Annotated in this window: 55 protein-coding genes (2 of these 55 cut by a window edge); 33 read left to right on the top strand and 22 right to left on the bottom strand. The window is 41.2% G+C overall.

Annotated elements, in window-relative coordinates; translation table 11 throughout:
• From GQR89_RS15640 to GQR89_RS15625, 4 genes are all read left to right on the top strand, one after another.
• Positions 1-1,738, top strand: partial view of a glycosyltransferase gene (locus GQR89_RS15640; protein WP_158770899.1) — the 3' portion only. The gene continues 761 nt to the left of window position 1, outside the view; 1,738 of the gene's 2,499 nt are visible here — the last part of the coding sequence; its start codon lies beyond the left edge, outside the window; the stop codon is at positions 1,736-1,738.
• Positions 1,739-1,782: 44 nt separating this feature from the next.
• Positions 1,783-2,694, top strand: coding sequence for a sulfotransferase family 2 domain-containing protein (locus tag GQR89_RS15635; RefSeq protein WP_158770898.1), 912 nt, complete (start codon positions 1,783-1,785; stop codon positions 2,692-2,694).
• A gap of 153 nt (positions 2,695-2,847) precedes the next feature.
• The gene (locus GQR89_RS15630) at positions 2,848-3,897 is read left to right on the top strand and encodes an HAD family hydrolase (protein ID WP_158770897.1); all 1,050 of its coding nucleotides are present in this window, start codon (positions 2,848-2,850) and stop codon (positions 3,895-3,897) included.
• Positions 3,898-3,933: 36 nt separating this feature from the next.
• Positions 3,934-5,826: a rhamnan synthesis F family protein gene (locus tag GQR89_RS15625; RefSeq protein WP_233268988.1), complete on the top strand. Its 1,893-nt coding sequence runs from the start codon at positions 3,934-3,936 to the stop codon at positions 5,824-5,826.
• A gap of 152 nt (positions 5,827-5,978) precedes the next feature.
• Here the strand turns inward: GQR89_RS15625 and GQR89_RS15620 are convergent, their stop codons facing one another.
• Genes GQR89_RS15620 through GQR89_RS15610 form a run of 3 tightly spaced genes read right to left on the bottom strand, consistent with a single transcriptional unit; the run spans position 5,979 to position 9,297 of the window.
• A complete protein-coding gene (locus tag GQR89_RS15620) occupies positions 5,979-6,905 on the bottom strand; it encodes a DapH/DapD/GlmU-related protein (RefSeq protein WP_158770895.1) in 927 nt (308 codons plus the stop codon).
• Positions 6,906-6,957: 52 nt separating this feature from the next.
• Positions 6,958-8,046: a hypothetical protein gene (locus tag GQR89_RS15615; protein ID WP_158770894.1), complete on the bottom strand. Its 1,089-nt coding sequence runs from the start codon at positions 8,044-8,046 to the stop codon at positions 6,958-6,960.
• Positions 8,047-8,055: 9 nt separating this feature from the next.
• On the bottom strand, positions 8,056-9,297 hold the full coding sequence (locus GQR89_RS15610) for a glycosyltransferase family 2 protein (protein ID WP_158770893.1): 1,242 nt from the start codon (positions 9,295-9,297) through the stop codon (positions 8,056-8,058).
• 859 nt (positions 9,298-10,156) lie between these two features.
• Here GQR89_RS15610 and GQR89_RS15605 point away from each other — a divergent pair.
• From GQR89_RS15605 to GQR89_RS15590, 4 genes are all read left to right on the top strand, one after another.
• Positions 10,157-11,890 (top strand): glycosyltransferase, encoded by a 1,734-nt coding sequence (locus tag GQR89_RS15605; protein WP_233268987.1) that lies wholly within the window; start codon positions 10,157-10,159, stop codon positions 11,888-11,890.
• A gap of 12 nt (positions 11,891-11,902) precedes the next feature.
• Positions 11,903-13,171 (top strand): glycosyltransferase 61 family protein, encoded by a 1,269-nt coding sequence (locus GQR89_RS15600; RefSeq protein ID WP_158770892.1) that lies wholly within the window; start codon positions 11,903-11,905, stop codon positions 13,169-13,171.
• A 173-nt stretch (positions 13,172-13,344) separates the two neighbouring features.
• Complete coding sequence (locus GQR89_RS15595; protein WP_370460952.1) at positions 13,345-14,241, top strand: glycosyltransferase; 897 nt, start codon at positions 13,345-13,347, stop codon at positions 14,239-14,241.
• The gene (locus GQR89_RS15590) at positions 14,238-15,104 is read left to right on the top strand and encodes a glycosyltransferase family 2 protein (RefSeq protein ID WP_158770891.1); all 867 of its coding nucleotides are present in this window, start codon (positions 14,238-14,240) and stop codon (positions 15,102-15,104) included. The genes GQR89_RS15595 and GQR89_RS15590 overlap by 4 nt, the downstream gene beginning before the upstream one ends.
• A gap of 161 nt (positions 15,105-15,265) precedes the next feature.
• Here the strand turns inward: GQR89_RS15590 and GQR89_RS15585 are convergent, their stop codons facing one another.
• The 4 genes from GQR89_RS15585 to GQR89_RS15570 all read right to left on the bottom strand — a co-directional run bounded on the left by GQR89_RS15585 (position 15,266) and on the right by GQR89_RS15570 (position 19,268).
• The gene (locus tag GQR89_RS15585) at positions 15,266-17,371 is read right to left on the bottom strand and encodes a YjbH domain-containing protein (protein WP_233268986.1); all 2,106 of its coding nucleotides are present in this window, start codon (positions 17,369-17,371) and stop codon (positions 15,266-15,268) included.
• Between the two features lie 20 nt (positions 17,372-17,391).
• Complete coding sequence (locus GQR89_RS15580; protein ID WP_158770889.1) at positions 17,392-18,135, bottom strand: capsule biosynthesis GfcC family protein; 744 nt, start codon at positions 18,133-18,135, stop codon at positions 17,392-17,394.
• Positions 18,136-18,150: 15 nt separating this feature from the next.
• Positions 18,151-18,828, bottom strand: a complete 678-nt coding sequence (locus GQR89_RS15575; RefSeq protein WP_158770888.1) for a YjbF family lipoprotein — start codon at positions 18,826-18,828, stop codon at positions 18,151-18,153.
• An 86-nt stretch (positions 18,829-18,914) separates the two neighbouring features.
• Entirely contained in the window at positions 18,915-19,268 is a 354-nt protein-coding gene (locus tag GQR89_RS15570; RefSeq protein WP_158770887.1) for a hypothetical protein, read from the bottom strand.
• 429 nt (positions 19,269-19,697) lie between these two features.
• On the opposite strand from GQR89_RS15570, the gene GQR89_RS15565 reads away from it, so the two are divergent.
• Together GQR89_RS15565 and galU are read left to right on the top strand one after the other, a co-directional pair.
• Positions 19,698-21,038, top strand: coding sequence for a UDP-glucose/GDP-mannose dehydrogenase family protein (locus GQR89_RS15565; protein WP_158770886.1), 1,341 nt, complete (start codon positions 19,698-19,700; stop codon positions 21,036-21,038).
• A 1-nt stretch (position 21,039) separates the two neighbouring features.
• Positions 21,040-21,933: a UTP--glucose-1-phosphate uridylyltransferase GalU gene (galU, locus tag GQR89_RS15560; RefSeq protein ID WP_158770885.1), complete on the top strand. Its 894-nt coding sequence runs from the start codon at positions 21,040-21,042 to the stop codon at positions 21,931-21,933.
• 76 nt (positions 21,934-22,009) lie between these two features.
• Here galU and GQR89_RS15555 read toward each other — a convergent pair whose 3' ends face one another.
• From GQR89_RS15555 to queF, 6 genes are all read right to left on the bottom strand, one after another.
• Positions 22,010-22,318, bottom strand: a complete 309-nt coding sequence (locus GQR89_RS15555) for a helix-hairpin-helix domain-containing protein (RefSeq protein ID WP_158770884.1) — start codon at positions 22,316-22,318, stop codon at positions 22,010-22,012.
• 173 nt (positions 22,319-22,491) lie between these two features.
• The gene (locus tag GQR89_RS15550; RefSeq protein WP_158770883.1) at positions 22,492-23,499 is read right to left on the bottom strand and encodes an isocitrate dehydrogenase; all 1,008 of its coding nucleotides are present in this window, start codon (positions 23,497-23,499) and stop codon (positions 22,492-22,494) included.
• Between the two features lie 148 nt (positions 23,500-23,647).
• Positions 23,648-25,390 (bottom strand): histidine kinase, encoded by a 1,743-nt coding sequence (locus GQR89_RS15545; RefSeq protein ID WP_158770882.1) that lies wholly within the window; start codon positions 25,388-25,390, stop codon positions 23,648-23,650.
• Positions 25,391-25,404: 14 nt separating this feature from the next.
• Entirely contained in the window at positions 25,405-25,779 is a 375-nt protein-coding gene (locus GQR89_RS15540; RefSeq protein WP_158770881.1) for a DUF3192 domain-containing protein, read from the bottom strand.
• Between the two features lie 90 nt (positions 25,780-25,869).
• The gene (ppnN, locus tag GQR89_RS15535) at positions 25,870-27,225 is read right to left on the bottom strand and encodes a nucleotide 5'-monophosphate nucleosidase PpnN (RefSeq protein WP_158770880.1); all 1,356 of its coding nucleotides are present in this window, start codon (positions 27,223-27,225) and stop codon (positions 25,870-25,872) included.
• Positions 27,226-27,289: 64 nt separating this feature from the next.
• Complete coding sequence (gene queF, locus GQR89_RS15530) at positions 27,290-28,129, bottom strand: NADPH-dependent 7-cyano-7-deazaguanine reductase QueF (protein WP_158770879.1); 840 nt, start codon at positions 28,127-28,129, stop codon at positions 27,290-27,292.
• A gap of 126 nt (positions 28,130-28,255) precedes the next feature.
• Here queF and syd point away from each other — a divergent pair, with 126 nt between their 5' ends.
• Complete coding sequence (gene syd, locus GQR89_RS15525; protein ID WP_158770878.1) at positions 28,256-28,819, top strand: SecY-interacting protein; 564 nt, start codon at positions 28,256-28,258, stop codon at positions 28,817-28,819.
• 3 nt (positions 28,820-28,822) lie between these two features.
• On the opposite strand, the gene GQR89_RS15520 is transcribed toward syd, so the two are convergent.
• Positions 28,823-29,119 (bottom strand): hypothetical protein, encoded by a 297-nt coding sequence (locus GQR89_RS15520; RefSeq protein WP_158770877.1) that lies wholly within the window; start codon positions 29,117-29,119, stop codon positions 28,823-28,825.
• 192 nt (positions 29,120-29,311) lie between these two features.
• Here GQR89_RS15520 and GQR89_RS15515 point away from each other — a divergent pair, with 192 nt between their 5' ends.
• Positions 29,312-29,680, top strand: a complete 369-nt coding sequence (locus GQR89_RS15515) for a DUF3192 domain-containing protein (protein ID WP_158770876.1) — start codon at positions 29,312-29,314, stop codon at positions 29,678-29,680.
• Between the two features lie 58 nt (positions 29,681-29,738).
• Here the strand turns inward: GQR89_RS15515 and GQR89_RS15510 are convergent, their stop codons facing one another.
• Positions 29,739-29,969, bottom strand: coding sequence for a DUF2789 family protein (locus GQR89_RS15510; protein ID WP_158770875.1), 231 nt, complete (start codon positions 29,967-29,969; stop codon positions 29,739-29,741).
• 113 nt (positions 29,970-30,082) lie between these two features.
• Between GQR89_RS15510 and GQR89_RS15505 the strand changes: the two genes are divergently transcribed.
• Entirely contained in the window at positions 30,083-30,727 is a 645-nt protein-coding gene (locus GQR89_RS15505; RefSeq protein ID WP_158770874.1) for a GNAT family N-acetyltransferase, read from the top strand.
• 1,080 nt (positions 30,728-31,807) lie between these two features.
• On the opposite strand, the gene GQR89_RS15500 is transcribed toward GQR89_RS15505, so the two are convergent.
• Positions 31,808-32,113 (bottom strand): DUF3301 domain-containing protein, encoded by a 306-nt coding sequence (locus tag GQR89_RS15500; protein ID WP_158770873.1) that lies wholly within the window; start codon positions 32,111-32,113, stop codon positions 31,808-31,810.
• Positions 32,110-33,135 (bottom strand): DUF3549 family protein, encoded by a 1,026-nt coding sequence (locus GQR89_RS15495; RefSeq protein ID WP_158770872.1) that lies wholly within the window; start codon positions 33,133-33,135, stop codon positions 32,110-32,112. Before GQR89_RS15495 ends, GQR89_RS15500 begins: the two co-directional genes overlap by 4 nt.
• A 79-nt stretch (positions 33,136-33,214) precedes the next feature.
• Between GQR89_RS15495 and GQR89_RS15490 the strand changes: the two genes are divergently transcribed.
• From GQR89_RS15490 to GQR89_RS15480, 3 genes are read left to right on the top strand one after another with little or no spacing between them, the layout of a single operon-like run.
• On the top strand, positions 33,215-33,574 hold the full coding sequence (locus tag GQR89_RS15490; protein ID WP_158770871.1) for a YqcC family protein: 360 nt from the start codon (positions 33,215-33,217) through the stop codon (positions 33,572-33,574).
• Complete coding sequence (gene truC / locus GQR89_RS15485) at positions 33,571-34,329, top strand: tRNA pseudouridine(65) synthase TruC (protein WP_158770870.1); 759 nt, start codon at positions 33,571-33,573, stop codon at positions 34,327-34,329. Before GQR89_RS15490 ends, truC begins: the two co-directional genes overlap by 4 nt.
• A 33-nt stretch (positions 34,330-34,362) precedes the next feature.
• Entirely contained in the window at positions 34,363-34,809 is a 447-nt protein-coding gene (locus GQR89_RS15480) for a flavodoxin domain-containing protein (RefSeq protein ID WP_158770869.1), read from the top strand.
• 149 nt (positions 34,810-34,958) lie between these two features.
• Here the strand turns inward: GQR89_RS15480 and rpsT are convergent, their stop codons facing one another.
• A complete protein-coding gene (gene rpsT, locus GQR89_RS15475; protein WP_040514677.1) occupies positions 34,959-35,222 on the bottom strand; it encodes a 30S ribosomal protein S20 in 264 nt (87 codons plus the stop codon).
• Positions 35,223-35,622: 400 nt separating this feature from the next.
• Between rpsT and murJ the strand changes: the two genes are divergently transcribed.
• The 11 genes from murJ (at position 35,623) to GQR89_RS15420 (ending at position 49,932) form a co-directional block, all read left to right on the top strand.
• Complete coding sequence (gene murJ / locus GQR89_RS15470; protein WP_158770868.1) at positions 35,623-37,185, top strand: murein biosynthesis integral membrane protein MurJ; 1,563 nt, start codon at positions 35,623-35,625, stop codon at positions 37,183-37,185.
• A gap of 135 nt (positions 37,186-37,320) precedes the next feature.
• Positions 37,321-38,247, top strand: a complete 927-nt coding sequence (gene ribF, locus GQR89_RS15465) for a bifunctional riboflavin kinase/FAD synthetase (RefSeq protein ID WP_158770867.1) — start codon at positions 37,321-37,323, stop codon at positions 38,245-38,247.
• A gap of 41 nt (positions 38,248-38,288) precedes the next feature.
• Positions 38,289-41,117, top strand: coding sequence for an isoleucine--tRNA ligase (ileS, locus tag GQR89_RS15460; protein WP_158770866.1), 2,829 nt, complete (start codon positions 38,289-38,291; stop codon positions 41,115-41,117).
• A complete protein-coding gene (gene lspA, locus GQR89_RS15455; protein ID WP_158770865.1) occupies positions 41,110-41,604 on the top strand; it encodes a signal peptidase II in 495 nt (164 codons plus the stop codon). Before ileS ends, lspA begins: the two co-directional genes overlap by 8 nt.
• On the top strand, positions 41,597-42,040 hold the full coding sequence (fkpB, locus tag GQR89_RS15450; RefSeq protein ID WP_158770864.1) for an FKBP-type peptidyl-prolyl cis-trans isomerase: 444 nt from the start codon (positions 41,597-41,599) through the stop codon (positions 42,038-42,040). Before lspA ends, fkpB begins: the two co-directional genes overlap by 8 nt.
• 47 nt (positions 42,041-42,087) lie before the next feature.
• Entirely contained in the window at positions 42,088-43,032 is a 945-nt protein-coding gene (gene ispH / locus GQR89_RS15445) for a 4-hydroxy-3-methylbut-2-enyl diphosphate reductase (RefSeq protein WP_158770863.1), read from the top strand.
• A gap of 267 nt (positions 43,033-43,299) precedes the next feature.
• Complete coding sequence (locus GQR89_RS15440) at positions 43,300-43,881, top strand: pilus assembly protein PilV (RefSeq protein WP_158770862.1); 582 nt, start codon at positions 43,300-43,302, stop codon at positions 43,879-43,881.
• Positions 43,881-44,768 (top strand): PilW family protein, encoded by an 888-nt coding sequence (locus GQR89_RS15435; RefSeq protein WP_255455715.1) that lies wholly within the window; start codon positions 43,881-43,883, stop codon positions 44,766-44,768. The genes GQR89_RS15440 and GQR89_RS15435 overlap by 1 nt, the downstream gene beginning before the upstream one ends.
• Before the next feature lie 56 nt (positions 44,769-44,824).
• The gene (locus GQR89_RS15430; protein ID WP_158770861.1) at positions 44,825-45,367 is read left to right on the top strand and encodes a PilX N-terminal domain-containing pilus assembly protein; all 543 of its coding nucleotides are present in this window, start codon (positions 44,825-44,827) and stop codon (positions 45,365-45,367) included.
• Between the two features lie 13 nt (positions 45,368-45,380).
• The gene (locus tag GQR89_RS15425; protein WP_158770860.1) at positions 45,381-49,457 is read left to right on the top strand and encodes a PilC/PilY family type IV pilus protein; all 4,077 of its coding nucleotides are present in this window, start codon (positions 45,381-45,383) and stop codon (positions 49,455-49,457) included.
• Positions 49,450-49,932 carry a type IV pilin protein gene (locus GQR89_RS15420; RefSeq protein WP_158770859.1) on the top strand — a complete coding sequence of 161 codons (483 nt, stop codon included), beginning with the start codon at positions 49,450-49,452 and terminating at the stop codon, positions 49,930-49,932. Before GQR89_RS15425 ends, GQR89_RS15420 begins: the two co-directional genes overlap by 8 nt.
• A gap of 37 nt (positions 49,933-49,969) precedes the next feature.
• Here GQR89_RS15420 and GQR89_RS15415 read toward each other — a convergent pair whose 3' ends face one another.
• Together GQR89_RS15415 and GQR89_RS15410 are read right to left on the bottom strand one after the other, a co-directional pair.
• Positions 49,970-50,518, bottom strand: a complete 549-nt coding sequence (locus GQR89_RS15415; RefSeq protein ID WP_233268985.1) for a GspH/FimT family pseudopilin — start codon at positions 50,516-50,518, stop codon at positions 49,970-49,972.
• Positions 50,519-50,675: 157 nt separating this feature from the next.
• On the bottom strand, positions 50,676-51,068 hold the full coding sequence (locus GQR89_RS15410; protein ID WP_158770857.1) for a type IV pilin protein: 393 nt from the start codon (positions 51,066-51,068) through the stop codon (positions 50,676-50,678).
• A 227-nt stretch (positions 51,069-51,295) separates the two neighbouring features.
• Here GQR89_RS15410 and GQR89_RS15405 point away from each other — a divergent pair, with 227 nt between their 5' ends.
• From GQR89_RS15405 to glnB, 6 genes are all read left to right on the top strand, one after another.
• Positions 51,296-51,814 carry a GspH/FimT family pseudopilin gene (locus GQR89_RS15405; protein ID WP_158770856.1) on the top strand — a complete coding sequence of 173 codons (519 nt, stop codon included), beginning with the start codon at positions 51,296-51,298 and terminating at the stop codon, positions 51,812-51,814.
• Entirely contained in the window at positions 51,808-52,440 is a 633-nt protein-coding gene (locus GQR89_RS15400) for a prepilin cleavage protein (protein ID WP_158770855.1), read from the top strand. The genes GQR89_RS15405 and GQR89_RS15400 overlap by 7 nt, the downstream gene beginning before the upstream one ends.
• Positions 52,430-53,554: a hypothetical protein gene (locus GQR89_RS15395; protein ID WP_233268984.1), complete on the top strand. Its 1,125-nt coding sequence runs from the start codon at positions 52,430-52,432 to the stop codon at positions 53,552-53,554. Before GQR89_RS15400 ends, GQR89_RS15395 begins: the two co-directional genes overlap by 11 nt.
• Positions 53,555-55,219, top strand: a complete 1,665-nt coding sequence (locus tag GQR89_RS15390) for a prepilin-type N-terminal cleavage/methylation domain-containing protein (RefSeq protein ID WP_158770854.1) — start codon at positions 53,555-53,557, stop codon at positions 55,217-55,219. It begins immediately after the preceding gene.
• Between the two features lie 76 nt (positions 55,220-55,295).
• On the top strand, positions 55,296-56,126 hold the full coding sequence (gene nadE / locus GQR89_RS15385; RefSeq protein ID WP_158770853.1) for an ammonia-dependent NAD(+) synthetase: 831 nt from the start codon (positions 55,296-55,298) through the stop codon (positions 56,124-56,126).
• Between the two features lie 24 nt (positions 56,127-56,150).
• Positions 56,151-56,489 carry a nitrogen regulatory protein P-II gene (glnB, locus tag GQR89_RS15380; protein ID WP_158770852.1) on the top strand — a complete coding sequence of 113 codons (339 nt, stop codon included), beginning with the start codon at positions 56,151-56,153 and terminating at the stop codon, positions 56,487-56,489.
• A gap of 110 nt (positions 56,490-56,599) precedes the next feature.
• Here the strand turns inward: glnB and GQR89_RS15375 are convergent, their stop codons facing one another.
• Both GQR89_RS15375 and ygfZ read right to left on the bottom strand, forming a co-directional pair.
• Entirely contained in the window at positions 56,600-57,085 is a 486-nt protein-coding gene (locus tag GQR89_RS15375) for a peptidylprolyl isomerase (protein WP_158770851.1), read from the bottom strand.
• A 68-nt stretch (positions 57,086-57,153) separates the two neighbouring features.
• Positions 57,154-57,671, bottom strand: the 3' portion of a protein-coding gene (ygfZ, locus tag GQR89_RS15370; protein WP_158770850.1) for a tRNA-modifying protein YgfZ. The gene runs 442 nt beyond the window's last position; the window shows 518 of its 960 coding nt (coding positions 443-960); its start codon lies beyond the right edge, outside the window; the stop codon is at positions 57,154-57,156.

Below are 57,671 nucleotides of genomic sequence, written 5' to 3'. Positions count from 1 at the left end.
TAGAGTTCATTTTTACTATATTTTAAAGCACAATCCAAATATTAATTTTAGTTCCGTTTTAAATGATGTTGCGCAGTATACTGCTCAGGTTTTTGATTGGACCTGCAAAGTATCGGTTCAGCTAAATGTAGACGATTGCCTTATACCGAAAAGCTATAAAGCTTTAATGTCTTCTATGAATACAGAATGGATGACGAAGCCTACACCGTTGACATTGATGTCTGAGCATTACTTTAATAGAGATGTTTCGCTCCATTTTCTACACTTAGATAATGAATTCGATCGGAAAGTATATTATGGCGTGTTGCTAATGAAGGCGATTGAGGAACCTATTTTACTTTGTGCTGTACCACAAAAAATAATAATTAGTTATTTTAGTAGCGTAGACGGTGAACTCAATCTACTTCAAAAGCTAATATTAGAAAACTGCGGGGGACTCAATAAGATTGATTCATTGCCGCTAGATAATTTTTCTAAAGCAAATTATTCTAAAATCCTTTTGTCAAAAGGATTTAATTTAGATAATTCCTCCTATTCGTCGATAGACTCTGTTGGGAACCGAATAGAATCAAACAAATATATTGTGGATTCATCAGAGCAGAGTGAGTTGTTTGATGTGCAGCTTATTGGACCTATCAATAAAGCGTCTGGACTAGGTCAGGCCACTAGGCTCAGCGCCGATATTCTTGCAAAAACCAATTTAAAAGTGAATTTAGTTGATTTTGGATTAGATAATCCCGCAAAAGAGGGGTTTAATTCAACTAGGTTGCTAGGTACTTTAGCTAAATCAAAGGTGAATTTAATCCATTTGAATGCAGAGTCACTACCTACTTTATTAGCATTTTATCCCGATGTATTCTCTGATAGTTATAACATTGGATACTTTTATTGGGAGCTAGATTCACCAGCTGCCTGCCATCGCTTAGCGATGCAGTTAGTAGATGAAATATGGGTTTCTACTGACTACGGCGTCAAGCAATACCAACCATTTTCTGATAAGCCAGTTACCAACGTTGGAATGGCTTATGAACCAAGTGAGCCGATTAATAAGCAGAGTGCTAAGAGTTTCCTGTCTGAAAGATATTCAATTGAATCAAGTAGCACCGTTTTCTTAGTCACCTTCGATTCGTTTTCATTTCCCGAACGTAAAAATCCTATTGCCACTATAAAGGCATTTCAGCGAGCATTTCAATCGAACGAGAATGTTAGAATGATTTTAAAAACGCAGAATCGTGATTTTATTGTGGATAAAAAGCAGATCGGTATATGGGATCAAATTAACCACTTAACGTCAATCGATTCAAGAATCATCATTATTAATGAAACACTTAGTTATCCAGAGCTACTCAAGCTTAAAGCTGGTTGTGATTGTTATGTATCACTCCATCGTTCTGAGGGGTGGGGTTTTGGTATGATTGAAGCAATGGGATTAGGTGTCGCAGTTATCGCCACTAACTATTCCGGAAATTTAGAATTTTGTAATCAAGAAAATTCATGGTTGATCGATTATGAACTTAAATTTGCTGACACCGATGATTATGTATATGTAAAAGCTGGACAACGGTGGGCCGAACCATCTATTGAAAGTGCTTCTAAGGCAATTCGAGAGGCTTATGAAAATCCTAAACTTCGGGCAAAGAAAGCTGATGCTGGTAAAAAAACTGCGACTAGTGATTTTAGCCTTACAACGATTTCAAAAAGATATTCTAAAAGATTGAGTTCAATTTTAAACAAATAGTTTTAATTACTAGGTATTAATTCTAAAAAAGTAGGTAAAATTATATGATCTCAGAAAATGAAGTTATACAGGTTTATAAAGGGCTGCTTAATAGGCAGCCCGAAAATCATAGGATCATTAAACAGTATGTAGATAGTTGCAATGATTTGTCTGAACTGTTAATAAAAATTTCTAATTCTTTAGAGTTTAAGAATAAATTTTACAATAGTTTAATTCCATCTAAGGTTCTTGTTTTTGTCCATATTCCAAAAACGGCAGGTACATTTTTAAGAACGGGTTGGTTGTTTAATAACATACGTACATACTTTTGGTCTGACGAGATGCGAGCATTTCCCACGATCTCTAATTTTGTAACTTCTAGTTTTGTGTCTTCTAGTTATGAAATGCTAGGAGGCCATTTACACCTTAGTCAATTCTTGAAATTTCCTACTAATCAACCAAGAGTTTTTGTTAGTGTAATTAGGCGACCTATTGACAGAGTGATTTCATTTTATAATCACGTGAAATATAGAGATCAAAAACATCCGATGAATGAGTTCCTTCAGAATAAAACACTATATGACGTGTTGAAGTATGAAAATTTGTTTTCGAAATCTATAAAGAATGAACAGTTAGCATATTTATTTAAATGCGATGACATTGACTTAGACCGTTTAACTAATAGAGATTCTATTATTATCGGTAAGCAAGAAAGTATTGACGATTTTATCAGAAAAGTTGATGACGTATTTGGATTCACAAATAAAGCTATTTTAGGCGGCGATCGAAACGCAGCTGAAAGTGACTATAAGACTCTTTTAATGGAAGAGGCTAACGCAGATTATGCAATAGAAATGTTGGGTAATATGTTAAAGCATGAACAAGAATTTTTTGATAGCTTTGATAGTTTAAAAGTTATGAACTTAAATGAGTATACAGAGGTTCGCAACAATTATAAATTTCTATGGTCACACTAAATGTTGACTTTCTTTAAATTTACTTGCTAGGCGTGATTCAGCTCGAACTAAGATTGAGTTTATACTGCCGCCTATTATGTCTAATTATCACGGTTCTAAATAAAATCAGTGTAATGCTGTTATCTTACTCAGTGAAAGGAAATTATTCATCAAATGAACAAACAAAATTCTTTTTACGAATTTGGACAAAATTTTCTTGGTCCAATTTGCAGTGAATATTTTTTCAACATTCGTACTTATTGTTCACAGAACAACATAGATTATTTAGGCTTTTTGGCCCGTGAAGGATACTTATTTCAGCGTATCTACAAGAGACTTGTTGCTAAGTCTTTGATGGAAAGATTAGATTCAAATTATATCTATGCGTCTCGCTCTTTTTTGTTTCGTTTAGGGATGGCTAATGATTTTTCATTAGAGTATTCGTTGTCTCATAGTTTTTCTGGTTCGCTTAAAAGTTTATTAATAAGGCGTTTCGGATTAACCGAAAGAGAAGTTGAAGGGCTTTTCAATGATGAAGCGTTAAAGCGCGAATGGGAGTTACCTGACCAGAAGGAAAGGGTAAAATCTTTTTTACTTGATGCATCTGACGCATTGACTAAAAAGACGCACGAGCCTCTTCAGCTTTACAAAGAGTACTTGCAGAGCACTGGTCTAACTGATGCTAAAAAGCCGCTTCTTTTGGATGTGGGGTATTCCGGAACGATTCAAAAATTACTGACTAGCATGATGGAGATTGATACGCACGGAATGTATTTCATCGCGACCAAATCCGGCGAGCAAATAATACAAAGCAATACGGTGACTATGAATGGGGTGTTCAAATCTGGGGTGAAAATGGGTGAGGGTTATCTTATGTTGGACAGATCTTTATTTCTCGAAGGATTATTGACTGCTCCCCAGGGCCAGTTTATCGATATACACAAAAGCAAGACGGATGGCTCGTTCAAGTTTACCTTCGCGAGAAAAGCTTATGCCCAAAATAACTTTCAAGATCTGAATGCTATCTTTGATGGCGCAATAGATTTTGTTGAGTTTGCTTTTAAAAATAATATCCGGTATTCGACTAGCGAAACAGAAATGCTATTTGCGCAATACGCGACTAAACGTAATATGTTGCCCAGTGCGACTTGGGCGATGTTTGATGTTGATGATGCTATTTCAGGTAATCCTAACGTTAATCCAGTAACTTTTTTCGGACTGTAGTTAATAATGCTAAACAAGATAAAACATAAAATAAGAATGGCACAATACAGATTCGAACTCCAAACGAAACGCCGCACGAGTAAAGCGTTTAAACAGGCGACCCGAGAAGGTCTATTTAATCTTGAATGGTATGAGGCGCATTATGGTAATTTCTCTCACCCTTTAAGGGCTTTTGAAGATTATCTGCACAAGTCTAAATTTGCTAATGTGAATCCTTCGGCTTTATTTGATACTGAAACTTATCTCAGAGCTAATACCGATATATATCATGCCGGAATAAGTCCTTTGATTCATTTTATGAATCACGGTCGCTATGAAGGGCGAATGTCGTCTGCAGCGGTATCACGTTGGAACCCAGTCGATGAGCTAGTACCAGAAGAATCGTTGAGTTGGCGCCAGCAAAAAGTGGCGATATGCCTACATATATTCTACTCAGACTTTGTTGATAAATTCGCTGAATGTTTAAAAAAATTCCCAATCAACATTGATGTTTTTGTAGCCGTATCAACAGCCGAGATTGCTGATAAGGCGAATAGACAATTTTCTCAATTGGGTACAGTGAATAAATTGAAAGTTGTCGTAACCCCAAATAGAGGCAGAAATTTTGGGCCTATGCTTGTGGAGTTTGGCAAAGAGTTACTTGAGTATGATTTGATGTGTCATTTGCATTCTAAAAAGTCGCTTTACTCTGGTAGAGAGCAGACACAATGGTTTGATTATTTAAATCAATATCTACTAAAAGACAAGCACACAGTTAAGTCGATATTACGATTATTTGCTAAAAATCCAGATTTCGGTATGTATTACCCTACTTCGTTTTGGATGATGCCATCCTGGGTAAATCACTGGACATGTAACAAAGCTTTTGCGAATGATTTTGTAGAAGGTTGGGGTATCGATATCTCACAAGACTTTGTTAATTATCCTGTAGGTGGAATGTTTTGGGCTCGACCAGATGCACTATTGCCTCTTTTATCTCAATCGTTCACATATGAAGATTTCCCTGAAGAACCATTGCCTAACGATGGTTCTTGGTTACATGCTTTAGAACGTTCGGTTGGTCTGTTAAGTGAAAAGCAGGGCTACAAGCAGTTTTTTTATTATCCTCCGGCAGGGCGTTTTACGTCAGATAAATCTCAAATATTTGCACAATACCACAAGCATCCAGAAGCGCTTTTTAATGAGTTAAATACTGTGGAAATTGTATCATTTGATATTTTCGACACAGTGCTACGGAGGGCTTTTACTGAACCTGATTATGCCAAATTAAAGTTAGGGAAGTTGTTGACTGAAAAAGGTGTTTTTGAAAGCCCTGAAACATTTTTAGCGGCTCGCAATGACGCAGAACTATCGTTAAGAAAGTTAAAGTCTTTTAAAGGCGATGTCAGTATTACCGAAGTCTATGACGCGTTAGCAAACGAGTTAAATTGGACTGCAACTGACAAATGCATGTATCTAGAGCTAGAATTTGAGTTAGATTTAGAGATGATCAAGCCTAAAGATGAGATGGTTAATATTGTGAATCGTTTGAGTGACGCTGGACGTGATGTATGGTTTATAACTGATATATATTATACGCATGAGCAGGTAGAGCGTATGCTGCGAAAAATAGGTATTAACATCCCCTTTAAGCTATTAGTTTCGAGTGATCTGGGAATGCGCAAAGACGCCGGTACAATGTGGCGATATGTTAAAGATGCTATCGATGTGTTGGGGAAATCACATATACATGTTGGTGATAGCGTACGCTCCGATGCGCAAATATGCGGAGATTTTGGTTTATCTAATATGCATATTCTTCATCCAAAAGATAAGTGGCAAGCGGCGGGTTACCCTGTTGTATTGACTAACCCGTTAGATGAAAGCCAGATTTTGAAATGGGGATCATTGATATCGAACTGTGGTCGCTACCCGTTCTTTGGTGAGTGATTTTTACCGAAATGTGGTTAGTATTTCGATAGTTAAGCAACTATATATTTGAATAATTATACGAATTGTATTGCTATTATCACGTCAGTTCAAAATAGCGTTCGGTATTTACGTTAACGCAATATTAGGTGAAAGCACTTTCGCTCTATTAGCTACAGCAAGTTAATAGAGCATATTTCAACAAGCTTCCGTCCGCTCTGTAACGCTATTTTATGACTCCTAGTCAGTTTGGGTGTTGAGAAGCCACAAATATTCCCATTTACCGAAAGCGAAGGTCTGAATTTCTCTAGATGTAGCCTAACGTCTTCGCGCTTCTGATTTAATTCAATAGGTTCTCTATTGCCTTCGGTAATAAGGAATAAACCTTCAAACGAATTAGATGTTGCAAACCATCCATTGAGAGATGCTTGAGAGTCATCTAAGTACCCTGTGATAGGTAGGTCAACACAGAAATCTAGCTTCTCATTCGGGGTAACTGAATAGGTCAACGACACTTTTTTTGCACTAGAGGTTAGACGTGTTTTTAATAGCCTAGCCGGATTACCACCGATTATACTGAAATCGTCAAAAGATTTCGTTACTACAGCCCCGGCCGCCACGATGCAATTTGTACCGATACTTACACCATCTAATATCGTAGCGCCGGCACCTATCCATGTTCCATTGCCAATATTGATACCCTCTGAGGTTATTGGCTGGTCTTTAATGTATTTATCAATTCTTGAAAAACCATGATTGAAACCGAATATCTGTACTGAACTTGCTATACGAACAGCATTACCGATAGTGACTGTTCCAATTATATTTGTTAGTGGGTTTACTGATACGTCGTTTCCTAAGGTAATATTTCCCCTGAGAGTAGCTAGAGATGCGATTTTAACTGAGTTACCTAATAACGCTTTGTCTGTAAAAAAATTGCAATCAGGTGCTATGTAGCAGTTCTTGCCTATTTTTGCATTTGCCATTTTTGCTATAACACGCTGAACTTTTGTCTGTTCGGAATTTTCAAATGTGTTGGCTGACCATGGTTCTATATGGTCTTTGCGTGATAACCATTCTTCTTCACTCAAGTTGTGCATTTTTACATCTCTAGTTAATTGAATAAAAATATCTTTTATTGCAAAGTCGGTTTTATCTCAATAATTTACTCAGAAAACTTCTAAATGGATTTCTATTCTGTGCGTGACTCAATTCTTTTTTAAATATGGATAATTTATGCTTATCTTGTTCTGTTAAACTATCTTGAGAGCTTATTAATAAAAAAAGTTTCTTTGTGAATTTAAAGTCTTCTTCAGTAAGAAAGTTAACCACCTTAATTAGGTGTTCATCGTATAGTTCTTGGTGCATATAAACTGATCTTTTTGTTTTATCTATATATGCAATCAAACTGTTGTAATTAATGATTGGGCACATGTCATTAATCGCTGTTATTTTCCTCTTGCTACCAGCTTTATAATCAATGTATGTCTGGTGAGGGATTAATGTGTAGTTTTCATTGCCTTTTGTATAAGCTTGCAGTTTTTTATCTAGAATGTTGTCTAAGCCATCTAGTAAGAAATTATTTGTCCAGCGCTTAAACTCTAAACAGTCAAAACTATAAGATGAATTTATAATAGGGATTATGTCATTTTCTATGACTAAATAGTCTAGCTTGAATATGGATAAAAAATCAGAAATTATATTTTTTTCAAAGAAATTTTTAACACCATAGGCTCTTAATAAAAAATATTGATTCCCATAGGTTGTAATGTATTCAATTAAACTATCTAAATACGTATATCTAATTTCTTTTCTCATCGCCATCGGCATATTTTGTCGATTTCTTTTAACTGACTGATTATATATTGATTCGATAAACTCATACTCGGGTCGCACGTAAGCAATAAATTTTATCTCATATTTTTCCGAATATTTCATAAATTCAGGTATTTGGTAGAAGAAGTACTCTGAGCTGAGTAGGAGAGTATCAAAACTAGCTACGTCAAATTTATCTAATAATTTTTGGAAATTTGAATGAGAAAAAGTTGATTTTTTCCCTTTTTCTTTATCTAAAAATAGCTGGTTATGCCCAGAGCTTACCTGATTTTCATCAACTCCGTGGGCAGGATACAGAACATTAGATGACTCATTTAATTCGTCAATGTGACGGCTTAGCCAACTTTGTAAAATAGATGTACCAGTTTTTGGTGGCCCAACATGAACATAAATACTTTTCTTCATGACTTAGTGCTAGCCTGCTAAATTGTTTGGCGAAAAATAATTAAATTCTTTATGCTTTTTTTGCATATCAAATTTAAAATAGGCGCATTCAGAGTTTAGGAATGTCACTATTGCTGTACTAGCCGTGACATCCGTTAAGTCTTCTAAATCAGAGCGCTTCAACCTGGCAGAAAAACCTAATGCCCCTCCTCTTACATTTAACATCTCGTTTACGTCCTCACGGATTACTCGTTCGATTATTTCAAATCTGAATCGACTTCGGTTTGTTAACTGAAGGAATATGTATCTTATCGGACGACTGTAGTTTACAAGGCCCCAACCTCTAATTTTGAGGTATTCACCTTCGAAAGCAATATAGTCAATTGACCCTCTAAATTTAGGGAGGACTTTTTCGAAACTATCGTCATCATCAGTCAGGCCTAACTTTTCTCTAGTTTCATTAATAGTACTAGAGAAAGGCCAATCTAAATTAAGCTGTTTTAATTTATGATATAGCGACATAGATTTTATATGGTTTAACGTAACTTGATTCTGTATATACTCTTCTTCTGTTTGTAAGAAAAATCTTACAAGGTGGAAACCTTTACCATTGTAATTTTTTAGATAGTCTAAGTTGAAATTTGATACCCGTCCGGTAAGCTTTTCTTTGGCATGTGTTTTAGCTATTTCATATGGCTTGTTGTGGAAATGTATATGGACTAAGTTAGTTCTAATTTCTTTGTCTGATGTCGTTACTTGGCCATGATGGAAACCTTGGTCTAGTTTAGCGATTGTATTTTTTTTAAAGAAACATTTGCGGTAAGGCTGTTTGTTAAACCAGAATGGACTGATACTAGAATTATAATATTGGCTATCAATCATCAATAACTCATTATTACTTTGGTAATTTAAAAGACTATACTCAAGAGACAATGGGTCAAAGCAAATATTACCTTCTTCGTCTACTGTTCCTAAGAACTCATCGCAGTCTATTACCATGTAAAAATCATAAAAATCTTCTTTATCTAAACTTTTTATTTTGTCACAGAATATAGAGCCTCTTTGCTCATAATCTGACTTCTTATTAAAGTCCCAGAGTACATTGACTTCCTTATTCTCAAAATTTGTTAATTGTTCAATAACTTGGTTATTTGTACTGCCATTGTCAAAGATAAATAAATTTGAACTCCCTACTAAATATGAATGATAAGTTATCCATTTTTTAAGTAACTCATTTTCATTTTTCTGCATCATCAAAATAGCTATATTCATTGTTTAATTACCAAAAACTGTAGATTTTTCCGCAAAGAGACTATTAGTTTTACCAATATATATTGCCTCTTTATTGAATTTTTAAGCCGGCTTAAATTTTTAAGCTTTCAAAGCGTTTTTAATTCGCTGGAGTTAAGGTTTCTAGAATACTCATGCTTTGTTATCTAGGCTACCGTTCTCATTGCAAATCTGGATATATCGCTCGATTGTTCTGCATTTAACACATGTTAATTCTTTAAATTTTGTCTTTATTAATGCTAACCCTATGTCCAAATTTATGTGCAATCTACTCGAAAAAAGAGGTGCAGAACCATATAGAGTATTTTATCCATTCGCAAGAGTATTGATCATATCCTCAGGTACAGTGGTGTAGTGATTGTTAGCCGATGTCATACCTAATCATTATACCTAACTATCGGTAAATGCTAAGTAGTTCATACTGCAAATTATATGCATTTCGTTTAAACTTGTTTTTGGCTCGTGTGAGCTACCATTGCGAATTGAAGACGTTATTGCTTACTGCGTATGTACGTGGGATTGTCCCTAAATTTCTGTGTATGAATTACATACAATTCATATGTTTTTTAGCGTTTACCTATACGTTCTGTATTTTCAATCTTGGTCACTAAAGTGTTCTATACCTGGCTTTCGCTTTAAATAGTTATATGGTCCTGTATCATTTGATTGGGATTTAGCATAAAAAATAATCCCTTAACCAAGAGTTAGACGTGCGCTGTTGGCTTGATGATTCCTTACTAAGGTGGGTTTCTAAGCAAATCGGGTAGTATGATCCGAGGCATTGGCTAGTCGATAATTTAAAAAGAAAAGACTTTTGAATAAAAAAATAATGAAACAAGTTATGTCGACAATTAAATTTTTTGTTGGCGTTTTTCCAGCAGAAACCAGAAAAAAAATGCGCCAAAATCTCTGGCTGTTTAATTTATATAGTCGTAGTTTACAGAAATCTGGGTTGTTCTACGGTTTTCCCACTCCGCAGAAATTACAAAAACTGTATATTAAAACGATCGTTAGGCAATCTATAGAAATTGAAAAGATATCCGCTGCTAGGATTTCTTATGTCAAAGCTAACTGTTGTATTGCTTTGAGTGGTCAGTCTGTTGATGACCTTCGCTCCATAAAAATGACACTGGCAAATACCGGTATACGAGCAATTTATTTGACTGGTGAAAAGTCTTTGGTTGAGCATTACTTGGCTCAGTTTGCGGGTGCGTCAGATAAATTTGTTGGCAAAATCGAACATTTGTTAGATGAGTTAGATTCGTCACCCTTGCTGGTATTAAGAGGGGGGGACATTCTTCATTCATCTGCGGTTAGTGTTTTCGCTCATTATTTGCAAGTTGAAAATAAGATCGCCAAGATACTTTATTGCGATATCGATAGTTATGATAGCTCAGGAAAACGACATATAGCCGAGTTTTTCCCCGCTTGGAACCCTGACCTTCAGCTAACGACTGGTTATGTAAGGACTGGTGTCTTTTTGCAAGGGGCTGACATTATTAATCAGTTTGTGCATTTTGTTATTATCAATCAAGGATTAAGCTCGATTGCGCTTTGGATGTCTTATAGTTACCTTCAAGACAGAAAAGTATCGGTTAATCACATACCTCTATGTTTACTTCATCAAACTTCTAATAAGCCAATGCAATGGCATAAGGAGTTAGCAAAGCTTAATCGAACGGAATTTGTGGTTGCCAAAGGCGAAGCGAGTTCTGTGGCAAAACTCGAATGGCATAAAGAGTCTCATCCTCTGGTTACTTTGGTGATCCCTACTAAAAATGCCAAGGATTTAGTGCAAACCTGTATTACTTCTATTTTAGCAAAAACCAGTTATCAAAATTTTGAAATTCTTTTAATCGATAATAATTCAGATGATCAAGATGCCTTAGCGTACTTTGAAACACTACAACGTTCCGAGCCTAAAGTTAGCGTATTATCTTATCCTTACGAATTTAATTATTCGGCTATCAATAATTTTGCCGTACGTCATGCAAAGGGCGAGATAGTAGGGCTTATTAACAATGATATTGAGGTCATTAGTGCTAATTGGTTAGCTGACATGGTTGGGCAGGCTATTCGTTCTGATATTGGTTGTGTAGGTGCTAAATTATTATACCCTGACACTCGCATACAACATGCTGGTGTAGTAATGGGCTATGGTGGTGGGGCTGGTCACGCCCATAAATATTTTCCTCGATATCACCCTGGTTACCTTAATCGTCTAGCGGCAACACATAATTACAGCGCTGTGACAGCGGCCTGTTTGCTCATAAAAAAAGTAGACTTTGACGCCGTAGGCGGACTGAACGAGAAAGATCTGACGGTGGCATTTAATGATGTTGATTTCTGTCTTCGGATCCTGGCGTTAGGTCGGCGTAATCTTTACTGTGCAGAGGCTGAACTATTTCATCATGAATCAGTATCGCGAGGTGCAGACGATACATCTATAAAGCGAGAGCGTTTTGAAAACGAGTTAACTTACTTGCAGTCTACATGGGCTGATATCATAAATGATGACCCAGCTTATAATCCGAATTTGACCCTGCGATTCGAAAATTTTTCGATAAAAGATTAGTTAATAGCAAGTATGACAAAAAATCCGAGCGGTGCTTCTCATTATAATCATAAGTCTGCGTCTGCAGACTTATGTGAATTACAAAATGCAGTCGTTATACCTTTGGCGCCAAATAGCAATCCAAATAATGTTAAAGGGGGCGTGAAAAGCTCGAGGCTAGATGAAAAATTTCTTCAGTGTCGATGGAGCGCTGTGCACAGTTCAAAAGCTAGTCTAGAAACCGTTACCGATCTCACTTACATGCAGCAATGGTCCGGTAAATTGTCGCATCAAAAAGGACGCTATCTTTTTGGCGGCCCTATATTTAAAAACTTCGGACACTTTTTAGCTGAAAGTATACATCGTACCTGGGCCTATGAGACGCAAGAAAAAAAGAACAATGTAAATTATCGGGGCGTAATATTCTTACCTCAAAACACGAAAAAGCTGAATTTCATTCAACGACTCAACTACAAATTACCGCCGATATTCAAAGAAACCTTACATTATTTAGGAATACCAAAAAGCAAAATTAAGTTTTTGTTTTCTGCTAAATCTTTTGAATCACTCGATATACCCCAACAAGCGAGTCATTTTCGGTCACCAGTGCCAATTAATGATAGTTACAAATCTTATCTTCTTCGTTGTGAAAAGCGTAATGGCATCGTCTCGAATGTGCATAACCATAAAAAAGTATATGTGAGCCGTACTCACTTTTCTCTTCGGGGTGCTTTTGCGGGGGAGTCAACTTTAGAGGCTGTGTTTAAACGAAATGGATTCCATATTTTTTATCCAGAGCAGCATACTTTGCTTCAACAGCTTCAAACTTATAAAGGGGCCGAGGAAATCGTCTTTGCTGAAGGAGGAGCTTTACATGTGTTGGAGTTACTTGGTGAGTTGTCTGCCGACATTTATATCATAGCTAGACGGCCTAAAAGCCCCGCGGTGTTTAATGCGATGCTTGAAGCAAGAGTCACTAAGTTTATGTTTTTTACCGCAGTGATCACCTTACCTTCGTTATTTGTACCAAAACGAAGTAACAGGACTGCCCATGGTTCGGCTATAAGTCTTTTAAATTACAATGAGTTGTTTGAATTTTTGTCCAAAGAGTTACAGATAAAGGTCAATATCTCAGATATCGAGGAATTCAAGAAAGCGACTCGTAGAGACGTTGACCTATACTACGCGCATTATAAAACCTTGATCCCAGGTGATGAATCAGTCAAAGCTAAGGCAATTCAAAATTTTATAACTCAGCTTCGAAGTCTACCAGACTTTCTCGAGCATCAATTTAACAATTAATATCCTTATTCAGTCACCACACAGTTAATTGCTAATATCGGACAAAAGATCACTTTTAGTACTTTGATAAATAAATTTGCTATACTTCGCCGTCAAAATTCCACCTCTCGGCGAGACGACAACCATAGTGGCTTGCGGTAAAATAAAAACACAAATAAAGGTCGCTTTCCAAGTTGAGTAATTCATTTAAAATTATCCATGAAACAGCAAAAATTAGTTCCTTCGATTCAATCGTTGCTATGGGAGTGTATGCAGGTGACCGATTGGAGTGGGTCGAGGAGGCTATTAACAGCTTATTGACGCAATCCTATCTAGATTTTCTTTATGTAATTGTCATCGATGGTGAAATTCCACTAAATATTCGAGCATTTCTATTTAAAATAGCTAACGAGCATAACAACGTTCAATTGGTTCAGGCCGAGCATAATGTCGGCTTAAGCCAGTGCATGAACTTCGTAATTGAATGGTCATTAGAAAATGTTAAATCAGCTAAGTACTTCTTTAGAATGGATGCAGATGATATCTCTATTGAGAATAGATTAGAGAAGCAAATTGATTTTTTACAAAAGAATCCAAGTATTTCTGTACTTGGCAGCGGCTTGGTAGAGATCAATGAGCAAGGCGAGAAAGTAGGTCAGCGTAAGCTGCCTTTAAAGCATCACGAAATTATGCGTTTTTTGCCCAAGCGTTGTTCTATTAATCATCCTACGGTTGCCATCCGCTTTAGTGTATTTGAGCAAGGCTATCGTTATCGTAGTGACTTAAAAAATACCCAAGATTATTTCTTTTGGGCTGATTTAGCGGCGGCGGGTTTTAAGTTTGCTAATTTACCCGATAAGCTTTTAGAGTTTAGACGGGTTAACGATTTCTATAAGCGCAGAGGCTACAGCAAGTCTTTAAACGAGTTTAAAGCGCGCTTTTACACCATGAAAGTGTTGAATCGCTATGGAGTGGGTAATATTGTTTACGCTTGTAGTGTATTAATATTACGGTTAATGCCTGCGAAACTTGTTAAACTAGCTTACAAATTAGACCGATATCTTCTAAATAAACGAGTTAAGCACGAGTGATTGGCGCGACAATAATCTTATATAAACCCGAGCTAGCCCAGACTCTTCCCCTGTTGCTGAGTATTATTGAGCAGGTTGAGGTAATAAGTATTGTCGATAATTCACCCGTGCCAACAGAATTAGATTTAGTCCATGAAAACCTTCATTACCATCATTTCCCAAATAATATTGGCATTGCCGCAGCACACAATATCGGCTTACGTGATTTAAAAACGGCCAATTGTGAGTATGGTATTCTGCTCGATCAAGATAGCTCGATAGATAATGACTTCGCTTTTCGCTTGTCATCACTCATGGTGGCTTCTAGGGTCGAAAATAGGCCACTTGTAGCCATTGGCCCGCGCATTATCTGTTCTTTTACTGATAAGACAATAAAGCCTCGTGTTCAACGTGAGATATCTGTTTATGAAGATTTGGTTTGTGTCACACAAATTATATCTTCGGGCATGATGATTGACTTGGCTAAGCTTGAAAGTATTGGGCTTAAGGATGAGTCGTTATTTATTGACGGCGTTGATCATGAATGGTGTTGGCGCGCAAAGCAACAAAACCAGATGGTGGCGATTGCAGAGAAGGTTGAAATGGTTCACCAACTCGGTGATGCACGCCGTAAATTTGCCGGAGTGACCTATAAAGTTGGTTCGCCTGTTCGACTGTATTACCAGTTTCGCAATATTCTGATTTTAAGCCGCAGAGGTTATGTACCTTGGTATTGGAAAGCTCGTAATCTTCTGTGTATGCCGATCCGTTTTTTTGCTAATGCACTTTTACAAACAGATAGATTGCAACGTATAAAATTTATGGCTTGTGGGATAATCGATGGGCTTTTAAAACGTGACGGATCGTTCAGCAAGCATTGGTAAGGTATTCTTAGTGCTCGTTACTTCTAATCTATACGCAACAAATTTCGTTCTATTCGCGTACATTAAACCTTCGTATTTTTTGATAGCCAACCTTCTGCAATTCTAAATACAAATGATTGGTAGCAGCCTAAATCTAAGCTGCTACCAAATTAGATAAAATATTATCTTGCGAATGGCGAGCGTTCGTTTGTTGTACCGAATAACTCAATAGGTCTGTTAAGCGCTTGGCCACCATCACGAGAGATCGGGATCCATGGGATTTTACCGCTTCCTTTGGCTGGTTTAAGCGAGAACAAATCAAACGGAATAGAAAGGTAGAAACCTTTGGTAAAGCTACCTTCTCCGTATTCTTCTGAACTGACATTGGTTATGGCTGCATACGCACCTACAACAATGCCGCTGTCGAAGCGCTTAGCAAAATCTATGGTTACACCTTTATCTTTCGCTAGGTACTGGCCAACCTTCACAGTAAGAAGCGTATCAGGCAAGAACTCAGGCTGCCAAAATACATTTGCATGCCCTGTTAGTACTTTGTAATCAAAGAAATCTAAGTCGTTGTCCCAAGAGCGCTGTTGTACATAGTTGATGTCAAAACCAAAGGCTAAGTTGCTGTCTACTGGGCGATAGAGTAATTCACCGCCTACACCGCCATACATGGTTTCTAAATAGCCACCGTAAACTTGGGCATATAGATTTTCGGCGATTCTATCGTTCCAATGTAAATAGAGGTTCTCCATGGTGATATCGCTACCAGACACGTATTCTCTGATATTTGTTCTTACGCGAGGAAGCGTGCTTGGGGCTCTGTCTGTGGTAAAATTAAACTTATCGAAGTTTTGCAATAAGTTAGCTTTGATTGTGCCCGCTACACTCGTTTTCCCGTCAAAGCTATAGCCACCATTGACCATAACCCCTGCCTGATACAAATAGAATTCTTCTGGATTACCAAAGGTTTGGATCCAAAATGCTTCTATTCCGGTGAAGAAACCGCTCGTATTTTTAGGGTTGTAGTGGTCTAAACTATCCTGACTTATGTCTTCTCGTTTGTAGCTTTCTGCTAGGTTCGGCTCAAGAGTTTCATACCTTGCTTGGCGTTTAAATTCTTGTGCGTCAACGACGGTTTCTACCATAGGTACTGAACCAGCAGTATTTACAATACGATAGGTGTCTACGCTTTCAGGAAGCTCAGACGCTAAGATCCGACCCACACGCTCCGTCGCTTCATCTTCGTACCTATAGCTAGTCTGTTGACCAAAAATAGTCACCTCGTTGTCTTTGATATGTGAGGTGCTTAGTGCAAATCCTGCTTGATAGTACAAATCTTGCGTTAAACGTTGGCTATTTATGTCTGTTACGCCAAATTCATTTTTGTCATTGCTTAGCGGGCGAGGTGGTTTGTCGACCTTTATTTGTGAAAGCGTGTGCAAATTAAAGTTATAGCTCACACCAAAGCCAATGGTATTGCCTCGCTGATAATTGAGGCTAAAATCAAAATCATTCCAGCTGTAATTGGCGCCAAAATTCCATTTGCTATCTTGCGTTAAGCTACCGGCTCTGTCGTTAATGTAATTATTGCCCTCGTACTCTAGTTTGAGTCTTAATGGTTCCCACGGCGTTTGATATTCAATACCACCAAAGAGCGAGGCAGGGCCTTTAAAAAAACGTTGATAATCAATTTTTCCGCCATTGCCAGTGAATCCACCTGGACGATCGCAGTAGCTATCAGATGCTTCACAAAACGGGTTGGAAACGTTGCCTGATGTGCCTAAGTAACCCCAACCCATGTTGACATGGAAGTTAAAGTTACCTGCTTGTTTACTTAAACCAATAAACTCACTTTCAAAAAAGCCGGTTCCGCCAAAGTCACGAAAGCCAACTGAAAGTTCAGGTAGATAGTAACTTTCTTCTAATAGGCGAAATTTGACATCGATTCCTTTGTCTTTAAGTGTTTGATCGCCACTAAACCCAGGGAATGGGCTGTAAAGCTGTGTGCGTACATCTGTGTAGCGAACCGTTGTTTGCATCCACGGGAATAATTGCAACGTTGCGGACCAAAAGCGGTATTCGTCATTATCGGTGTAGTTAAGGCGTAAATCGCCTTCTGCCAGCATGCGTGAGGTAGGGGTTTGTATTAATCCTGTGCCTCCGTGCACCATTAATGAGCTTCCTACCGGGGAGATGTTCCATTCTTCGCTTTGCGCTTCTGCATTGACGTTAGAAGCGATAGTTAAAGCCGCTGTAATAGGAACGAGGTAATAGGTTTTCATTGTTACTCTTTTCTTGCGACTCATTTAGGCAGCCTATTTTTGGCAAGCGTGACAATTTGTTGATTTAATTCAGCAATTTCTGGCGAGAAAATGGACTCTTTAAACGGGATGTAAATTTGACTGCCAGGCATGACTTCTTGATGCTGCTTGTTCCAATAAGCTACTGGCGCTTGAATAACTCGCCCATCAGCTTGAATAATTTTCACGAAGTCTTTGTTCGCCGAGTTTAAAAAGCCTTCTTCATCAACATATTGGCTCACGTCGCCGTATGGAATATGTTGAATTGAAACTTTACGGTTTACAGCGCCGAATACTTTTACTGCTTGAGGGCGGGCCGTTAAGTGTAAAATATAGTACCCGTCGTCAAATTTAGGATTACTCGCTGCTGACACTCGCGCTAAATCAAAGTCAATCTTTACGGCTAAACGTTTGGCCAATGTCCATGTCTTAATATCAGTTGCTAGTTGCTCAATTGCATGTCGGAACTGGGGCGATTCGCTTTGTGATTTAGTGGATATGGTTGACAGATTTTTTAATGCTAATTGTCGAGTTTTTTCTAAATTAATATCATTTGGTGAGTATAACGTTGCAGAAGGCCAATATACCTTATCATCTACGTTTAAGCTGGTAAGCACATCTGTTAAGCGAGGTTGAGAATTAAATTGAAATTCAGCTTCTTGCCATTGAATTGTTACGATGGCAGATGTGCTGAAACTCAAGCTGGTTAGCGCTATAAATAGTATTTTTTTGATATGTTTGTTCATTTTTGACGGCTCTAATTATAAATCTAACCGCGCGATGCGGCTTAGGTAAATCATTTCAATCGGCTCTGATAGCGGGGATAGCGTCTGCTTCGACTTTATAAGGGTGCCGGTGGTTTTCTCAAACCAATAATAATTATTCCATTCATGTTGAGTTCGTACATAGTTTGAAGGAGCTTCGTAACGTAATTTCTCAATATAGAGTAGGGTATCTAACTGCTTGGTAAGAATATTGAGTTGTGTTACTTGTGGCTCATCAAGCTGGGAGGTAACAGGGTAACCGTACTCGTCATTGTTCCAATCTAATGAAAAGTCCCATGCTTTGTTGCTTAGCTCACCTGGTAGCTGTTTAAGGGGATCTTCAGAGCGGTTCGCTGTGTAGATCAGATCGCGTCCAAGCCCAATCGTTCTAACAATTCGGCCATTTTCCATTATCAGCATCGCATCGTCGCCAGACACCCACTTGTGTTGACCGTTTTCAAGATAGGCCAATGCCATAATAGCTGTAGGCCTTTCGCCACGAGTAACCGACATCACATCAATAGTGGAGTTTTGCACTCCTTCTAAGTTCATGCTCGCGTTCTGAGGTTCTTCTAAGGCAATTTTGATTGTTTCATAATAGGCATGATAAGTGCCACCGCAGCCAGATAGGCTAAGCAAAGAGATAAAGATTAATAGAGGCGTTTTTAAGTTCATGATGAACGGCGTTTCCGCTTAATGTTATGGTGAATATGCAATAAAAAAGCCGCCATTGTAGGCGGCTTTCAAAACTTTTAAAACGCTTAGATTGTAGGTGCGTATGTAAAAGTAACTGGAACAGTAGTTGTACTAGTCATAGTACCTGTACCCGTTACAGTCACAGTAGTAGTTGTACCAACACAAACACCATCTACTAACGCATCGTCGCCACTACAGCTTGGATCAACAGGCTCATCGATTACGGTTGAAGAACCACGGTTGTTTGAAACAACCGCACCAGCGATAGCTAAGCCAACAACACCTGCAGCGATAGTACCAACTGATACGCCACCAATTGCTGCTGAAGAAGATTCACTTCCACCAGCGTTTTCTTGAGCGATTACTGTGTTACCAGCAAGTGCTAATACTGCTGTTGCAGCCATAAGAATTTTTTTCATAATATAATCCCTTCGAGTTAAGTGAAATCAAGACTGGTTCGATTCTAATGGAATAATTTACTGACCTCAATAGCTGCCGATAAAACAATCACTAAAATAACGTCTTACGCGGTGAAATTGGATGGGCAACCAGAACACTAAAGTATTTTCTATGACCTTGTAAGCCATGTTATCTGTGGATAAAAGAACTTTTTGCTGCTTGGTTCCACTATTCTGAATGATTCTTTACTATAACCATTCCCAATGGGACTAAATAAAGGGTAAAATATAAAGTTAGTCGCGAAAAAAAGACATGTGGCATTTAAAACGCCCTTGAGACCCTTGAAATGACGTTTAGGCATTATTTTTGCTTTTGCTGCTAGGATCAAGAGTTTGTCATAATTGGGCGGTAAGATTTGCCCGAAATTACAGTTAAGGAATATTTCTTCAATGAAAGTTACAGTATTTGGAATTGGTTATGTAGGTTTGGTACAAGCAGCAGTCATGGCTGAAGTGGGCCACGATGTTGTTTGTGTAGATGTGGATCAAAATAAAGTCGACAAACTTAAACAGGGACACATACCAATTTTTGAACCTGGTTTGACTCCTTTAGTTAAAAGTAATTACGAAGCAGGACGTGTAGATTTTACTATCGATGCGGCGCGCGGCGTTGCGCATGGCGAAGTTATTTTTATTGCAGTGGGTACGCCCCCAGATGAAGATGGTTCTGCTGACTTAAAATATGTGCTTTCAGTAGCCAATACTGTTGCAGAGCATATGGACTGCCACAAAATTATCATTAATAAGTCGACAGTGCCTGTTGGTACTGCTGACAAAGTGAGTGCAAAGGTTTCTGCAACACTTGCGTCACTTAGTAAAGATCTCACATTCGATGTGGTATCTAACCCTGAATTCTTAAAAGAAGGGGCTGCGGTAAACGATTGCATGCGCCCAGACCGTATCATCATTGGTACCGACAGCGAACTCGCTGAGAAGACATTACGCGAGTTATATTCACCCTTTAACCGTAACCATGACAAAATTATCATCATGGATATTCGTAGCGCAGAGCTAACTAAATATGCTGCTAACTGTATGTTAGCGACAAAAATTAGCTTTATGAACGAAATGGCTAACTTGGCTGAGCTCATGGGTGCCGATATTGAAAATGTGCGCCGTGGTATTGGTTCTGATCCACGTATTGGTTATCAATTTATCTACCCTGGTTGTGGGTACGGTGGTTCATGTTTCCCTAAAGACGTACAAGCCCTTGTTCGCAGCGCTACAGGCGTTGGGTACAGTGCGAAGGTTCTTGAAGCGGTTGAGGCGGTTAACTACGCTCAGAAAGAGAAATTATTCGAATACATCACGCGTCACTTCGGTGATGATCTGAAAGGCAAAACAGTGGCAATTTGGGGGCTTTCATTTAAACCCAATACCGATGACATGCGTGAAGCATCGAGCCGTGTTTTGATGGAAAATTTATGGAAAGCTGGCGCGAAAGTGAAAGCTTATGATCCTGAAGCGATGGAAGAAACCCAACGTATTTATGGTAGCCGTGATGATTTAAGTTTGGTTGGCACCAAAGAAGCTGCCCTTGATGGTGCTGACTTTTTGGTGATCTGTACTGAATGGCAGGCGTTCCGTGCCCCTGATTTTGAATTAATCAAAGAAAAACTTTCAACTCCATTAATCTTTGATGGTCGTAATTTATTTGAACCCAACATGATGTTGGAACATGGCTTGCATTACTATGCAATAGGTCGTGGATTATCAGTAAAAGGACAATAAAATGAGTCAAGTAAAAAAAGCCGTTATCCCTGTTGCAGGGTTAGGAACACGTATGTTGCCAGCAACCAAAGCAATTCCAAAAGAAATGCTGCCAGTTGTTGATAAACCGCTTATTCAATACGTGGTTTCTGAATGTGTTAACGCGGGAATAAAAGAAATCATATTGGTTACCCATGCGAGTAAAAACAGCATCGAAAACCATTTTGATACTAGCTTTGAGCTTGAAGCAACGTTAGAAAAACGAGTTAAACGTCAGTTACTTGAAGCTGTACAAGCTATTTGCCCAAAAGACGTGACGATTATGCACGTGCGTCAGGGTGTGGCGAAAGGTTTAGGGCACGCGGTATTGTGTGCACGCCCCATGGTAGGGGACGCGCCATTTGCAGTCGTACTGCCTGATGTCATCATAGATGAGGGTACCTGTAATCCGAAGAAGGATAACCTAGCCGCTATGGTCGCTAAGTTTAACACTAGCCAGGTTAGCCAAATCATGGTGGAAAGTGTTCCCGAAGACGATATAAGTAAATATGGCATCGTAGATTTAGACGGTGTATCACTTACACCAGGCGAATCTGCCAAAATGCATGGCATGGTTGAAAAACCAAATCTTGCTGACGCACCGTCAGATTTAGCGGTTGTAGGTCGTTATGTATTGTCTGAGAAAGTATGGGACTTACTAGCGAAGACCGTTCCAGGCGCTGGTGATGAAATTCAACTTACTGATGCTATCGATTCTCTGATGCATACAGAGCAGGTTGATGCATATTACATGAAAGGCAAAAGCCATGACTGTGGTAGCAAACTTGGTTACATGAAAGCGAATGTTGAATTCGCCATGCGTCATCCAGAATTAGGCACTGAATTTACAGAATTTTTACACACAATGGTGAAATAAATTCTGCTTAAGTAAAGAAAAGCCGCGTAATGTTTACCATCACGCGGCTTTTTTGTGCCTTATTATCAATAAAACGTTATTTGACCTGAACGTGGTCTGCTAATTTTGCCACCATTTTTTTGCCGATCCCTTTAACGTTAGTGAGATCGTTCACGCTGGTAAACTTACCACTTTTGTTACGATACGTGATGATAGCATCTGCTTTTTTCTTACCTATACCTGGCAATGTGACTAACTGCTCGGCTGTAGCCGTATTCAGATTGATTTTTTGCGACTTCATTTGAGACACACTGCTTTTGTCTACTTTAGCTTCAGCAGCAACATTGCCGACAAATCCCGCTAATAAAACACCTGCAAAAAATAGGGTAGTGATAAACTTTTTCATAGTGAATTTCCTTGTCTTTTTGATCCATTTCGGTGCAAATGCACAAAAGTAAGACTAGTCGTGCTTTTAAATTTGGTAAAGAAAAGTTACATTATTTAAAACTGAAGCAAAAAAAAGTGGCCTCAATGGGCCACTTTTAAAACTTTAAAACTTTAAAACTTTAAAACTTTATTTTATAGACGTTCTAACATGGCTTGAGTAAAGTCACTTGTACCGTGTTCGCCGCCTAGATCACGGGTTGTTCTATCACCAGTTTCGATAACTTGCTTCAAGGCATAACGGATTTTTTCAGCCTTTTCACTCATATTTAAGTATTCAAGCATTTGGATTGAGGCCAAAATAACAGAGGTAGGGTTGGCTAAGTTTTTACCCGCAATATCAGGCGCTGAGCCGTGAACGGCTTCGAAAATTGCACAGTCTTCACCAATATTAGCGCCTGGTGCCATACCCAAACCGCCAACTAAACCAGCACACAGATCAGATAAAATATCACCGAATAGGTTAGTCGTAACGATTACGTCAAACTGGTGTGGGTTCATCACTAATTGCATACAGCAGTTGTCTACAATCATTTCGGTAGATTCGATTTGTGGGTAAAGCTGAGCTATTTCACGAGCCACTTTAAGAAATAAACCCGAAGTCGACTTAAGAATATTGGCTTTATGTACTGCGGTAACTTTTTTGCGACCGTCACGAATAGCCATTTCATATGCATAAGTCAGAATGCGTTCGCAACCACTGCGGGTGATTTTGCTCATCGCTTCTGCTTCAGTGCCATCTTCAGACACCACTTGGCCTAAACCTGAATACATACCTTCAGTATTTTCACGAACAGTGACGATATCAATATCTTCGTAACGTGCTTTAGTGCCTTTAAATGATAATACTGGACGTAAGTTAGCGTAGAGCTGGAATTTTTTACGCAAGCTAACGTTAATCGACGTGAAACCTTCACCTACTGGTGTTGTAAGAGGGCCTTTTAACGTCACTTTATTCTTTGCAATTAAGTCTAAGGTTTCTTGAGGTAACAGTTCGCCGTGGTTTTCAAGTGCAACTAAACCTGCATCAGCGAAGTCGTAATCAAAATCGCAGCCTACCTTATCTAAAATCTGTAGTGCCGAATCAATGATATCCGGACCAATACCGTCTCCGCGAATTACTGTAATGCGTTGTTTAGTCATAAACCATTCCTTAATGTTGATGTAGACGAATGAACGTCAAATAATGCCTGTCAGTTGTTGCTATAGGTCGATAAGCCTATATTTTTAGGGCGCGATTTATATCATAAATTGGGGATAAAAGCCAGTTGCCATGCGCTATAACACGTTATTATACGGGCGAAAATGTGTGGCAAACGGAAAAGGCATCTTGTGCTATTCGTTTTAATTCTTGTTCTTTCACACCGAGTACCGTCGCTGCACTTTGCCAATAAGCTTGGGTTTGCACGCAACGCTGTGATTCGACAAAATACAGTTCTCTGGTGATGATTAAACTTATTCCCAATAGAGCGGCTAGTTTTACTGAAATACCATGTTTCTGGCCTTTTAAATAATGCGGATCATGATAGTTGCTTAGGGCTACAATTTCATGACGAGGTTGATGCCATGCTTCGGCTAACGATAATGAATGATCGCGTAGTTGCTCCGAATTAACGCAACTTATTAATGAACGTATGTCATAGAAGCATGACGTCGGACGTTGCCATTTTAATTGGATTTTTAATTGGGGATGAGTAAATAAGCCAACGCAAGCAAAATGCGACAAGGTACACGCTTGTTCAGGGATACCAATATCTGCAACCTTGGCTAAGCTGGCTGCGATATGGCCGCGAAGCTGAGCAAAGTTAACGAAGTGCTTCTGCAAGGGAAAGTAATGTTGATTCAAACGACTAAGCAGTGCTTGCTGCATAATGATACTTCCAGAACGATCTAATCCGTGCATCATTAAGCCGTGTTGTATATCTTTCATGGGCAATTTTTGACGGCTACTCTGTGACGCTGTTCGTTGTAAATGCTGAGCAAATGCAGGTTCTTGTGCTATGGCTTTACTCAACGCTTTTATATCTTGAACGGGTTTATTGAGTTCTCCCTGGATCACAATTAACGTGGCTGGTGGGCGGCTCATTTTGTAACTCGGCGTAAATGCAGATACCGTCTTTAGCTGATTTTCATGTTTAAACTCTTGCCAATTATCTCCCCACAAATTATTAAGTTTATTGAATTGCTTATACTTTTGAGCGGGATAAACTTGTTTAACGCGAGATAGGGGTACTAAAAAGTGCGATGTATATGCCGATTGTTGCTGTGCTGTACTTTGTGGAAAGCAGGCAATACCGCGGTCAAAGATGCCAATCACTATCCCAAGAGAATTGTCATCTAGCATGACGTATGCCCCTGGTGGGGTGATACTGGGATATCCTATAAGCGGTTCTAATAGCGTTGCCGCGGTGTTAGGTGATTGTTGAACTAATTGGCGCAATGCGACTTGAAAGCTCATTTTTTTCGTTTGTGTCGCGCCATGCATCATGAGCGAAAATCGTGCCGCTAACGCGACGCAGATAACATCTTTACTTGCACCGAGTAAGCTAAACAAATGTTGTTTTAGATCTTTTTGCAACCACTGAATTTGCCGATATCCCTGCAACCATACCGCTTGTTGGTATTGCGTTAAAATTCGGCAAAACGGTTTATTGAGAGTGCCTATAGACGTTATGAGATTTGGTTGTGTCTCGTCGTTTTGAGGTTTATCAAAATAGGTTTGGTTAAAAGCAAATAGGCTGATAGCCGCGCACATAAGTTGCTGGGTCGTGGTCTCATTAAATCGGTTACGTGCGCAAATTAGTGCGGTTATTAAGCATGTGCTAAAGATAAGCTGGTAGCTAAAGGGTACAGATGTTTTGTGAAGATGTATTTGCGCAAACGTCAGATTGGGATGTTGTTTGGCCAACAGCAGTATGGTATTGCTAAAATCCAAGGTTTGCTGAACGAGTTCATTCGTTGGCTCGGGGAGACGATAAAGCGCAAGAAGTTTATGTAGGCTCTGATATTGCTGTTTGATTAAACTTTCAGGCACAGAGCAGACAAACCTTATTGGGTTAAGTAATCTTGATAAGCACTGTCGCCCCAAGCAATGAGTTCGTCATTTTTTAATAACAATGCAGTGCATTCATCCTGAGTAGTGATACCGTCTGATTTGACATGCTGCGTGCGGAAGAACATCACTTGGAATGTATTCTCGGCTGTTTTTTTCGCTTCACTAATATCAGGACCACCAAGAAGTTCTAATATTTGTTGTTTACTTTGACCTAATTCGAGTTTGGCGACTTGGACTTTGTTGTATTCTTCACGATCTTTCCAATCCATATCCTGGGCATTATCAGGGTAAAACAGCAGCACTGCGGCTACAAATACGCCATAAAGGGCTACGCCGATACCGATTCGAGTCACTATTTTTTTATTCATTAGTCGTTATTTCTGTGGTTTAAATTAGTCGTAAGTTTGAGCGTAATTTTTGTCTTTATACTTAAAAATACCACGCTCAAACTCATTTTATTACATTATTTCGTAACAAGGCACATATTCACTGCCTGGTAATTTCATGCGTTGTTGCACAACAAAAGACTGAAGCAACTCGTCCATTAATGCCATCAGCTCGCTGTCTCCATTTAACTGAAAAGGTCCTTTTTCACGGATAAGCTTAACGCCCTCGGCCTTTACATTTCCCGTTACAATCCCCGAGAAAGCTTTACGAAGGTTTGCAGCTAGCTCTGCTTTTGGTTGGTCAAAGTGCAGATTTAACTTTGCCATGCTGTCGTGAGTTGGCAAGAATGGTACTTGAAATTCAGGCTCAATCGTCAGTGACCAATTGAAATCAAAAGAGTCACCTTTCGCTTTACGATAGGCCCTTACGTCAGTACGTTTATTGTTGATGGTTTGGGCGACTAATTTAGGGTCGTCTACAATAATTTGATAGAGCGACTGTGCTTCAGCTCCTAACGTGGCGCCAATGAACTTATCAATCGCGGTAAAATAGCCTTCGCACACTTTGGGGCCAGTGAGAATAATGGGTAGGACTTGTTCTTTGTTTTGCTCATTGAGCAGTAAACCAAGCAGGTAGAGCAATTCTTCAGCTGTACCGGCACCGCCAGGGAATACAATTATGGCATGGGACATACGCACAAATGCTTCGAGGCGTTTCTCTATATCCGGCATGATAACGAGTTCGTTTACAATGGCATTTGGCGGCTCAGCAGCGATAATGCTTGGTTCGGTTATCCCTAAGTATCGTCGCTTGTCGTAACGTTGTTTAGCATGGCCTATGGTTGCGCCTTTCATTGGGCCTTTCATGGCTCCGGGCCCACACCCTGTGCAAATATTTAGCTCCCGTAGGCCTAATTGATAACCGACTTCCTTAGTGTACTGATATTCTGTTTCGCCAATAGAATGACCGCCCCAACAGACAACTAAGTTTAATTCAGCCGTATTTTTAAGGGTTTGCGCGTTACGCATCATATCGAACACTTTATGGGTAATATAAGCGGACTGGGCTACGCCTGGGAATTCACAGCCGTTGAAGCTTTCACCCATATGAAGTAGGTCTCTGAGCACCGAAAACAAGTGTTCTTGCACACCTCTAATTAATTTTTCGTCTACAAATGCGATCTCTGGTGGATTAATCAATTCTATTTTAACACCACGTTCTCGACTGATTAAGCGGACGTCGAATTTCTCATTCTTATCAAATAAGTCTTCGCAGTTGTCGGTCTCAGCGCCGCTATTTAAAACGGCTAAACAACAACTTCGAAATAAATGATATAGCTGGCTGTCAGCTGAATGATTGAGTTTATCTACTTCTAATTTGGATAACTGGCTCATGGCCCCTATAGGGTTTAACTGAATACTGTTCATTGATTTCCTTAAATTGATAACACAGTCGACACATGCTTAAACACGATAAATTTCCATCGATAATTTATTGTCGGGCTAAACGTCGCTCTGGATAAATACTCTCGAAATTGCTTCTAAATGGATTAATGTCTAATCCACCCCGCCGAGTGTATCGAGCATAAACGGTTAGTTTTTGTGGTTGGCAAAAACGCATAATGTCGCTAAATATACGCTCAACGCATTGTTCGTGAAATTCATTATGTTGGCGAAAAGATATTAAGTAACGTAATAAATTTTCAGAGTCAATTTGATGGCCGTGATAACGGATCATTACACTGCCCCAATCCGGTTGGTTGGTAATCAAACAATTGGACTTAAGCAGATGGCTACAAAGGGTTTCTTGCACTTCAATTTTATTAGCTGTCAGAATCGAAGGTTGTAAATCATAGTTGTTGATGCTGATGTCCAAGTCGTCAATGCATTGGGCGTCCAAAGTACCAAGTTGTAGGCTGGGGAATTCATTTCTAGCAAATAACTGCACGTTGACGGGTAAACCAGCGCATGCAGACAAGTCTTTACTGATCATTTTCTGCACATGACTAATGGATTCAACTTTACTTTGGTTAAAGCTATTCAAATACAGTTTAAAAGACTTCGACTCAATTAAATTGATCGAATTACAAGGGACTTCGCAGCGCAGAATGGCAACTTGCGGTTTTCCTCGTAGATTTAACCAAGATAATTCATAGCCATTCCAGCGATCGACACCATCAAAAGGTAACGCATCACCGAAATTAAGTTCTTGGCGATTTAAGCTACGAGGGACACCTTGCAGTAATTCAGGGCTGTAAAATTCTTTATACTGAGTGGGCTTACCTAACGTTAAGGTACTTAAAATATCAGAGGGAAGCGTTTTATCTTGCATGGAAAATACCTCAGGTGATGAATAGGTTAGCTATATTTTACATTAGGTTAGCTGCATTTTATCAGAAGATTACTCTAATTTAATGCTACATTACCTCGCATTTATAACTAAGCAAGAGCGCACATTATGCCTTTAACGGTAAATCAAGCGTTAGACGAATTTATACAGCGCTTTATACGTTTCTCAAAGACTCATCCTGAAGTGACGACTATGGAATATGATGCTGATTGGCCATCAGTATGTTACCGAACGGGTACTGATGAAACGTCAGGAAATCTCATCTCATGGGAACCGGTTTTACGTGATCAAATTACTGACTTTTCGGAATTATCTGCTGCCTTAGAATTGACGCTTCATCCTGATGTAGCCATGTTTTATACCCGTTACTGGAGTGATAATATATTTGCGCAACACCCAAGCGGTCCGCTACAAATCCTGCAGGCTTGGAACGAGGATGATTTATCTCGATTACAGCAGAATATTATTGGTCATATTTTAATGAAGCGTCGATTACGTCAACCAGAAACAATTTTTATTGCCTTGACAGATCAAGAGGATTTTATTTTAAGTGTGGATAATCAAACTGGGGCGGTCATGCTAGAACAAGTTGGTTTGCAACCAAAGGAGCAAGTTTCATCTAATCTAGCTACCTTTCTAAGTGAAATAGAACCAACCCTACCGCATTTTTAACGATTATTTTGCGGCTGAGCTGAGTATGGCTTTTAACTGTTGGTTAAGATGGTGGACTTGCTTTTCAAGTTTGATGACCCGCTTTTCCAACGAGTCAGTTGGCTCTTGCTCCTGTTCAGGTATTTCACTCGTTTTGATGATTTGCTCAGGTTGCGCTTTCCAACTTTGAATACCTTTAATGGCCTCGGGAATAGACACGTTTCCGCCGGCGCGGCTCCTGACTAATCCTACACTGGGCTTTTTGCCTTCTTTTACCAATGTTTGGCATACAGAAATGAGATCTGATAGACGATTATTCATTGTTTAGTCAATTCCGCGAAAATTTAGTTGTAAAGACTATTACACCTCAATAAATTTTATTTGTAAATGTAAAATATTCTTTTAAATCATATAGATAAATAGTTGGCCTTTTTATTGTATACATGGATGTATGTGAATATTGCAAACCGCTATTTTCGCTTAAACCTAAAAATAATATAAAGGGAGTTGAATATGAAGCCAAGATTACTTGTCGGTGCATTAGGGTTATCGTTGTTATTATCTGGATGTGTAATTTCAGTAGATGGGGACGGGTACGACGGCTATCACTCTGACTGGCAAAAACAAGAAAAAGACAACCGCAAAGAAGTCGCACAGCTTCAACCCAATTTGACGGCTGGGCAAATTATGGAGCGGATGGGCATTGCTGATTTTAGTGAGTTAGTGAAAAAAGGTGATGATCAATTTCATGTGTTGTATTACCGCACTCAGCGTAAAGACGATGATGGCGTAACGACTAAAGATGAATGTACGCCGTTAGTGTTGAAAAACGACAAGCTTATTGGTTGGGGAGATTCGGCTTTAAGTATGCTAAACCAGTAAAAAAATTGATAACATCATGCTCTACCAGAGCATGATGTTATTCTCGTTAAACTTCAGTTTAACGAATTCGGGTGTTTAATTGATCGATCAACTCTGCCCATTCTGCGTCTTCTAGTAATGCATTTCTAATAAATTCAGCTTGAGATTTTGTCCAAAATTCTGCGTCCTCTATATGTACGCCTTGGCGCAATCCCTTGTGCTCGTCAATGAAAGCTACAATATCACGTTCTTGACCACCCAGACCCAGTTGTTCGAAAAGGTCGCTCATTGTTGTGTGATAATTTTCCATTGAATACTCCCGATATTTTAATGGTTTATGATTGACTTATATGTCGTTTTACAAAATATTAACATGTATTATGAATATATTATGTGAATTTAAACCTCCTAGGAGAGAGCAGCATGCCATTATCTCAAACCATTGTCGCCCCTGATATGGATAACATAAAAGCGGTATATTTAGCCGCGGATGATTTAAAGATAGCCGCGTCCATTTTATATCAGGCTTATCATGACGATCCTTTGTTTATGGATATTTTTCAGTTTAACAAAGAAGGCTATGAATCACGCCTACGCTCGGCTATCCGAGAAGAGTTGAACGCTTTTTGGCAAGCAAGACAACCAATGATTGGTTTGTTTGATGATAGTCGCTTGCTGGCTGTTGCGTGTTTAATAGGGCCCGATGCCGAGTTTGGCCCTAGTCGCTTCTGGCATTGGCGGCTGAAAATGTTATTAACCGCTGGCTATTTTGGCACCAAGCAAATGGTTGATAAAGAACTCAAAGTGCGAGAGCACATCCCTGCTGAGCGTTATCACATGCTGTCTTTTATTGGGGTTCATCCTGATTATCAGCATTATGGGTTAGGGCATATATTGATGAATGCTATTGATAGCGTAATGAAAGAGGATGCCGGTAGTGAAGGGATTGGTGTTTATGTGACACTGCCTAAATGCCTATCTTTCTTTGAGGATGGTCGATATAAGATGCTTGAAGCGCTAGAAACTGGGCATATCACAGGTCATTTAATGTTTTGTGAGCGTCAATAGACGTTAATTTTGTCATATTCATTTACATAAAAAGGAAATCGTAAATGAACTTTTCGCATGACTGCCTAATTTAGTTACCTAGGCTGAATTTTATTTGTAGGCTATCTCCCTACAACCTTGTACGAGATCTCGTACAAGGTTGTAGGACAAAGTCATTTTATCCCGTCCGTTTTCTCTCTATTAATAAAGCAAGTTGTTGTAAACAAACAACATAGCGCTATTTATTAGACTTTTGTCTAATGAATGTATCTCAAGTGTCACAAAAGCATGTCGAAAATATTTTTGATTGTTATATAGTTTGTCCTGTCACAAGGAAACACGATGAGTCAGGACGACACAAGGAAGACTTAGGACAGGCTCAAGAAGAGCAACACGGTTTAATGATTAAGCCGTAACAAGGATTAACAGGATAGGCTCAGTACGAGCAACCCATTTGGAAATGGGCAAAAGGAAAAGGACACACTCAGGATGAGTGCCCATTCTGGACGAATGAAACAAGGATGACAAGGAGACTTCTGGAAGAAGTCGCTCAATATTGAGCACAAGGAAATGGACATACTCAGGACGAGTTGCTTAAACGGAATTGGGCGCATTGGAAGCAAATAGGACGGCGGTCGGGAAGACGGCATTCACTTTGGAAAGTGACGAACAAGGAAAAGGAACCACTTAGGATGAGTGTATCATTCAGGATGAATGATAGAAGGACGATACAAGGAGACTTACGGACCAAGTCGCTCAATATTGAGCACAAGGAAATGGACATACTCAGGACGAGTTGCTTAAACGGAATTGGGCGCATTGGAAGCAAATAGGACGGCGGTCGGGAAGACGGCATTCACTTTGGAAAGTGACGAACAAGGAAATGGACCCACTTAGGATAAGTGCAGCATTCTGGATGAATGACAGAAGGATAAGACACGGATTGTGTGAGTTAGCTGTTGCGAGGGAGCGCGCAGAAGGACCTTCAGCTTTTTATGCAAAGCCACGGCCTGAATTAGTTCAGGCCGTGGCTTTGCTGTTTGTGAGGTAAATGATTTTTACCAATACAAGTTTTAAATTTGGCCTTTAAGGTTAGTTTGCCTAATCGGCTCGGTAAGCGGGTGTTTCTACCTGCAAAATATGCTGACCAGCCATGGTTAGTGTGCCTTGATAACTGTTTTCTCCATTCCCCGAAAACTCGAAAATAAAACAGCTTTGCCAATCCAGCTTGCCAAGATAACTGCCGATCCGTGTCTTGTGCCGTGCCACACTAATAAGTTGTAAACCATGTTTCTCGCAATATTGTTGTAAATGCTGGTTAGCTTTTTCAGTGATAGCACGCATGCGCCAAAATTGAAAAATGACTAATAGAATAATGAAAAATAGTGTTAAATCGAATAAATTCATTGCTGCTGCCCACTGAATAGATGTCCGATTACTTGCGTTAAGGCAGGGGATCTATCCGGCCAGCGGATCACAGCAAGCATTTGCGAGCGTATATCCGGTAGTTGAACCAAATCACTATATAAACTGGCACATAATTCGGTATCGATCACAGCAAGTTGATTGATGTATTGTCTAAGAGTGTCTTCGTTGCTCAATAACGGCCAGTGTCGTGCTGCGATTAACAACATGATATCTGCATTTGAACCGTATTCTGAATCAAGCACACGTTGAATGAAGTGCTGAACCACCGTTTTAGCCACACTTTGGCTCAGGGCGCGTAAAGTCCATTGCACGGTCAATGAGTTATTAAAGTCTTGTTCGGCCCAATTGACTAAATGTTGGCTTAAATGTTTGTCAATGGCATGATTCTCTAGTGACGACAATAGCGCTTGTTGTACTTGAGGGGCCACAGTCGGCAAATGGTCAATGATGAGTTGGGCTGCATCTTTGCGGCGTACGCTGGCCGCTAGATCGGCAATGCCTTGTAAAGCGACTTCTTGCCAGTTATGCATTTGTGGCTGAGTAAAATAACGCAGTGCCTCTGAATAATATTCACTAGGAGGTAAATTAAGGGCAGTTCGACTAATACTGTTGAAGTCAGCTAATTGTTGCTGATTGGGCACAAAAGTATACGGATTCTCTGGCAAACGCCCTTGTGCTTCTTTGTTACGCTCTAACTGGGCTCCGAGGGCATCGGTAATTATCTGTAAAAAGTGATCTCGGGTAGCCGTCATCACTAAGCCTTTTTCATCTAAGGGCAACTTAACGAACCAAATGTAATGTTCGCGACTTAATTGACGGCTATAAAAAATAATGCCAAACCAAGCGTGTTGTTGACGAGGGTAAGGCGCCGCAATACTGGCGTTCTCGATATCTAAAAACGTTTGGCTATCGATATTACGAATGGTTCTGCCCATATCAAATACCCGATATTCTGTTCCCGCATGGAGAAGAAATTCACTGATGGAGCTGATTTGATTCATGTTTACCTATAAACTGCCGCGAAATATGCGGAAATACCCTGAATGTGGTGAACTAACACCCAATTTGAGAAGAATAAATATGTACCAAAGCATGCCATGTAGCGACCCAGAAGTCCAAATACAGCGCTTATTAAATCGTTTAGAATCGGCGCTAAAGACCACTCAACACTGGTCGTTAACGCCCCCTTCATTATGGGCGATGCAAAGCGATGCTCCCTTCGCCTGTGATCGAATGGATTTTGCGCAATGGCTACAGTTTATATTTATTCCCAAGTTCACTGAAATGCTCAAATTCCAGCGGCCTTTGCCAACCAGCATGGCTCTATTGCCTATGGCTGAAGAATGGTACAAAGGATTACAAAAAAGTGAACCTGTGCGTATTCATGTGCTTGTAGTCATAACACAAATTGACGATTTATTTAGTGATAAGCTTTTATGATGTTGAAAATTCTGTACCAAGATGACTATGTGGTCGCTATACATAAACCTGCTGGTTTGTTGGTGCATCGAAGTATGATTGACCGCCATGAAACACAGTTTGCTATGCAAATGTTACGCGATCAAATCGGTCAGCACGTATTTCCGGTACATCGTTTGGATAGGCCTACTTCTGGCGTACTTATTTTTGCTTTATCGTCGGACGTGGCTCGATTACTCGGGGAGCAATTTGCTGGGCATGATATCGCTAAAACGTATTTCGCAATTGTTCGAGGGCATATCAAGGAGCCGGGAACTATTGATTACGCCCTCAAGGAAAAACTTGATAAAATAGCTGATAAACGCGCCAAGCAAGACAAAGACGCGCAAGAAGCACAAACGGAATACGTGCCATTGCAGCATTTTGAATTACCATTTGCCGTAAGTCGTTATCCATCAGCTCGCTACACGCTTGTTCGGCTGCATCCTAAAACAGGCCGCAAGCATCAACTGCGCAGGCACATGTGCCATATCAATCACCCCATACTAGGTGATACCACGCATGGTGACGGCAAACATAATAAATTTGTTCGTGAGCAATTTGAATTTAATCGTTTGGCGCTAACCTGCCAGCAGATGACTATTAAGCATCCAATTAGCCATGAAAAGTTGATAATAGTGAATGATTTTGACCCAAGGATGTCTACCCTTATGTCACAATGGGGTTGGCAGTTGCCGGCAACTGAAGGATTAGATTTAGCGTTTAATAATGCGTAAACTAGTTTTGTTTTAGTAATGGAAGAGCAGAGTATGAGTAAAGTAGGTATTTTTGTTGGTTCGGTCTACGGTAACGCCCAACATGTGGCTGAGCAAGTGCAGGAGCTGCTCACCAGTAAGCAATTAGTTAGTGAGATTTATGACGACCCGAGCGTAGATGATTTTAAACGTTGCGATAGTTATATTTTTGTTTCTTCCTCGACGGGGCAGGGAGACATACCACCTAATTTGGAATTTTTTGTTTCTGATTTAAAAGATATGTTTCCGTTAATGGATCAAAAACCATTTGCCGTTATCGGGTTAGGAGACAGCAGTTATTGTGATTCATATTGCGGCGCAGGTGAGCAATTACAAGCCTTGTTACTTGAGTTACAGGGTAAGCCGGTTGCCGATATGTTGAAAATTGACGCTTGTGAAACCTTAGAGCCTGAAAAAGAAGCACTCGAATGGATTGAATCTCTGGTTGGCGAATTTGCCTAATCAGTGATTCTTTATAAAGAATAAAAAACGGCGTGATATTCATGATATCACGCCGTTTTTATTTGCACGCTCACAATTTACTGTGCAGGAATTTCAGGCACAAAAAAAGCGCCTAAGCGCTTTTTGACAATAAACCTTCTGAACAAATATTAAGCTAAGGCTTTAATCTGTGCAGACAAACGGCTCTTATGACGAGCAGCTTTATTTTTATGGATTAAACCTTTAGTTGCCATACGGTCAATTAGAGGTGTTGCAGCTGCTAGTGCAGCTTGAGCAGATGCTTTGTCGCCAGAAGCGATTGCAGCAAGTACTTTCTTCAAAGATGTACGTGTCATAGAACGACGGCTAGCGTTGTGCTGGCGGCGTCTTTCTGATTGTAGTGCACGTTTCTTAGCAGACTTAATGTTAGCCAAGTGGAACTCCCAAAAAATTCTAGTCAAAATTCAAGGGTGCGGATTTTGCCTATCAGACCTGCGTTTGTCAAATGCTTTCGCGTATTTATTGCGCAAAGAGCATTTACATTATCAGGGTATCGTAATGCTGGATCTGAATTGACTTCACAATCAGCGAAATGGGCGACGTTTAATAGGCATTCGCACCTGCCAGTGCATAGTCTACCTGAGTTCGCCCACAGAGCGAAGACTGAATGCGGTAAGATTGCAAATTAACTGAGTTACTTGTCTTTTAGACTTTGTAAATATCATATGCTGCAAAGCTGTAATTGTTTTTTGTTTGAGTGCTTCTAACTATTTAGGGCTTGGCGCATAATAGCCCGTCTTGTTATTCGGATTAGTCGTTTTGTAAGGAAGTAGTGTGTCGAATCGTTTATTGAAATCCGGATTAATCGTCAGTTGTATGACTTTTTTGTCACGCGTATTAGGTTTGGTTAGAGATGTAGTCGTTGCAAACCTTATGGGCGCCGGTGCGGCGGCCGATGTGTTTTTCTTCGCCAATAAAATCCCCAATTTTCTACGTCGCCTATTCGCAGAAGGAGCGTTTGCACAAGCTTTTATTCCGGTACTGACGGAAGTCAATAACGAAGGTGATAAAGACGCAATGAAGCAATTCGTTGCAAAGGTATCAGGCACACTTGGGGTCATTGTGACCGTAGTGACCTTTTTCGGCGTCATCGGCTCGCCTGTGGTCACCGCGCTTTTTGGTGCAGGTTGGTTTATCGAATATTTAAACGACGAACCCCAAGGTGCGAAGTTTGAACTTGCCTCGCTGATGTTAAAAATAACCTTTCCATATTTAATGTTTATTTCTCTCGCGGGTTTAACGGGAGCGATACTCAATACAATGAATCAATTTGCGGTATCGGCGTTCACGCCAGTGTTGTTGAATGTGGCGATTATCAGTTGTGCAATCTTCATGGCTGACACGTTTGAAGAGCCTGGATTCGCTCTCGCATGGGGGGTATTTATTGGTGGCATAGTGCAATTTGCTTTCCAGTTGCCCTTTTTATATCGCGCTGGTTTATTGGTTAAGCCACAATGGGGTTGGTCAGACCCTAAGGTGACTAAAGTGCGCAAGTTGATGATCCCGGCATTATTTGGGGTCTCAGTCGGTCAAATTAATTTATTATTTGACACCTTTATCGCTAGTTTTTTGGTGACCGGTTCTATTAGTTGGCTTTACTACTCAGACCGTTTACTAGAATTTCCCTTGGGATTATTCGGTATTGCTATTGCAACGGTAATACTGCCCACATTATCACGCAACCATGTCACCAATGATCTCAAGGCTTTCAGTGCCAACATCGACTGGGCATTGCGCATCGTGTGTTTACTGGGAATTCCGGCTGCAGCGGGTTTGATGATTTTAGCAGAGCCGATGTTGATTGTGCTTTTTAAGCGCGGGGAATTTACTGCATTGGATGCGACATTGGCTTCTTATAGTCTTATTGCTTACGCCACCGGTTTACTTAGTTTTATGCTGATTAAAGTGCTCGCACCTGGATTTTTCTCACGACAAGATACTAAAACCCCTGTTAAGTACGGCATTTGGTGTATGGGGGCAAATATGGTGTTTAACTTAATCTTCGCTATCCCTTTCGGTTATTTAGGCTTGGCCATCGCGACTAGCTTGTCTGCGACGATGAATGCAGGCTTACTTTATAGCAAGCTGCATCGTTTAGGAGTGTATCAGGTGTCGCCTAGTACTTTGTTTTTCTTAGCAAAAGTGAGCGTATCCTCACTTATCATGGCCGCTGGATTACTCTATTATCGTCCTGCTATTGCAAACTGGCTAGCATGGGCGCCGTCGATGCAAATGACGCAATTAGCTATTATGATCGCTGGGGCAGGGGGCGTCTTTTTAGTGAGTGCTTTATTGCTGGGTATTCGTCCTAGACAGCTGTTGTCAAAAGCAATTTAAGTAAATTAATGCCAACTCACCTATAACGGGCTGTATCTCTGCGTTTAGTTCGTTATAATCCGACGCTTTAATTTTAGCCAAACAGTATCAGCTCGAGATAAAACCTTGAAATAGCTGCTGCAAATGAGGAACAAAGTGGAATTAGTCCGTGGTTTACATAATCTTCGTGACAAGCACCGAGGATGTGTACTGACAATTGGTAAGTTCGACGGTGTTCATCTTGGTCATCAAGCTGTGCTGAGTCAGGTCGTTGTTAAGGCTCGAGAGCTTGGCCTTCCGGCTACTGTCATGGTGTTTGAACCACAACCTGAAGAGCTATTTACCCCTGACGATGCGCCGGCTCGCCTAAGTCTGCTACGTGACAAGTATGTACAGCTGAAAGCGTTGGGTGTTGATCGGCTTCTATGCTTAAGGTTTGATAAGCGTTTTGCCTCTTTTACCGCTGAACAATTCGTAGAGCAGTTATTGGTTGGCGATTTAGGTGTAAAGTTTTTAGTGGTAGGAGACGACTTTCGTTTTGGAAAAGGCCGAGTAGGGGATTTTTCCATGCTACAAAAAGAAGGTCAAAAATGCGGTTTTAGTGTGGTGAGTACTCATAGTTTTCGTTTTGAAGATTTTCGAGTTAGTTCCACTGAAGTACGCACCGCGTTAAGTGACGATAACTTTGAATTAGCTGAAAAAATGCTGGGACGCCCGTTCACTATTTCAGGCAAGGTACTGCACGGGGATAAAAAAGGTCGCACAATTGGATTTCCCACAGCCAATCTATTGCTGAAACGCTGTAATGCCCCCATCAATGGTGTGTTTGCAGTGCAAGTTGACATAGCGGGTACAATGTATGATGGCGTGGCGAACATTGGTACGCGACCGACGGTTAATGGCCAGCGCTCTCAGTTAGAAGTGCATATATTCCATTTTGCTGGCAATCTTTATGGTCACTTTATTTCGGTGGCAATAAAAGCGAAATTACGCAACGAAGTGAAGTTCGATTCGTTCGAACAATTGAAGCAACAAATACAACGTGACGCTGAGCAAGCAAAGCAATTGCTTGGGGTTAACTGAAATTTAATGACAAATAACGACGATTTTGGATTTAGCAATCAATGAGTGATTATAAACATACTTTGAATTTGCCTGAGACTGAGTTCCCCATGCGTGGAAACTTAGCTCAGCGCGAGCCTAAAATGCTGCAAGACTGGACTAATAAAGCGTTGTATTACAAGATCCGCGACGCTAAAAAAGGCAAAACACCTTTTATCTTGCATGATGGCCCTCCTTACGCAAATGGCGATATTCATATTGGCCACGCAGTGAATAAGATTCTTAAAGATGTGATTGTTAAGTCAAAGACATTATCTGACTTTGATGCTCCCTATATACCAGGTTGGGATTGTCATGGCTTGCCTATCGAGCTGATGGTTGAAAAGAAAGTCGGTAAACCAGGTAAGAAGGTGACTGCGGCAGAATTTAGACAGAAATGTCGTGAATATGCGGAAAAGCAGATTTCTGGTCAAAAGGCCGATTTTATCCGTCTTGGTGTGTTGGGTGAATGGGATAATCCTTATAAAACCATGGACTTTAGCTCTGAAGCTAACATCATTCGTGAGTTAGGCAATATCGTACGCTCAGGCCACCTTGAAAAAGGCTTTAAGCCCGTTCATTGGTGTACAGATTGTGGCTCAGCTTTAGCGGAAGCTGAAGTGGAGTATCAGGATAAGGTATCACCGTCGATTGATGTGCGTTTTAACGTTGCCGACGAAGCCAGCTTTAGCGCGAAATTTGATGCTACCGGAGCTGATTTGGGTGAAGGCACTATTTCGGTAGTTATTTGGACAACTACACCATGGACGCTCCCCGCGAACCGTGCGATAGCCTTGAACCCAGAACTCGAATACAGTTTGGTGCAAGTACAGTCTGATAACGGCTCTGAGCGCTTAGTGATAGCGACCGATTTGCTCGAAGAGTGCCTCAAACGTTTTGGTTTTGAAAACAGCAAAGTATTAGGCGTTACGTTAGGCCAAGCCCTTGAGAATATGCAAGTAAAGCATCCGTTTTATGACTTTAACGTCCCGCTTATTCTAGGCGACCATGTGACCACTGAATCAGGTACTGGCTGTGTGCATACAGCACCAGGCCACGGCGTAGAAGATTTTAATGTGGGTCGTCAATATAACCTTGAAGTGGCTAACCCTGTTGGCGCCAATGGCGTGTACTTAGAGGGCACTGAAATATTTGCCGGTGAGCATGTATTTAAAGCCAACGATCATGTAGTTGAGGTGCTCAGAGAGTGCGGCGCTTTGGTACATTATTATAAGTACAGTCACAGCTATCCTCATTGCTGGCGACATAAAACGCCGTTAATTTTCCGTGCGACGCCACAATGGTTTATCAGCATGGACAAAAATGGCTTGCGTAAAGCGTCGATTGAAGAAATTCACAAGACAGAATGGATCCCTGAATGGGGCGAAAACCGCATTGAAAGCATGGTGGCAGGCCGCCCTGATTGGTGTATTTCACGCCAGCGTACTTGGGGCGTACCGATTGCGTTGTTTGTGCACAAAGACACAGGTGAGTTGCATCCTAATACCAATGTTCTTATTGAACAAGTTGCCAAGCTCGTTGAAACCAAAGGAATTCAAGCATGGTGGGATATTGATACCCACGAGATGCTGGGCGATGATGCAGATACATTTGTTAAAGTACTTGATACCTTGGATGTATGGTTCGACTCCGGCGTTAGCCATTACTTTGTGGTTGATAAACGAGATGATATTCCTGCTTCTGCAGACTTATATTTAGAAGGCTCAGATCAACATCGTGGCTGGTTTATGTCTTCATTAATCACCTCGGTCGCCACCAAAGGTCATGCACCTTATAAGCAAGTGCTTACTCACGGTTTTACCGTTGATGGTAAGGGCAAAAAGATGTCTAAGTCTTTGGGCAATACTGTTGCACCTCAACAGGTTACCAATAAGCTTGGCGCAGATATTTTACGTTTATGGGTGGCGTCAACGGATTATCGAAGCGAAATTGCAGTATCTGATGAAATTCTTAAGCGCTCAGCAGATGCTTATCGCCGGATCCGCAATACGTCTCGTTTCTTGCTAGCAAATTTGACGGGCTTTGATCCGAAAACAGATCTAGTGCCGTTTTCAGAAATGGTTGAGCTAGACAAGTGGGCAGTGAGTCGCGCACATACGATCCAAGCAGAAATAATAAAAGCTTACGAAGATTACGACATGCTTGTTGTGACACAAAAACTCATGCAATTTTGTTCTATCGAAATGGGCAGTTTCTACCTTGATATCATCAAGGACCGTCAGTATACGGCTAAAAGTGATAGCCATGCGCGTCGTTCTTGCCAATCAGCTTTGTATCATATCGTTGAAGCCTTAGTTCGCTGGATGGCGCCTATTACTAGCTTTACTGCGCAAGAAATTTGGCAGGAAATGCCATGGCAAGAAGATGAATTTGTATTCACTGGTTCATGGTACACAGGTTTAAGCGCTCAGGCAGATACCACTGAATTTAGTGATGCGTTTTGGCAACAAGTTTTAGCGGTTAAAGACGAAGTTAACCGCACTATCGAGCTAGCGCGTAAAGAGGGCACTATAGGGGGTTCTTTAGAAGCTGAAGTTAAAATTTATGCGACTGCAGAACTTGCTAACTTGTTAGCCAAGCTGAAAGATGAAGCGCGATTTGTTTTTATTACTTCTTCAGCATCAGTCGAGCAAGTTGATAGCAAACCTGCAGATGCGACAGAAACGGAAGTACCTGGGTTGTGGTTACATATCAGTGCATCAGAGGGAAAAAAATGCGCTCGCTGTTGGCATCATCGCGAAGATGTTGGTTCTGATGAAACTCACCCTGAGCTATGTAAACGCTGTGTGACGAATGTCGATGGTGAAGGTGAAACGCGCGCTTATGCTTAATCTATTTAAACAAAGTGGCCTACGCTTTTTATGGTTATCTGTGGTGGTATTTATCATCGATCAGGTAACCAAACACTGGATTGTGGCTAATTTAGAGCCTTATCAAGCAATCCAGTACACTTCGTTCTTCAATTTGACTCACGTATATAACTACGGGGCGGCGTTTAGCTTTTTAAGTGACGCTGGTGGATGGCAACGATGGTTATTTACAGGTATCGCGATTGCCGTGTGCGGTTTAGTAACATGGTGGTTGAAAGAAACCACGCGTCAGCAAGTGTTATTACCGGTCGCGTTTTGTTTGATAATCGGCGGTGCCTTGGGTAATGTTTTTGATCGTTTGTTGCATGGTTTCGTAATTGATTTCTTGGTCCTTTACTACGAAGACTGGTATTGGCCTGCATTTAATGTCGCTGATAGTGCGATATGTTTAGGCGCAATGCTATTAGTGGTAGATATGTTTAAAAATAAGGGTAACGAAAATGAGTGATTCATCTGTGGTCATAACAGACAACAGTGAAGTGGTATTACACTTTGATTTGAAATTGTCTGATGGTTCTGCTGCCGATAGTACGCGGGTAAACAATAAACCTGCTAAGTTAGTTATTGGTGACGGTAATTTAACGGCAGGTTTTGAGGGCTGTTTATTCGGGTTGGTCGCCGGAGATAAGAAAACATTTACCCTTGAACCTGAGGATGCCTTTGGTTTTCCTAATCCGGACAATATCTATCATTTAGATCGCACCAAATTCGACGGTGATACGCCAGCAGAAGAGGGAATGATCATGACTTTTTCTCAACCGGATGGTAGCGAGTTGCCTGGTATTATTCGCTCGGTAGCGGGAGCGTCAGTTACGGTTGATTTTAATCATCCGTTGGCTGGACAAACCATTACCTTTGACGTGGAAATAATTTCGGTCGCTTGATTGTTAAAAAAATTGACCTTTGACCATAGTAAAAACTAGGAAACATTATGCAAATTCATTTGGCGAACCCACGAGGCTTTTGTGCCGGCGTTGACCGAGCCATCACTATTGTCGAGCGTGCTCTAGAGATTTTTTCACCGCCCATTTTTGTGCGTCATGAAGTGGTACACAATAAATTTGTAGTTGATGGACTCAAAGAACGCGGCGCAGTGTTTGTTGATGAATTAAATGAGGTGCCTGACGATAGCATAGTTATTTTCTCTGCTCATGGTGTCTCTCAAGCCGTACGTAACGAAGCTAGCGCTCGGGGCTTAAAAGTATTTGATGCCACGTGCCCGTTAGTAACTAAAGTTCACATGGAAGTCATGCGTGCCAGTTCAAAGGGGACTGAATGTGTGCTGATTGGTCACCAAGGTCACCCTGAAGTTGAAGGTACGATGGGCCAGTATGACAATCCTAATGGCGGAATATACCTTGTTGAATCAGTAGCTGATGTTGCAAGTTTGGTCGTGAAAAATCCCTCAGCATTGTATTACTGCAGCCAGACAACTTTGTCGGTAGATGACACTGCCGATGTTATTGATGCATTGAGAGCTAAATTTCCGGCAATTCAGGGTCCACGTAAAGATGATATCTGTTATGCCACACAAAATCGTCAAGATTCGGTTCGCGAACTTGCAGCTGATTGTGATGTTTTGTTAGTGGTTGGCGCACAAAATAGTTCAAACTCTAACCGGTTACGCGAGTTAGCGCAGAAGATTGGCGCTAAAGCACATCTAATTGCCGACGCTGATTGTATTCAAAAAGAATGGTTGGTCGATGCGAAAAATATTGGTGTGACCGCAGGTGCTTCTGCACCTGAAGTGTTGGTGCGAGGCGTGGTTGATCGCTTAAAACTTTGGGGGGCAACGGACGCACATGAGCGTGCAGGACGTCCTGAGAATATTGAGTTTGCAGTACCTAAAGAGCTACGGGTAAAGCAAGTTAGCTAGCCTAGTAAATTATGCTCGCTAATGAAGAAAGTTTAATTCTTCATTAGCCTCCTCTGTGCATGAATCATTAACGTCTCTATTATTTAATATCACGCTAACCTTTTGCATTTATACCTTTAGTCTAAAGTCGATAACCAAAGTTGTGTATTAGTGCGCTAAGCTTCAGCATTACTAATACGCCTGTGGTTAGCTGCTATCAAATTTGACATCCCTCATTTTAATCCTAGACCGACATTGCCTTCGTTACAGCTTATGCAAGGTGTGGGTATGGTCGAGATTTTAGTTACGCTATTTATCTTATCCGTAGGTTTGTTGGGAGTCGCTTCACTGCAGTTTGTTAGTGCGTTTTCCAACGCAGATGCACTGCATCGTAGTCAAGCTGTGCAAGTTGCTCAGCAGTTCAGTGAACGTTTGCGCGCCATTGCCACTCCTTCTCTTACGGGGACGGGGTTAGTGGTAGATAATCAGTATTTTGCCGCCGAGGTTTACAATTTTGCCACTCTGACTTGTGATTCGGATGCGTTACCGCATGAGTGCTTTTGTCTGGCGATGCCAGCCAGCATTCCAAATTGTCAACAAAACCAATGTACGACCACGCAATTTGCGCTATTTGATGCCTACGAAGTATCTTGTGCTGTAACTTCTGCTGCTCCTAACTTATCGATTTCACTAACCTGCAGTGATAATAACGTACTTGATGCGGATAGCTGCAGCGCTGGGTCCCGACAACAAATTATGGTGGCTTGGCCAGTTGAAAATTGGCAGAACCAGCAACGAGTTCTTAATACTGAATGTAACGCGAATAAAGACATACCACATGATTGCGTAACACTGGACTTAACCCTGTGATAGTGACCCATGCGCCTAGCCAATCACAGAGCCCTTATCAGTCTGGCTTTACGTTAATCGAGTTAATGATTGCGTTAGCGTTGGGGTTGGTGATATCTGGTGCCGTTATCCAGGTTATGGTCAGCTCCCGCGTTACTCAAGGAATAAATCAAGCCGTCACATCGGTACAGGAGAACGGGCGCTTCGCTATTAGTCGATTGCGCCAAGATATGCTGATGACTGGACGTTATGATTTACTCGAACCTAAGTTAAATACCGCCGTTGATGTGATTGAAGAGGCGAGTTTCGTACAAAACCATCCCATTGTATTAGCGGGCGATTTTATCTCTATGCCTGAATTGGGCACTTCCCAAGGCAGCGCGGGCGCGAGTGATTCCCTTGTCGTGGGTTTGCAAGCAAGCGCTGATTGTCGCGGCAATCGTTTAAGCTATGTTCAAGGAGATGAGTTTTACGTGGTGAATCATTATTTTGTTCAAGATAACGCGCTGCGCTGTCGTGGCTTTGATGGGCGCGTATTGAGAGGGAAATTACCTAACAACGATCTTATTGATAATAACGCTGAGATTATTTTGGATGATGTTTATAGCTTTCAAGCATTGTACGGCATCACTGACAGTCTCTTATCAGGGAACAACTCAGGTCGACCTGTACGCTATGTGCGTGCTGATGAGTTGGGCGTATTTTTAGCCAATGGTAGTCAAGTAGTCGCACTTCGATTTGCATTGTTATTACGCGGCGATGGAGAGGTTAAGCTGACCACAAACCGCGCACATAAATTATTAAATGAAGCGGCTGTAACGCCCATTGGTAATGGATTATTTAAACCCTTTGAAACCACTATAACCTTGCGCAATATGAAAAATACTATGCGAAATAGAAAGTTGTGAGGAAGACGTACTCTAACAAACATCCTGTTGAGCTAACAACGCAGAGCGGTCTGGTTATGGTTTTTGCCCTTTTAGTGCTTGTTAGCTTGACGGTGCTAGGGATTGCATCTGTATCAAGCGGACTATTGCAAAATAAGATGGCTGTTTCATTGCAGACTCAAACTCTCGCGTTTGATGCGGCAGAAGCGGCGATAGCTGGGGTCGTCTTTGAGTCAGAAGATAGTACGGTTATAAGTGATGTTGTTATGGCTGATCCTTTGTCACAGGCTCGTCAAAACACGGCTTTAGATATTAAGAATCAAATTTTACGTTGCCAAGATGACGAAAGTTGGACCAATAGACGCGTTACTAGCAGCGGTCTGATGCTTGGTACACAGCATCAAGCTGACGGTCATTATGATAACAGCCCACCGATTGATAGTTGGTCACGCACAGCATATGTGCGAGAGCAGGCGTGTTTAGGCTCAAGTAATGTGATTAGTGGCAGCCACATTACTTGCCATGTCTTTATCATTAAGGGATGCGGTAAGATGCAAGGTAGTCGCTCTATTGTGGCCAATAGTCTAACGGTCGCCGTACTTGCGCCAGCGTCACAATAATGGGAGCGGCGCGGTGAAGTTTAAGCTGTTATTTCTACTGTTTTGCTTAAGTGTATCTGTGCGGGTATTGGCAGATGATTTAGAAATTTACTTTGGCGCCAGTACTGAACAAGTGAAATACGATCCTAACGTACTGTTTATTATGGATACATCGGGAAGTATGACCGCCACCGATAATACCGATGAATCGCGTATGCTCAGGGTACAAAATGCCTTAAAAGAAACCTTGCGGTCAGTTACGAACGTCAATGCGGGATTGATGCGCTTTTCAGACTATGGGGGGCCGGTTCTATATCCAGTGCGTCCTATCGATGACGCTGTTTCACCCGAACTAATTACGCCAATCGTGCAAGGCTCAGATGATGCATTTGAGCGCTCAGGCTCGGTGAGCTTAGCAGAAAGCATATTGACTTTGTCGGCAGGTAGCGAACAAATTTATGCAGGATTGCGGTATCAAGCCTTACATATCCCTCAAGGGGCAACTATCACTAGCGCATACTTACGTTTTAGCTCGTTTGGCTATGACGCGTCAGCCACACACATTCAGATTGGAGCTGAACTGACGCCGGATTCGACAACCTTCATTAACACCCCGCAGAATATTAGTGATCGTGTAACCACTTCTAATCAGGTGCTATGGGATCAAGATAATGATTGGCCATCGGTTGGTGATACGATTGCCTCCACCGATATCAGCGCGGTAATTCAAGAGGTAGTCGATCAAAGCGATTGGTGCGCAGGAAACGATCTCAGTATTATTTTGACGTCACAAGGCTTAAGTTCACAAAGTAATCGAGTTGCAGACAGCTTTGAACAAGGAGGCGGTTTATCACCCCAGTTAGTTGTCGTCTATGATGAAACGACGGCCACTGGATGCATTACCGGTGATTTAACGTATCAAATCGATAGTCAGTCTAATAATGCCGAAGAACGTTCAAATGGTTATCAATCCACGGGAAGCGAACTCTCGTTCTTTCCCAGCAGTAACGATTATGTGGGCTTACGATTTCGAAATATTGCATTGCCTCAAGGGGCAATAATCAGTAACGCTTACCTCGAATTTACTGCCTATCAGAATAGTGAAAACAATAACGCCGCTATGACTATTCAAGCGGCGAATGAGCCAGACCCAAGTAGTTTTGGCAATTATCCTCGCTATTTACTGAAAAATAAATCAAAAACGGCTGCTATAACCTGGAGCGGAATAGCGCGCTGGTATCGAAATCGTAACTATCAAAGTCCGTCGGTGGCGAGCATCGTAAATCAACTGGTTAATCGAAGGGATTGGCGGTCAGGTAATGACATGATGTTTATTTTGTCAGACTTCATTCAATATCGCGGCGCTTATACTTATTCAGAGCGGCCATCTGGTGCTGTAAAGTTGGTGATTGAATTTCAAGGCCAAGCTACTCCGGGTCGAACCTCTACCGTGCGCGAGCACCTTGTTAGTAAAGTGGATGAATTAAGTGCAAGTGGTTACACGCCTATCGTTGATACGCTATATGAAGGCGTGTTGTATTACGGTGGTTTGGCCGTCGATTATGGTTTAACCCGTGGTAACAATTCTGTTTCTAATACCGTGCGGCGTAATACTCGGGTTAGCCACCGTTTGTCATACGTAGGGCAAGATGCCTCTTTGCCTTCAGGGTGTGAGGAAGACAATTTAAATTCGTCGAATTGTATAACACAGCAAATTCCTCAAGGGGCGAGTTATATATCACCTGTCACCGACCGCCAATGTCAGGTGAATAACCATATTGTTTTACTTTCTGACGGTGAAGCTAATAATAATCACAGTGTTGATAAAATCGAAACTCTACTCAGTACAACCTGCACTGGCAGTGGGGGCGAAAAATGCGGATTGAGTCTGGTCAGAAATGCAGCTGATTCTGAAGAGTCGGCCATTGGAAGTCGAATTATCACCCATACCATTGGCTTTGCCGCAAATGTACAAGCGAACAGCTTTTTAAATCAAATGGCGCTGCAAGGTGGTGGTGGGTTCTACCAAGCTGATAACAGCCAAGAATTACTCGGTGCATTTCAGTCTATTTTAAAAACGGTGAAAGACGTTAACGCTACATTTGTTTCTCCCGGCGTGGCTGTGAATCAATTAAACCGTTTGACTCATAAAGATGAACTGTATTTTGCCTTGTTCAAACCTTCTGAAGGGAGCAATTGGCCAGGCAACTTGAAAAAATACAAGATTGATGGGGACACTATTCTTGATAGAAATGGTCTTTCTGCGATAGACGACGGAAATGGTTTTTTCTCAGAACAAGCACATAGTTACTGGTCTGTACTGACCGATGGTAATGATGTACGTCAGGGCGGGTCGGCGAGTAAAATGAGCCTTTCCCGTAACATGTTTACCTTTACTGCTCCTGGGGCAATTGCTAATACAGACAACCGAGTACATGAAAGTAACAGTAATATTACCGAGCAAGCCTTGGGTATTGATATGCTTGACGATGCTATTACGGTGCGCAGTAATCTTCTGAAATGGGTAAGGGGTGTAGATTTAAAAGATGATGATGGTGATGGTGATACATCAGATGTGCGTTTGCAAATGGGAGACCCTATTCATTCCCAGCCTGTGATCGTTAATTATTCAGCAACAGATAGCGCTATCTTTGTGGCAACAAACCAAGGTTTTTTACATTCATTTGATGCGCAAACCGGCAGTGAAAACTTTGCGGTCATTCCTCAAGCGCTACTCACTAATTTACATGAGTTCTATCGAGAGAACACTACGTCAAACCATATTTATGGTTTAGATGGTGATTTAGTTTTACGCCATTTTGATGAAAAAATTTATTTGTATGTAGGCATGAGAAGAGGTGGCAGAAACTACTATATATTTGATATTACGAGTAAAACGAATCCTATCTTAGTGGACCAAATCATTGGTGGTAGCAGCGGATTTGAAAAACTTGGTCAGTCTTGGTCTAGACCGACGGTGACTAAAATAAAAGTCGGAGAAATCGTGCGTAATGTGCTGATTTTCGGTGGCGGTTATGATGTTGAACAAGATAACAAAATTGCGCGCAGTGCAGACAATGTCGGCAATGCTGTTTTCATCGTAGATGCTGATAACGGTGAATTAATTTGGTCTGCTAGCAATAGCGGAGCAGATTTATTGTTGACGCATATGCAATACGGTATTCCTGCGCGTATTTCGGTGATAGACAGAGATAACGACGGCTTAGCCGATCATATGTATGTGGGGGATCTCGGTGGCCAATTGTTTCGACTTGATATACACAATGGTGCAGAACGAAGTGTGCTGGTTAGCGGAGGCTTACTCGCCGATCTTGGCGGTGACCTCGCAGAAGACAATCGACGCTTTTATTACGCGCCAGATGTTGCGCAGATAAGTAGCGCTGAGCAAAATTTTTATGCGGTGGCGATAGGATCTGGCTATCGTGCACACCCATTGAATTCGCAGATCCAAGACAGTTTTTTTATGCTCAAAGACTACGGTATTTTTACGGTTAACGAGCATGGTGAATACATTTTACCTGAAAGTGCCTTTACGCGTAGCGATTTGTACGATGCTAGCGAGCATTTACTTACCTCAGCAGATGAGACCGTTAAATCAGCCCAAGCAGAACTATTTGCTAACCGAGCCGGATGGTTAGTAGATCTCGGCAGTGGCGGAGAAAAAGTGTTGGCATCTCCCTTGATATTGAATTATCAGGTGTTTTTTACCACGTATCTGCCTGCAACCGCCAACGATAGTTTGTGCGCACCGCCAAGTGGTAATAGTCGAGCATACTTAGTGGCGTTAGCCAACGGTAATGCTGTAGTTGATATAAATAATGATGATCAAACGACCCATCAGGATAGATATGCGGACTTGAAGCAAACAGGTATCGCCCCTGATACTAAGATTTTGATTGAAGATATTCTGCAACCCGTTGTGTGCTTAGGCACGGAATGCGCGTCGGCTGTAATTAAAGTGGACGAGCAGGGAAATGAAATAGCCTGTAGATCCGCGTTGGGATGCCTTGCACAAAATATATATGGCCGTTTTGAGCGGATCCTAAAAAGTACTTGGAAAACTGAAATTGAAAAACAAGAAGATGAATAAGAGACATCCCAAACATCAATTGGGACCTAGTACCTGTAACGGTTTTTCGTTGATGGAGCTGATGATTGCGGTCGCCATAGTCGGCATCGTTAGCACCATCGCATATCCAAGTTACCAGAGCTATATCGTAGACAGCAAGCGCAGTGTTGCTCAATCAGATCTAATGGCTTTTGCTGGACAGTTAGAACGGCATAAATTGGCGAATTTTAGCTACGCTGGGGCTGGTATAAATGCGAGTGATACCGGTTCGCCAGCTATATTTTCTGCGTACTCACCGGCCAGTGAGGCTGACAGTAGCAAAGCATACAACCTAACGATTGATTCACTCTCTTTGGGGGGGGCGGCTTATCGAATAAAAGCACAGCCCGTCATCGAAAGTCAGGGCGCTCTTTATTATTACAGTGACGGGCGCAAGGGCTGGGATCAGAATGTTGATGGTAGTTTATCCGCAGCAGAGTTCTGTTGGCGCTGCTGAGCGTTATAAATACTTTAATTAAACGTGATTATGAGCCCTAAGAGCAGTTTAGTGCATCGCCATTTCTATCTTCGTGAACATCGTTATTATCATTATCTTGGCTGGTTTTGATTCGACCTTGCAGGCTAATCATCAATGCACGATTCGAAGACGTTTCATAACTGCAAAATAAGATGTCAGCGTTGTTATTCGCTCCTCCGTTGGCTAAAAAACGTATTGAAACCTGTGGACCTTGCACGTCATGGCTGCTTTTCTCTATCCCCATTGAAGCTAGCAGTGGCTCATTGTCATTGCGTTGCAGATCGCCATTAATATCGACAAATACTATTTTTGCCTGATTCCAATCATTAGAGCATGCGAGATAATCTGCACTGGCACAAAATGTTGTTTCACTCTGATTATTAATGGCATAGCCGCGTGCAAATTGCGCTAAGGCACTGATTTGATTCATCTGCGCTGCGATCGCATTTTGTGAAATAGTGGCTTGAATACTAGGGGCCACGCTTGCTGCTAAGGCAATAGCAATACTGACACTGACCATTAATTCAATAAGTGTCACGCCCTGTTGAGTATAAAATTGTTTCATTGTGTAAGGATTAGCATTTTTCATCTTGCTAGTTTATCGCTGAAGTAGCTTACATAACGTATATGCTAATCCCTTATGGTATGAACCAGATGAGTGTTCAGCGGGTTATCCATCCCTAAGATGTCAGATTTCTTTCGTTAGCAGTGCCTAAGATTATTTATTGAGGCCAACAACTTTGCGGTTGCTGGGCCATGGATTGGTCGAGACTCAGTTCAGTGCAGCCGCTATCATCTTCTTGACGACCCGTCGCTTGAGCTTGTAGTGTGAAAGTCGTGGCTGAGATATTTGACACGCTGTAGTCATAAAAATCACTTACTGGGGGAGACAGGGCTGCGTTGCTCGCATAGGTGTTGTGTGAAATGCGATAGCGTTCTTGCAGCATTTGCCATTTTAATAAAGCGGTTTGCGCGTCAAACCGGTGACTATGAATGATATGGCGTTGGTAGCTTGGTAACGCTACTAATAAAAGAATGCCAGCAATGGCGACCACTATCATAAGCTCTAGTAATGAAAATCCATGGGGACGAAATAAATTATAGGAGTGTTGCATTACCTTTCCTTGTGAACGCGTTCTCGTCACTGAGTGTTTTGTATTATGTATAATAATTTTCTCAAACTTGTCTATATTTATAAACGTAAACACTATTTTTCGCCACGCAAAATGCAGTCACAGCATTATGTATTCATCGGTATTGCCATACGTTGAATACATTGCACTTCGCTTAAATTCACGCGTAAATCTTCATCTTGTAGCATATTTTAAGTACATGGATTGTTATGAAACTTTATCAGGGAATGTCATTGTTAGAGCTGATGGTGGTTATATCCATTAGCATGATCCTTATGACTATCGGCGTGCCTTCACTTCTTGATTCAAAGCAACAATTACATGTAAAGCAGGCCGCTCAAGCTAGCTATTTTTTATTACAACATGCTCGTGCTAGTGCGATCGCATCAGGACAAAGAATGTTCGTGAGTATTAATAGCTCTCAAGCCTGGTGTTTAGGAATAAATGCATCTGCGCCTTGTGACTGTCAAATCGCAGACAGTTGCACATTATTCGGTGTGGGAGCTCGTATACAACACATAGAATTTTCAGACGTTAGGCTATCTCAATTGCGCTTTGGCCAAAATGAGAGCGCTGTATTTGATGGAGCAAGAGGCCTTGCTATGGGAAATTCTGGTTCGGTCGTATTTGCTAACGGTGTGGACGAACTGAAGTTGATTGTTAGCAATATGGGACGAATGCGTTTGTGCGTGCAAGCTGGCGAAATACAGGCGTACGCACAATGTTGATATTTGGTAGATACCAGCGAGGTAGCTCACTGTTAGAACTCATGATTGCTATGTCGTTGGGTGTGTCTGCATTAACGGCATTTTCAGCTTTCATTGGTTTTGGGTTAGGCGTGGACGCAAATTTATTAACGTCTTCTCGGCTGAATGAAGAATTCACTGTGGTCAGTCAGCTTTTGGCACGAGACATTGCTAGAGCGGGGTTCAACGGTCATGCGTCTATGCAGATTACGGATCCTTTAATAGAGGCTCGCCCCTTTGCTAACTCTTTAATAGTCGGGAGATATCCTGATGAAATAGCGCAAAGTTGCATTCTGTTTGCTTATGATCGTAACGCAAATGGTGTACTTGATACCCAAAATGGCAACGAAAATTACGGTTATCGTTTGCGTGATAAGGCAATAGAGATGCGCACGGCTGGTGCGGGATGTGATGATGGTGGATGGCATGATTTAACGGATCCGAATGTGGTGGAAGTCAGTCGTCTTTATTTCACTTTACATCCGCTGACACTCGGTGAGCGTGTGTTAACCCAAATCGAAATAAATATTATCGCCAACTTAAAGAATCAACCTGAGGTTTCACGTCAGAGCACGTTACATTTTATGGTGAATAACCATGCACAGTAAAAACGATAGTATTGTGAAGCAACAAGGAGCAATTATGCTCGTGACCGTATCCTTGTTATTAATTATTGCTAGTCTGGCAACCGTTCACACTGGGCGCGTTAAATCTCTCGAACACAGAATTTTACTCAATAGTCAGAATCAAGCATTAGCGGGAGCTGCAGCAGAAGGTGGATTGGCGCACGGTATTAGCCGCATGCGAGCTGATCCCAATTGGCAGGGGCAAGAGCACACTGTTATGTTGACGGACAATATTCGAGCGGTAGTACGCGCTGATTTTGAGCAAGTACAACGTAATGGAATAAATGTGAGCTGGGCAGACATTCAATCAATGGGTTTCTCCTCAGATGAACAAGGCAGTCATAGCGTGAGTGAGCAAGTGCTGCGCTATCCATTGTTGAATATTGTTCCAAAGGCACCTCTGATTAGCTCAGTGCCTCTATCATCTGCGGTGACATTTGTACTTGGGGCGAATCCTAATGGAGGAGGTCGAGGTGTACCGGTTTCGTTTTGGGCTGACGTGAATATTGCGCCGTTAGGAATAAACAGTCGTACGTGTGCCCTGCAATCTTTTGATGAAAGTCGATGTGCGCGTGGCATGTATTCCAATAGTACGCAATCAAGTAGTGACGTTTTGCAAAACCACGAACAGTTCCCGGTAGATGCGCTAGATTACTTTTTCCATATCCGCGAGTCTGATTGGCGTGTTCTAAGAAGCGAGGCATCAATTATCGAACAAGACTGTGCCGCAGCGACACTTGGTGCTAACCGGGTAATTTGGATTGAAGGTGAGTGTACGTTAGATGTTAGTCAACGTATTGGTAGTGAGAGCACACCTGTTATTTTAATTTTAGTTGATTCAGCATTAACAATGCCTAGCGACAGTCACATCTTTGGCATGGTGATAATGCTAAGCACTACTTTACCTTCTGTACCTAAGCGTATTGCGATGGCCGTTAATTCACAGCTAAACGGCTCGTTGATCTTACTTTCGTCATTAAACGAGGCGGTAAGTCAATTTGCTGTTCGCTATAACGCTGCAGTATTAAATAACCTGCAACAAGATGCAGACATGCAGCGACTGAGTAAAATCAGTGGTAGTTGGCGAGATTTTTAGATGAAAGCCCAGTCAGGATTCAGTTTGCTAGAAGTATTAATTGCAATTGCCATTATGTTGTTTGGAATAGCGGGCTATGTGCGCCTTCAATCGCATTATATCAAACTGGATCATACTCTTAATCTACGACAGCAGGCGCTTTCATTGGCCGCCAGAAAACTGGATGATTTGCAGAGTTTTAGTTTGTTGCAACCCAGCGAGGGAGAAATTAGTTACCAAAATATTAGTTCTGATACAGGAGGCCGAATAGCAGCGGGTGAAGTTTTATTAAAATTGTGGCAATCGCAGTCTCAAACGACTCCATTTGATTTACATTGGCGCGTGAAGAATATGTATTTTGTCGACACCGATAATGATGATATCGCTGATAGTTGGTTACCGGATGATGATGTAAATTTGCCGGCAACATTGCCAGTGATAGCCCCAAAAAAGGCTTTACAAATTATTGTAAGTTGGCAAGACCAATTTGGTGAGTCGCTTAACGTTACATTAAATAGTGAGTTGACTCCTGTACCTTTTGTCCGTAGCGCGCAGGTGCAAAATACAGGGTTGGGCAGTATTTTACCTTTGCGGGTTATGCATCAGCCGCCGACTGATAACTTAAGCCCGTTGCACACATTAAACCTTACGCAAGCTGTGCAAGGGATAGCGCCCGCTATTGAAGTGTTGGGCGACAATAACATGGTCGAAATAGAGCAAACAACGTTAGAGTTAGTAGTACCTGAGTACCAAGAAAAATATAAAGAAGCGCAGCTGGTGGTAAGTTGTGATTGCCGCTTAGCTGAAAACGGTCTAGGAAAGACACCATCGGTGACAAGGATAGAAGGCGAAGCGTTAGTGACGCAATTGGGTCAGGATATCGTAAAAGAGCGAGGAATAGTCGCAGATGATCAACATACGCGTTGTGAACAATGCTGTAATGATCATCACGATACGAGTGGTATGGTAGATACCCAAAATTACTATCGTTTAGAAGACGGCTTAAAACATCGGCATTATGCGAGATTGGGGGAGAATAGTTTTCAAGAAGCCCTACTGATCGGTGATGAATATCAGGAGGTATGTCGTTTCAAGCGGATAGACGGCTTTTACCACATTGTGCCCGACTGGGAGCTTTTGGCGATTACTGAGTTCGACGCTCGTCATCTAAACCTTGAAAATAATCGAAATGCCTACACTGATTTCATTAGGCAAAGATTGAAAGCGTATATTCAAAACAGCACGGTAACAGTAGGGCTGGATGGCCGAAATTTAAACTTATCACTCGGACGCTTTCAATTAGCTGCTTACGCCCTATACGTGGAACGACTGTATAGTGAGGATAAAGCTTACCTAAACGAGCTTATCGCTGATGGCGATGAACGTTGGTTAGCACTAACACCATTCTATGATATTAACGTGACGTTATTGGCGAATTGGCATTCAAGTGATAACCAAATTGTAAATATCCTTCAACAAGCGATACAAACGGTTGAGAATGTTGAGCAAGATTATTATGCTAGCTACCAAAGAGGGCTTATAGAGACGTTAATATCAGGTCGAACTAGGGTATATGCTTCGATGAATGGTTCAAATAGCGGCTTAGTAGGACAATTTCCCTTATCGCCGTTTGAGGCATTATATGTTGTAGAAGGCAGTGGGATTGAGATCGATGTTCAACCTTAAGTCGGTCGAGCCATATCAGAATTGGTCTAGGAATTAGCCACCATTAATATCAGTTTATCAGCAGAGCGAGAGTGAGATGCACAAGCAAGCGGTTATTGACGAGATGCGTGTGAAACCGCAAATAGATATTGAGTTTGAAATAGCGAGACGAGTGGACTTTATTAAGAACCATCTGATTGCTTCGGGGTTGAAAACACTAGTGCTTGGGATCAGTGGGGGGATTGATTCATGCACACTTGGTCGGTTGGCGCAGATTGCAGTTAATCAATTGAATGTACAGCCGAACCCAAAATATCAATTTGTAGCGGTGCGATTGCCATATAGCGTACAAGCAGATGAAGCAGATGCTCAATTGTCGATCGATTTTATTCAACCTAGTCAGTCACTTTCGGTAAATATTCAACCTGGGGCTGATGCGATTGATCTGCAAACCAATCAAGCGCTACAGGCCGCCGGATTACTGCCCACTAGTGACAATAAGCGTGATTTCGTCAAAGGTAATGTTAAAGCAAGAACGCGAATGATTGTTCAATATGAAATCGCGGGCATGTTAGACGGCTTAGTGCTGGGGACGGATCATTCTGCGGAAAATATTACTGGTTTTTATACCAAATACGGCGACGGAGCTTGCGATTTAGCGCCGCTTTTTGGGCTAAATAAACGCCAAGTTCGACAAATTGCTAGCTATCTTGGTGCGCCTGATAATCTGGTAAATAAACCGCCTACCGCTGATTTAGAGAGTTTGAGTCCACAGAAATCGGACGAGCAAGCGCTCGGGATGAGTTATGATGACATCGATGATTTTCTCGAAGGAAAGCCTGTATCACAACAAGTAACAGAACGCCTATTGGAAATTTACAAAAAGACGCAACATAAACGTATACCCATTCCAACAATTTATGATTAAGCACACCATCTGGAGAATAATAAAGTGAAGAAAATCGAAGCGATTATAAAGCCGTTTAAAATGGATGATGTGCGTGAAGCACTTGCAGAAGTGGGTGTTAGTGGTATGACGGTAACTGAAGTAAAAGGCTTCGGACGTCAAAAGGGCCATACCGAGTTATACCGTGGGGCTGAATATAACGTAGACTTCCTACCTAAAATGAAGCTAGAAGTCGTGCTACCAGATGACCAAGTAGAGTTAGCAATTGAAGCTATTATGAAAACGGCTCAAACCGGGAAAATAGGTGATGGTAAAATTTTCGTGTATGAAGTTGAACGCGTCATTCGTATCCGAACGGGTGAGGAAAACGAAGAGGCAGTGTAACGCCTAGTGCGAAATGAAAATATAATAAAAAACGAGGCCATTTGGCCTCGTTTTTGTTTTATAAATTGGTAAAAAATACGCTATTATTTGCGTCATTTAGCCCAAATGTATTAATGGGTGTGACCACATCCTTCACCTGTGTGAGGATGACCGTGGGATATTTCTTCCTCTGTTGCTTCACGTACTTCTAAAATTTCGACATCAAATGTTAATGTCAAACCTGATAAAGGATGGTTACCATCTACGACAACGGTCTCATCATCAACGTCGAGAATCATTACCGACTGCTCACCTTCGTCGGTAGTTGCTCTGAATGTCATACCTGGTTCAATTTCCATACCTTCGAACATTGAGCGCGGTACCTCTTGTACCAAAGTATCAAGGCGTTCTCCGTATGCTTGCTCTGGTTCAACGTCGATAATGAATTTCTCACCAACCTGTTTGCCTTCCAAGTGGTCTTCTAATCCTTGAATTAGGTAGTGACTGCCTTGCAAAAACACCATCGGCTCTGCTTCTTTTGACGAGTCAATTTGTGTGCCGTCAGGAGCACTTACGGTGAAATGCATGGTAACGACTGTGTTGGTGGTTATATTCATAAGGTATCCATAACTATTGGTGGCGGGTACATGAAATACTCGCCGATTAAAAATTTAGTATTAGCTTATTATTCTAATGAATATGGCAAGGATTGCACGGTAAAAACAGTTGCAGGCTGTTCTTTCAAGCGCATTTTTGAGTCAATTTCCGTGTCGTTTGCGACTACCGCTAGCAACCAAGTCTCTTTATTTAAGTTCGCAGCACGCAGCACAGTGCCGCCTCTACGCCAATTATCACCTGCAGGTGCTTCAAGGATCTCGCCTGGGGTAACATTCACGCTTTGAGACGCTTTAAGTATAAAAGCTGCACGCTTGTTTTTCCCAAGAAACTTGGTACGTGCGACAACTTCTTGTCCCATGTAGCAACCTTTACTAAAGTTAATCCCATCAATCGCCTGAAGGTTCATCATCTGCGGCACGAATTCATTGCTGGTGGCGGTATTGAGTTGCGCTATCCCAGCTTGAATATCAAGCACTTCCCAGAGCTTACTGCTTAACAAGGGTAAGTTTGGGTGATCCGCAAGTTTCGCTTGGCCCTTTGCAGTCAGAACTAGCATAAACCTTGGCTCAGGGGAACTTAATGCCA

Source organism: Paraglaciecola sp. L1A13 (genome assembly GCF_009796745.1).
In the GTDB taxonomy this organism is placed as follows: domain Bacteria; phylum Pseudomonadota; class Gammaproteobacteria; order Enterobacterales; family Alteromonadaceae; genus Paraglaciecola.
The sequence above is the reverse complement of the archived record's forward strand: the minus strand, read 5'-3'. Positions and strand labels throughout refer to the sequence as shown.

Bases quoted from the DNA above. Each gene is read 5' to 3' on its own strand.
- GQR89_RS15635 (WP_158770898.1), top strand. From the start codon at position 1,783: ATGATCTCAGAAAATGAAGTTATACAGGTTTATAAAGGGCTGCTTAAT.
- GQR89_RS15630 (WP_158770897.1), top strand. From the start codon at position 2,848: ATGAACAAACAAAATTCTTTTTACGAATTTGGACAAAATTTTCTTGGT.
- GQR89_RS15625 (WP_233268988.1), top strand. From the start codon at position 3,934: ATGGCACAATACAGATTCGAACTCCAAACGAAACGCCGCACGAGTAAA.
- GQR89_RS15620 (WP_158770895.1), bottom strand. From the start codon at position 6,905: ATGCACAACTTGAGTGAAGAAGAATGGTTATCACGCAAAGACCATATA.
- GQR89_RS15615 (WP_158770894.1), bottom strand. From the start codon at position 8,046: ATGAAGAAAAGTATTTATGTTCATGTTGGGCCACCAAAAACTGGTACA.
- GQR89_RS15610 (WP_158770893.1), bottom strand. From the start codon at position 9,297: ATGAATATAGCTATTTTGATGATGCAGAAAAATGAAAATGAGTTACTT.
- GQR89_RS15605 (WP_233268987.1), top strand. From the start codon at position 10,157: ATGTCGACAATTAAATTTTTTGTTGGCGTTTTTCCAGCAGAAACCAGA.
- GQR89_RS15600 (WP_158770892.1), top strand. From the start codon at position 11,903: ATGACAAAAAATCCGAGCGGTGCTTCTCATTATAATCATAAGTCTGCG.
- GQR89_RS15585 (WP_233268986.1), bottom strand. From the start codon at position 17,371: ATGAAAACCTATTACCTCGTTCCTATTACAGCGGCTTTAACTATCGCT.
- GQR89_RS15580 (WP_158770889.1), bottom strand. From the start codon at position 18,135: ATGAACAAACATATCAAAAAAATACTATTTATAGCGCTAACCAGCTTG.
- GQR89_RS15575 (WP_158770888.1), bottom strand. From the start codon at position 18,828: ATGAACTTAAAAACGCCTCTATTAATCTTTATCTCTTTGCTTAGCCTA.
- GQR89_RS15570 (WP_158770887.1), bottom strand. From the start codon at position 19,268: ATGAAAAAAATTCTTATGGCTGCAACAGCAGTATTAGCACTTGCTGGT.
- GQR89_RS15565 (WP_158770886.1), top strand. From the start codon at position 19,698: ATGAAAGTTACAGTATTTGGAATTGGTTATGTAGGTTTGGTACAAGCA.
- galU (WP_158770885.1), top strand. From the start codon at position 21,040: ATGAGTCAAGTAAAAAAAGCCGTTATCCCTGTTGCAGGGTTAGGAACA.
- GQR89_RS15555 (WP_158770884.1), bottom strand. From the start codon at position 22,318: ATGAAAAAGTTTATCACTACCCTATTTTTTGCAGGTGTTTTATTAGCG.
- GQR89_RS15550 (WP_158770883.1), bottom strand. From the start codon at position 23,499: ATGACTAAACAACGCATTACAGTAATTCGCGGAGACGGTATTGGTCCG.
- GQR89_RS15540 (WP_158770881.1), bottom strand. From the start codon at position 25,779: ATGAATAAAAAAATAGTGACTCGAATCGGTATCGGCGTAGCCCTTTAT.
- ppnN (WP_158770880.1), bottom strand. From the start codon at position 27,225: ATGAACAGTATTCAGTTAAACCCTATAGGGGCCATGAGCCAGTTATCC.
- queF (WP_158770879.1), bottom strand. From the start codon at position 28,129: ATGCAAGATAAAACGCTTCCCTCTGATATTTTAAGTACCTTAACGTTA.
- syd (WP_158770878.1), top strand. From the start codon at position 28,256: ATGCCTTTAACGGTAAATCAAGCGTTAGACGAATTTATACAGCGCTTT.
- GQR89_RS15520 (WP_158770877.1), bottom strand. From the start codon at position 29,119: ATGAATAATCGTCTATCAGATCTCATTTCTGTATGCCAAACATTGGTA.
- GQR89_RS15515 (WP_158770876.1), top strand. From the start codon at position 29,312: ATGAAGCCAAGATTACTTGTCGGTGCATTAGGGTTATCGTTGTTATTA.
- GQR89_RS15510 (WP_158770875.1), bottom strand. From the start codon at position 29,969: ATGGAAAATTATCACACAACAATGAGCGACCTTTTCGAACAACTGGGT.
- GQR89_RS15505 (WP_158770874.1), top strand. From the start codon at position 30,083: ATGCCATTATCTCAAACCATTGTCGCCCCTGATATGGATAACATAAAA.
- GQR89_RS15500 (WP_158770873.1), bottom strand. From the start codon at position 32,113: ATGAATTTATTCGATTTAACACTATTTTTCATTATTCTATTAGTCATT.
- GQR89_RS15495 (WP_158770872.1), bottom strand. From the start codon at position 33,135: ATGAATCAAATCAGCTCCATCAGTGAATTTCTTCTCCATGCGGGAACA.
- GQR89_RS15490 (WP_158770871.1), top strand. From the start codon at position 33,215: ATGTACCAAAGCATGCCATGTAGCGACCCAGAAGTCCAAATACAGCGC.
- truC (WP_158770870.1), top strand. From the start codon at position 33,571: ATGATGTTGAAAATTCTGTACCAAGATGACTATGTGGTCGCTATACAT.
- GQR89_RS15480 (WP_158770869.1), top strand. From the start codon at position 34,363: ATGAGTAAAGTAGGTATTTTTGTTGGTTCGGTCTACGGTAACGCCCAA.
- ileS (WP_158770866.1), top strand. From the start codon at position 38,289: ATGAGTGATTATAAACATACTTTGAATTTGCCTGAGACTGAGTTCCCC.
- lspA (WP_158770865.1), top strand. From the start codon at position 41,110: ATGCTTAATCTATTTAAACAAAGTGGCCTACGCTTTTTATGGTTATCT.
- fkpB (WP_158770864.1), top strand. From the start codon at position 41,597: ATGAGTGATTCATCTGTGGTCATAACAGACAACAGTGAAGTGGTATTA.
- ispH (WP_158770863.1), top strand. From the start codon at position 42,088: ATGCAAATTCATTTGGCGAACCCACGAGGCTTTTGTGCCGGCGTTGAC.
- GQR89_RS15440 (WP_158770862.1), top strand. From the start codon at position 43,300: ATGGTCGAGATTTTAGTTACGCTATTTATCTTATCCGTAGGTTTGTTG.
- GQR89_RS15430 (WP_158770861.1), top strand. From the start codon at position 44,825: ATGGTTTTTGCCCTTTTAGTGCTTGTTAGCTTGACGGTGCTAGGGATT.
- GQR89_RS15420 (WP_158770859.1), top strand. From the start codon at position 49,450: ATGAATAAGAGACATCCCAAACATCAATTGGGACCTAGTACCTGTAAC.
- GQR89_RS15415 (WP_233268985.1), bottom strand. From the start codon at position 50,518: ATGAAACAATTTTATACTCAACAGGGCGTGACACTTATTGAATTAATG.
- GQR89_RS15410 (WP_158770857.1), bottom strand. From the start codon at position 51,068: ATGCAACACTCCTATAATTTATTTCGTCCCCATGGATTTTCATTACTA.
- GQR89_RS15405 (WP_158770856.1), top strand. From the start codon at position 51,296: ATGAAACTTTATCAGGGAATGTCATTGTTAGAGCTGATGGTGGTTATA.
- GQR89_RS15400 (WP_158770855.1), top strand. From the start codon at position 51,808: ATGTTGATATTTGGTAGATACCAGCGAGGTAGCTCACTGTTAGAACTC.
- GQR89_RS15395 (WP_233268984.1), top strand. From the start codon at position 52,430: ATGCACAGTAAAAACGATAGTATTGTGAAGCAACAAGGAGCAATTATG.
- GQR89_RS15390 (WP_158770854.1), top strand. From the start codon at position 53,555: ATGAAAGCCCAGTCAGGATTCAGTTTGCTAGAAGTATTAATTGCAATT.
- nadE (WP_158770853.1), top strand. From the start codon at position 55,296: ATGCACAAGCAAGCGGTTATTGACGAGATGCGTGTGAAACCGCAAATA.
- GQR89_RS15375 (WP_158770851.1), bottom strand. From the start codon at position 57,085: ATGAATATAACCACCAACACAGTCGTTACCATGCATTTCACCGTAAGT.